Origin of the sequence: Polaromonas sp. CG_9.7 (assembly GCF_015752205.1) — a bacterium.
In the GTDB taxonomy this organism is placed as follows: domain Bacteria; phylum Pseudomonadota; class Gammaproteobacteria; order Burkholderiales; family Burkholderiaceae_C; genus Polaromonas.
The window spans coordinates 168502-226172 of sequence record NZ_JADOVG010000004.1 but is presented as its reverse complement, the minus strand read 5'-3'; the positions used below and the strand labels follow the sequence as shown (position 1 = coordinate 226172).

50 protein-coding genes (1 of these 50 running past the window's edge) are annotated in these 57671 nt (G+C 62.6%); 23 read left to right on the top strand and 27 right to left on the bottom strand.

From position 1 onward, the window contains the following. Positions 1-85 precede the first annotated feature (85 nt). On the bottom strand, positions 86-595 hold the full coding sequence (locus IWX87_RS06210; protein ID WP_196862643.1) for a hypothetical protein: 510 nt from the start codon (positions 593-595) through the stop codon (positions 86-88). A gap of 130 nt (positions 596-725) precedes the next feature. Here IWX87_RS06210 and IWX87_RS06205 point away from each other — a divergent pair, with 130 nt between their 5' ends. Beyond that, positions 726-1700, top strand: a complete 975-nt coding sequence (locus tag IWX87_RS06205) for a LysR family transcriptional regulator (protein ID WP_196862642.1) — start codon at positions 726-728, stop codon at positions 1698-1700. Positions 1701-1736: 36 nt separating this feature from the next. Here the strand turns inward: IWX87_RS06205 and IWX87_RS06200 are convergent, their stop codons facing one another. Beyond that, positions 1737-1913, bottom strand: coding sequence for a hypothetical protein (locus tag IWX87_RS06200; RefSeq protein ID WP_196862641.1), 177 nt, complete (start codon positions 1911-1913; stop codon positions 1737-1739). Between the two features lie 183 nt (positions 1914-2096). On the opposite strand from IWX87_RS06200, the gene IWX87_RS06195 reads away from it, so the two are divergent. The 3 genes from IWX87_RS06195 (at position 2097) to IWX87_RS06185 (ending at position 5340) form a co-directional block, all read left to right on the top strand. Beyond that, a complete protein-coding gene (locus IWX87_RS06195; protein WP_196862640.1) occupies positions 2097-2960 on the top strand; it encodes a metallophosphoesterase in 864 nt (287 codons plus the stop codon). 78 nt (positions 2961-3038) lie between these two features. Continuing rightward, positions 3039-3461: a universal stress protein gene (locus IWX87_RS06190; protein WP_196862639.1), complete on the top strand. Its 423-nt coding sequence runs from the start codon at positions 3039-3041 to the stop codon at positions 3459-3461. Positions 3462-4272: 811 nt separating this feature from the next. After that, a complete protein-coding gene (locus IWX87_RS06185; RefSeq protein ID WP_196862638.1) occupies positions 4273-5340 on the top strand; it encodes a lysylphosphatidylglycerol synthase transmembrane domain-containing protein in 1068 nt (355 codons plus the stop codon). 2 nt (positions 5341-5342) lie between these two features. Here the strand turns inward: IWX87_RS06185 and IWX87_RS06180 are convergent, their stop codons facing one another. Then, positions 5343-5513, bottom strand: a complete 171-nt coding sequence (locus IWX87_RS06180; protein ID WP_196862637.1) for a hypothetical protein — start codon at positions 5511-5513, stop codon at positions 5343-5345. A 463-nt stretch (positions 5514-5976) separates the two neighbouring features. After that, positions 5977-6891 (bottom strand): LysR family transcriptional regulator ArgP, encoded by a 915-nt coding sequence (locus IWX87_RS06175; RefSeq protein ID WP_196862636.1) that lies wholly within the window; start codon positions 6889-6891, stop codon positions 5977-5979. 110 nt (positions 6892-7001) lie between these two features. On the opposite strand from IWX87_RS06175, the gene IWX87_RS06170 reads away from it, so the two are divergent. From IWX87_RS06170 to IWX87_RS06155, 4 genes are all read left to right on the top strand, one after another. After that, complete coding sequence (locus IWX87_RS06170; RefSeq protein WP_196862635.1) at positions 7002-8360, top strand: D-amino acid dehydrogenase; 1359 nt, start codon at positions 7002-7004, stop codon at positions 8358-8360. 131 nt (positions 8361-8491) lie between these two features. Further along, entirely contained in the window at positions 8492-8788 is a 297-nt protein-coding gene (locus IWX87_RS06165) for a hypothetical protein (RefSeq protein ID WP_196862634.1), read from the top strand. Between the two features lie 281 nt (positions 8789-9069). Beyond that, the gene (locus IWX87_RS06160) at positions 9070-9588 is read left to right on the top strand and encodes a flavin reductase family protein (protein WP_196862633.1); all 519 of its coding nucleotides are present in this window, start codon (positions 9070-9072) and stop codon (positions 9586-9588) included. An 84-nt stretch (positions 9589-9672) separates the two neighbouring features. Continuing rightward, a complete protein-coding gene (locus tag IWX87_RS06155) occupies positions 9673-10575 on the top strand; it encodes a DMT family transporter (protein ID WP_196862632.1) in 903 nt (300 codons plus the stop codon). A 43-nt stretch (positions 10576-10618) separates the two neighbouring features. Here the strand turns inward: IWX87_RS06155 and IWX87_RS06150 are convergent, their stop codons facing one another. Then, positions 10619-12898, bottom strand: coding sequence for a PAS domain-containing protein (locus IWX87_RS06150; protein WP_196862631.1), 2280 nt, complete (start codon positions 12896-12898; stop codon positions 10619-10621). A 597-nt stretch (positions 12899-13495) separates the two neighbouring features. On the opposite strand from IWX87_RS06150, the gene IWX87_RS06145 reads away from it, so the two are divergent. After that, positions 13496-14554, top strand: coding sequence for a DMT family transporter (locus IWX87_RS06145; protein ID WP_196862630.1), 1059 nt, complete (start codon positions 13496-13498; stop codon positions 14552-14554). 37 nt (positions 14555-14591) lie between these two features. Here the strand turns inward: IWX87_RS06145 and IWX87_RS06140 are convergent, their stop codons facing one another. Beyond that, positions 14592-14996, bottom strand: a complete 405-nt coding sequence (locus IWX87_RS06140) for a DUF305 domain-containing protein (protein ID WP_196862629.1) — start codon at positions 14994-14996, stop codon at positions 14592-14594. Positions 14997-15269: 273 nt separating this feature from the next. Here IWX87_RS06140 and IWX87_RS06135 point away from each other — a divergent pair, with 273 nt between their 5' ends. Then, positions 15270-16778, top strand: coding sequence for a CYTH and CHAD domain-containing protein (locus IWX87_RS06135; RefSeq protein ID WP_196862628.1), 1509 nt, complete (start codon positions 15270-15272; stop codon positions 16776-16778). 12 nt (positions 16779-16790) lie between these two features. Here the strand turns inward: IWX87_RS06135 and IWX87_RS06130 are convergent, their stop codons facing one another. The 4 genes from IWX87_RS06130 to IWX87_RS06115 form a co-directional block, all read right to left on the bottom strand. After that, a complete protein-coding gene (locus IWX87_RS06130; protein WP_196862627.1) occupies positions 16791-18866 on the bottom strand; it encodes an acetoacetate--CoA ligase in 2076 nt (691 codons plus the stop codon). 271 nt (positions 18867-19137) lie between these two features. Then, positions 19138-19425, bottom strand: coding sequence for a hypothetical protein (locus tag IWX87_RS06125; protein ID WP_231374623.1), 288 nt, complete (start codon positions 19423-19425; stop codon positions 19138-19140). Between the two features lie 20 nt (positions 19426-19445). Further along, on the bottom strand, positions 19446-19883 hold the full coding sequence (locus IWX87_RS06120) for a hypothetical protein (protein WP_196862625.1): 438 nt from the start codon (positions 19881-19883) through the stop codon (positions 19446-19448). A 420-nt stretch (positions 19884-20303) separates the two neighbouring features. Then, positions 20304-20999, bottom strand: a complete 696-nt coding sequence (locus IWX87_RS06115) for an ABC transporter ATP-binding protein (RefSeq protein ID WP_196862624.1) — start codon at positions 20997-20999, stop codon at positions 20304-20306. Positions 21000-21210: 211 nt separating this feature from the next. On the opposite strand from IWX87_RS06115, the gene IWX87_RS06110 reads away from it, so the two are divergent. After that, positions 21211-21888, top strand: coding sequence for a phosphatase PAP2 family protein (locus IWX87_RS06110; RefSeq protein WP_196862623.1), 678 nt, complete (start codon positions 21211-21213; stop codon positions 21886-21888). A gap of 136 nt (positions 21889-22024) precedes the next feature. On the opposite strand, the gene IWX87_RS06105 is transcribed toward IWX87_RS06110, so the two are convergent. The 3 genes from IWX87_RS06105 to IWX87_RS06095 form a co-directional block, all read right to left on the bottom strand. Then, complete coding sequence (locus tag IWX87_RS06105) at positions 22025-22678, bottom strand: hypothetical protein (protein ID WP_196862622.1); 654 nt, start codon at positions 22676-22678, stop codon at positions 22025-22027. Between the two features lie 201 nt (positions 22679-22879). After that, positions 22880-24145: an FtsX-like permease family protein gene (locus tag IWX87_RS06100; protein WP_196862621.1), complete on the bottom strand. Its 1266-nt coding sequence runs from the start codon at positions 24143-24145 to the stop codon at positions 22880-22882. 16 nt (positions 24146-24161) lie between these two features. Next, positions 24162-25406, bottom strand: a complete 1245-nt coding sequence (locus IWX87_RS06095; protein ID WP_196862620.1) for an efflux RND transporter periplasmic adaptor subunit — start codon at positions 25404-25406, stop codon at positions 24162-24164. A 260-nt stretch (positions 25407-25666) separates the two neighbouring features. Here IWX87_RS06095 and IWX87_RS06090 point away from each other — a divergent pair, with 260 nt between their 5' ends. Then, positions 25667-26953, top strand: a complete 1287-nt coding sequence (locus IWX87_RS06090; RefSeq protein ID WP_196862619.1) for a solute carrier family 23 protein — start codon at positions 25667-25669, stop codon at positions 26951-26953. A gap of 170 nt (positions 26954-27123) precedes the next feature. On the opposite strand, the gene IWX87_RS06085 is transcribed toward IWX87_RS06090, so the two are convergent. Beyond that, positions 27124-27495: a hypothetical protein gene (locus IWX87_RS06085; protein ID WP_196862618.1), complete on the bottom strand. Its 372-nt coding sequence runs from the start codon at positions 27493-27495 to the stop codon at positions 27124-27126. Positions 27496-27635: 140 nt separating this feature from the next. Next, on the bottom strand, positions 27636-28970 hold the full coding sequence (locus IWX87_RS06080) for a hypothetical protein (protein WP_231374622.1): 1335 nt from the start codon (positions 28968-28970) through the stop codon (positions 27636-27638). 107 nt (positions 28971-29077) lie between these two features. Here IWX87_RS06080 and IWX87_RS06075 point away from each other — a divergent pair, with 107 nt between their 5' ends. After that, positions 29078-29500 carry a hotdog fold thioesterase gene (locus IWX87_RS06075; RefSeq protein WP_196862617.1) on the top strand — a complete coding sequence of 141 codons (423 nt, stop codon included), beginning with the start codon at positions 29078-29080 and terminating at the stop codon, positions 29498-29500. Between the two features lie 217 nt (positions 29501-29717). Then, complete coding sequence (locus tag IWX87_RS06070) at positions 29718-31268, top strand: acetyl-CoA hydrolase/transferase family protein (RefSeq protein WP_196862616.1); 1551 nt, start codon at positions 29718-29720, stop codon at positions 31266-31268. 341 nt (positions 31269-31609) lie between these two features. Here IWX87_RS06070 and IWX87_RS06065 read toward each other — a convergent pair whose 3' ends face one another. Next, a complete protein-coding gene (locus tag IWX87_RS06065; RefSeq protein WP_196862615.1) occupies positions 31610-32203 on the bottom strand; it encodes a cob(I)yrinic acid a,c-diamide adenosyltransferase in 594 nt (197 codons plus the stop codon). A gap of 194 nt (positions 32204-32397) precedes the next feature. Here IWX87_RS06065 and IWX87_RS06060 point away from each other — a divergent pair, with 194 nt between their 5' ends. After that, complete coding sequence (locus tag IWX87_RS06060) at positions 32398-33819, top strand: FAD-binding oxidoreductase (RefSeq protein ID WP_196862614.1); 1422 nt, start codon at positions 32398-32400, stop codon at positions 33817-33819. A gap of 405 nt (positions 33820-34224) precedes the next feature. After that, positions 34225-36897 carry a CHASE3 domain-containing protein gene (locus IWX87_RS06055; protein WP_196862613.1) on the top strand — a complete coding sequence of 891 codons (2673 nt, stop codon included), beginning with the start codon at positions 34225-34227 and terminating at the stop codon, positions 36895-36897. 215 nt (positions 36898-37112) lie between these two features. Here the strand turns inward: IWX87_RS06055 and IWX87_RS06050 are convergent, their stop codons facing one another. Next, the gene (locus tag IWX87_RS06050; protein WP_231374621.1) at positions 37113-37862 is read right to left on the bottom strand and encodes a L,D-transpeptidase; all 750 of its coding nucleotides are present in this window, start codon (positions 37860-37862) and stop codon (positions 37113-37115) included. A 205-nt stretch (positions 37863-38067) separates the two neighbouring features. Further along, positions 38068-38481, bottom strand: a complete 414-nt coding sequence (locus tag IWX87_RS19590) for a hypothetical protein (RefSeq protein ID WP_196868282.1) — start codon at positions 38479-38481, stop codon at positions 38068-38070. Between IWX87_RS19590 and IWX87_RS06040 the strand changes: the two genes are divergently transcribed. Continuing rightward, complete coding sequence (locus IWX87_RS06040) at positions 38468-39052, top strand: hypothetical protein (RefSeq protein WP_231374620.1); 585 nt, start codon at positions 38468-38470, stop codon at positions 39050-39052. The genes IWX87_RS19590 and IWX87_RS06040 overlap by 14 nt on opposite strands. A 395-nt stretch (positions 39053-39447) precedes the next feature. Here the strand turns inward: IWX87_RS06040 and IWX87_RS06035 are convergent, their stop codons facing one another. From IWX87_RS06035 to IWX87_RS06000, 8 genes are all read right to left on the bottom strand, one after another. Next, positions 39448-40383, bottom strand: coding sequence for a ParB/RepB/Spo0J family partition protein (locus IWX87_RS06035; protein WP_196862611.1), 936 nt, complete (start codon positions 40381-40383; stop codon positions 39448-39450). Positions 40384-40439: 56 nt separating this feature from the next. Beyond that, complete coding sequence (locus IWX87_RS06030; RefSeq protein ID WP_196862610.1) at positions 40440-41000, bottom strand: alpha/beta hydrolase; 561 nt, start codon at positions 40998-41000, stop codon at positions 40440-40442. A gap of 125 nt (positions 41001-41125) precedes the next feature. After that, positions 41126-41890 (bottom strand): ParA family protein, encoded by a 765-nt coding sequence (locus IWX87_RS06025; RefSeq protein WP_196862609.1) that lies wholly within the window; start codon positions 41888-41890, stop codon positions 41126-41128. 55 nt (positions 41891-41945) lie between these two features. Beyond that, positions 41946-42572: a LysE family transporter gene (locus IWX87_RS06020; protein WP_196862608.1), complete on the bottom strand. Its 627-nt coding sequence runs from the start codon at positions 42570-42572 to the stop codon at positions 41946-41948. A gap of 29 nt (positions 42573-42601) precedes the next feature. Further along, on the bottom strand, positions 42602-43267 hold the full coding sequence (gene rsmG / locus IWX87_RS06015; protein WP_196862607.1) for a 16S rRNA (guanine(527)-N(7))-methyltransferase RsmG: 666 nt from the start codon (positions 43265-43267) through the stop codon (positions 42602-42604). Beyond that, positions 43267-45285 carry a tRNA uridine-5-carboxymethylaminomethyl(34) synthesis enzyme MnmG gene (gene mnmG / locus IWX87_RS06010; protein ID WP_196862606.1) on the bottom strand — a complete coding sequence of 673 codons (2019 nt, stop codon included), beginning with the start codon at positions 45283-45285 and terminating at the stop codon, positions 43267-43269. Before mnmG ends, rsmG begins: the two co-directional genes overlap by 1 nt. Beyond that, positions 45285-45707, bottom strand: a complete 423-nt coding sequence (locus tag IWX87_RS06005) for a type II toxin-antitoxin system VapC family toxin (protein WP_196862605.1) — start codon at positions 45705-45707, stop codon at positions 45285-45287. Before IWX87_RS06005 ends, mnmG begins: the two co-directional genes overlap by 1 nt. A 10-nt stretch (positions 45708-45717) precedes the next feature. Beyond that, a complete protein-coding gene (locus tag IWX87_RS06000; protein ID WP_196862604.1) occupies positions 45718-45963 on the bottom strand; it encodes a type II toxin-antitoxin system Phd/YefM family antitoxin in 246 nt (81 codons plus the stop codon). A gap of 100 nt (positions 45964-46063) precedes the next feature. On the opposite strand from IWX87_RS06000, the gene IWX87_RS05995 reads away from it, so the two are divergent. The 5 genes from IWX87_RS05995 (at position 46064) to katG (ending at position 54564) form a co-directional block, all read left to right on the top strand. Then, complete coding sequence (locus IWX87_RS05995) at positions 46064-46663, top strand: NADPH-dependent FMN reductase (protein WP_196862603.1); 600 nt, start codon at positions 46064-46066, stop codon at positions 46661-46663. A gap of 216 nt (positions 46664-46879) precedes the next feature. Next, positions 46880-48064, top strand: coding sequence for a beta-ketothiolase BktB (gene bktB / locus IWX87_RS05990; protein WP_196862602.1), 1185 nt, complete (start codon positions 46880-46882; stop codon positions 48062-48064). A 227-nt stretch (positions 48065-48291) separates the two neighbouring features. Then, positions 48292-49218 carry a histone deacetylase family protein gene (locus IWX87_RS05985; protein ID WP_196862601.1) on the top strand — a complete coding sequence of 309 codons (927 nt, stop codon included), beginning with the start codon at positions 48292-48294 and terminating at the stop codon, positions 49216-49218. A gap of 74 nt (positions 49219-49292) precedes the next feature. Further along, positions 49293-51983, top strand: coding sequence for a bifunctional acetate--CoA ligase family protein/GNAT family N-acetyltransferase (locus tag IWX87_RS05980; RefSeq protein WP_196862600.1), 2691 nt, complete (start codon positions 49293-49295; stop codon positions 51981-51983). 385 nt (positions 51984-52368) lie between these two features. Then, positions 52369-54564: a catalase/peroxidase HPI gene (gene katG / locus IWX87_RS05975; protein ID WP_196862599.1), complete on the top strand. Its 2196-nt coding sequence runs from the start codon at positions 52369-52371 to the stop codon at positions 54562-54564. Between the two features lie 134 nt (positions 54565-54698). Here the strand turns inward: katG and IWX87_RS05970 are convergent, their stop codons facing one another. After that, positions 54699-55994, bottom strand: a complete 1296-nt coding sequence (locus IWX87_RS05970; protein WP_196862598.1) for an acetyl-CoA hydrolase/transferase family protein — start codon at positions 55992-55994, stop codon at positions 54699-54701. Positions 55995-56387: 393 nt separating this feature from the next. On the opposite strand from IWX87_RS05970, the gene IWX87_RS05965 reads away from it, so the two are divergent. Beyond that, positions 56388-57671, top strand: partial view of a DUF4394 domain-containing protein gene (locus tag IWX87_RS05965; protein WP_196862597.1) — the 5' portion only. It continues 342 nt past the right edge of the window; 1284 of the gene's 1626 nt are visible here — the first part of the coding sequence; its start codon is at positions 56388-56390; the stop codon falls past the right edge of the window.

Sequence of the window (57671 nt, the reverse complement as noted above, 5' to 3'; positions counted from 1 at the left end):
GACGCAAAAAAGCCACCGGGCTCAGGTGGCTTTTTTGCGTCCGGGCGCTGAAGGCGCGCACCGGTCGGTTTCGCTTGGAGATCGCTTAGATGTGATAGCGCGTGTGCGGCTGCGCCATGAAAGCATTCAGCTTCGCGGCAGGCTCGGCTGCCATGGCCGGGGCCACGACGTCTTCAACGGCTTCGCTGCGCGACATCGCCGACTGCAGGTCGGCCATCACGCGGCTGTCCTGCCTGGCGATCGCCCACAGGCGCTGGTCGGCGCGGGCTTCGGCAATACGGCGCGACCACCCGTCGAGGCTGCATTTGACCTGCTGGCCGGCGGCGCGCAAGGTGGTGGCAAAAAAGGCCAGCGCCGAGAACAATGCAATCCACAGTCCCATCCAGATCATCAGCAGGTGACTTTCATCTGCGCTGTCCATGACTTCATAAGCCACTGCGATCACTGCCGCTGCCAGGGCGGAACCGAGCAGCAAGGCTGCGCCGCGCTTGCCCGAGACGTCGCGCGGAACCTGTTGCACGGCATCCATCAGGGCCTCCATCCGGTCGGCGCCGTGGTGATGGTCGGGTTGGGGTGTGTTGATAAAGCTGGTCATGGTGGTTTCCTTCGTTCTGGTGTGCTTCCGGGTAGGGGTAGCGGGTAAAGAGATATTAGGGTTTTTACTAATACTATTCAACTTTATATGTGTGATGTTGTTCATTCATAAAATTGATGAGTGAGTCACCATGCCATCACAACAATCTGTCAGGCCACCCAACTTCCGCACGCTCGACCTGAACCTGCTGCGGGTGTTCGACGAGGTCATGGCCGAGCGCAGCCTGACGCGTGCGGCGCGCAACCTGGCGCTGACGCAGCCGGCCGTCAGCAACGCCTTGCGCCGGCTGCGCGAAACGCTGGGCGACGAGCTGGTACAGCGCAGTGGCCAGGGCATGGCGCCGACGCCACGTGCATTGGTGATCTGGCCTGCCGTGCGCGAAGCGCTGGGACAGTTGCAGGCGGCGCTGATTCCCGACGAATTCGTGCCTGGCCAGGCGACCAGCAGTTTTGTGCTGGCCATGGCAGACGCCACCGCCGCCGAGCTGATACCGGGCTTGAGTGACACCCTGGAGCAGGAAGCGCCCGGCGTCAGCCTGCGGGTCGTTCCCCTGTCCACGCGCGACCCCCGGCAGCTGCTGGAGACGCAGGCGTGCGATCTGGCCGTGGGTCACTTCCCGTCGGTATTACCTGACCTGACGGTAAAGGCGCAAAACGGCGAAACGATGCCGTTTTTTTTCCAGCGGCTGTACGACGGCGAATACGTCTGCGTGATGCGTAAAGACCATCCGCTGGCCGGTGGGCGATTGAGTCTGGACGACTTTTGCGCAGCCCGCCACATGCTGGTCAGCTTTTCCGGCAGGCCCTATGGTTTTATCGACGAATCATTGGCAGCGCTGGGCCGCGAGCGTCGGGTGGTGCTGACCGTGAACCAGTTCTTCACCGCCGGCCAGGTGGTGGCCCACTCCAACCTGTTGACGGTGCTGCCGCGCCATTTCGTGCGCGTCACCGGGATTGCCCGGCAACTGGTGCTGCAGCCTTTGCCGTTTGCGGTGTCGCCGGTGCATGTGGACTCGCTGTGGCACCGGCGCTCGGACCGGCTCAGCGCGCATGTCTGGTTGCGGCGCGCTGTTCTGCGGGCAGCTGAAAAGGCTTTTACGGCTTGAAAAGGCCGCCGCTGCTTTGAATTGGGTGGCTGGTGTTCAGCGAATGACGCTCAGGAAAGCGCGGGCTGCGTGGCGCAGCTCCTGTGCCTGGCGCGGGTCGCGTCCGGCACCGGCGTCGGCGCGCTCCATCAACTGGTGCGCGACCCCGCCGGCAGCAGCCACGGCATTGCGTGAAGACATGAAACCGGCGATTTTGGAAAGAATGCGGAACATAAGAAACTCGGTTCTGTATTGGAAGTGGTGATGGATCGATAGTAAGGGTTTTCCCTATGTTTGTACAGCCCATGCCCTTTACTCAGCCATGCCGATACGGCATGGCCGCATTCAAGCTGGTCTGTGCGCCAGAAAAAATCCTGGCGAGGAAGGACTTTCGCGCCTTCCCGCACAATCGGTGGTGTGAACATCCAGCTTCTTTCCGACCTGCACCTTGAGTCCAACCCCTACTTCAAAGCAACGCCGCTGCCAGGCGCCGACGTGCTGGTGCTGGCGGGCGATATCGGCTCTTACCAGGCGGGCTCGCTGCTGACCCGCCTGGCGATTGAGGACTTTGGCCTGGCGCGGTTTTCGCCCTTGCCGGTGGCCCAGGGCGGCGCGGGCTGGCCGACGCCGGTGGTGTTCGTGCCGGGCAACCATGAATACGACGGACTGGAATGGGGCGAAGCCGACGCCCGGCTGCGCGAAGCCTGCCAGCGCCTGGGAATCGTCTGGCTGGAACGCGAGTGCGTGCAACTGCAGGGCGTGCGCTTTGTCGGCTGCACCTTGTGGACCGATTTTGATGCGCTGACCACCGCCGCCGGCAGCCAGGGCAACGCAGCTGACAGCATCACCCTGGGGGAGCAGCTCAAGATGCGTGAAAAAGCTTTTCGCGCCGCCAATTTCTACCTCAAGAAGAACCATGCGCTGCGCCTGGGCCAGCCCATGCTGGCCGAAGCCATGCGCGAAGAGAGCCTGAAAAGTCAGGCCTGGCTGCGTCAGGCGCTGGCGCTGCCCTTTGACGGCCCCACGGTGGTGGTGACGCACTTTGCCCCCAGCCTGCTCAGCGCCGACCCGCGCTACGGGTTGACGCCGGGGTCGGCCGGGTTCTGCAATTCGCTGGACGAGTTGCTGCCACTGGCCAGGCTTTGGCTGCATGGTCACCTGCATTGCCCGAACGACTATGTCAGGCATGGCTGCCGCGTGGTGGCCAATCCGCTGGGTTATGCGCGCAAGGGCGAGCAGGAAGGCTTTCGTCCGTCGCTGCGCATTGCGGTTCATCTATAAGCCTGACAGGGGTGTTGAATTGACGCACCAGCGGCGTGCCGGTGGCTAAACTACGGTTTTGACCAAGGAGCACACCCCATGAAGATTCTTCTGGCCGTTGACGGCAGCACCTACACCAAGAAAATGCTCGCCTACCTGACCACGCACGACGAGCTGTTCGGCGCGCGCAATGAATACACCCTGCTCACGGTGCAGCCCCCCTTGCCGCCCCGGGCGCGGGCGGCTGTCGGCAAGGAAATCGTTGACAGCTACTACGCCGACGAAACCGAAAAGGTCATGGCACCCATCACTGAATTCCTGTCGCACCACAACCTGGCGGCCAAGCGCGAATGGAAGGTGGGGCATGTGGGTGAAACCATTGCCAGCTTTGCCGACGAAGGCAAGTTTGACCTGCTGGTGATGGGTTCGCACGGTCATGGCTCGATTGCCAATCTGGTGATGGGTTCGGTCGCGACGCAGGTCCTGTCACGTTGCAAGGTGCCGGTGCTGCTGGTTCGCTAGTATTGCAGCAGACCGGTTTGCGGCGGCGGCAATGGCCATGAAAACCAGATCTGACCGGTATGATTTTGCTATCTAAAAAATAGCAAACTTTGATTCGCCTATAAGCGCATAAGCCCTAGAATCTTTAAAGACCTCGGCTGACACGCACCCATCATTTTTCAGGCACCTTCAGCGCCTAGGGCGAAATAGAACGTGCCAGCGTCCCCTTGCAGTGGCGCACAGCTGAACAGTTTTCCCGGCATTTTCAGAGCCACCGTACCAGAGGCAAGCCCTTGGCTGGAGTGTGGGACGCCGGCACAACAGCAACGCCGGGCGGTTCAGCGCATTGCAGCGAATGCTGGACGAAGATGCATTGCCGATAAGCAATTAGCAATCCGACCGACCACTTCTTTGTTCAGGACGTGCACCTCTTGCACGGACCGTCAGCCTGAGCGCGGGCGTACGCGCCAAAGGCGCCGTCCATGCCTGGAAGGTCACTTGGCACGGGCGCCTCAAACCGTGGCTGCAGTGCTCTCACGGCGTTGCAACGGGTTCACTAGGGCACTTGGGAACATTCAACCTTTAATGACGGCGTAAACTTCATTTTTGGCGTCCCGCCTCTTGAAGTTCACATCCAAGTGAAAATAGGCGCCCCTTCAAGCTCACACCACGTTTGACAAGCCTCCTGCCTGCAGTTATCTATCGGGTCAAGCCTTTCATACGGAGCAACATACTCCTTAAAGAACTATTTGACATTGATTCTTCATGCAGTCCGAGTGCGACCGTTACCAAAAATCCATCGTGACTTTCTTGAAGCGATTGAGGCGCTTGAATGACGATTCCCGTCCCAGCCCCGATGCCTACCTACCGCCGCTGGTTGCCCTGGGCTGGCGCACTGCTTGGTCTGGCGTTGCTTGTCTGGGTATTACGCGGTTTCGATCTCAACCGCTTTCTGACCACGCTGGCTGGCGCTGATCTTTTTTATCTTGCGCTCGTTCCAGTGGGGCAGGCCCTTGAGCAACTGGTGCGCGCATGGAAGTGGCGGCAGATTCTGAGCCCCTTGAAACTGATCGGCACCCTGCGGCTGTTCGGTGCCGTGATGGCGGGCTATTTGATCGCCAGCCTTGTCCCGTTTGGTTTTGGAACGATTGCCCGTTCATGGATCATTGCGCGAAGTGACCAACTGAAACTTCCAGCCGTGCTGGCCACCGTCGCGCTGGACCGTATCACCGATGGTGTGATTTTTGCCTGCCTCGTGCCCATTGCCTTGTTCGCGGTTGCGTTTGCCGATCCGACGGGAGACATCCGGACCGGCTTGGTCTGGAGCGGTGCAGGAAGCCTGGTGTTTTTTGTGCTCGTGGGGTGTGCGTTATGGGCCTATAAAAGCGGCATGCTCTCGGAACAAGGCAGGGCAATACGGCTCATTGAGCGTTTGCCTTTTCGTTTGAGCCAACCTGTTTCACGTATGGCGATATCTTTCAGCGACGGCATCGTCTGGCCGAATGATAGGTGGCGGGGATCTGCCATCATGCTTGCCAGCCTTGGCATCAAGCTACTGGCAGCAAGCCACTTTTTATGGGCAGGTCTGGCTTTTGGAGTGGTGCTGGCGCCATCGCAGTATGTCTTCATCCTGGTTTTTTTAGGGTTTTTGATCATCCTGGGCCACTTCGCGCGGGTGGCAGGCAGCTTCATCATCGGTGGCATCTTCGCGCTGCGCCTGATGGAAGTGCCAAACGAACAGGCGCTGGCCATGGTGTTGGTGGTGGAGGCGGCAAACCTGCTTTTGGTAGCAGGGATTGGTGCGTTGTCGATGTCGTGGCAAGGCATCAACTTAAGGGAATTGCGCGTTTCCCAAGGGTCGGCAGACGTGCGTACAGGGTTCGAAAGCGATGCTGCCTAATTTTATGAGGAATCGGGGTTGAGGTGAACGGCTTCGATTGTGCTGTCGATGATGTCAAGTGCGAGGTTCAAAACGCGCTTGAGTTCGTCGGTATTACTGAAAGAGCGGTCGCGCAGCCAGCGATCCGGTGGACGAATGCGGGTATTCCACGCGGGAGCTTTTCCGGGCTTCATTGAACGCATTGGCCAGCGTGCGCTCTAGCGCCAACCGGTGGCCGCGCCGATCAGCCCAGCTGCCTGGGTGACCAGCAGTTTCCAGAAGCCCCGTATCAGCTGTTCGCGCCCAGCGGCCGGAGCCTCATTCGCATTGGTTCTGATGGGAGGTTCTGAAAATGTTAGCTCAGCAGCGCATTCACCAAACAAATGCAACCCTAGAACTTTGACCGGCTGGCCCACAAAGAAAAGGATGCGCGCCGTCGGCTTGGGTCATGCCACACGCCAATACCGAGGCGATGGTCCATCACCTGCATGCTCTGAGCGAAGCGGTGCCTGCAGGCCGTGTTGTGCCGGTGATGTGCCACGCTGGATGACGCACCACACCCAAACTACCGCCCTCTCAGTTTTATCCCGCCATGAAACCAGCAGCGTGTCAATGTCAGTTTCGGGCACAAAGCCTTCGGGTCGGAGGCTCCAGGATTCAGCCGGCCAATGCCATTTCAGCCGACCGCGTCAGTGCGCTGGTCAACGCATCAAGCACTTCGGACTCCAGGTTCCAGCAATGCCAGTAAAGCTGGATCAGCAGCACACACGAAGGCGCCAGGTTCACCAGCCGGTGCTGGTCAAGCAGGGGTTGCGCCAGCAGGCGCGGCAGCACGCTGGCGCCCCAGCCGGCCAGCACGGCGCGCACCTGGCCTTCGGAGGAAGGCACGAACAGCTGGTTCAGCATGACGCGTTTAAGACCGAAAGCCTGGCCGACAAACTCGCTTTGCATGTCGTCCTTGCGGTTGAAGGCGACGAAATCGATCTCGCGAAAGTTGTGCGCCGTCAGCGCCTCGCCGCCGAGCCGCTCCTGCGCCAGCGCCGGCGTGGCGACGGCGACATATTCCATCGCGCCGAGCGGCACCACCTTGCAGCCGCGCAATGCCTGTTTGAGCGTGGTGACGCAGCCCAGCACCTGGCCCTGGCGCAGCCATTCATGGGTGAAGTCCTGGTCGTCGGTGATGATTTCCATTGGCAGCCCTGACTGCGCCAGAGCGGTCAGCGCCGGCAGCGCCCAGGTGGCGATGCTGTCGGCATTGATGGCAATCGAAATACGCTCTTCCTCTCGCGCGCCGCGCAGCGAACTGGGCGCGAGTTCCTTCAGGTCACGCTCCAGGTCAGCGCGCAGCAGGCGCAGCATGCGGGTGTGCTTGAGCAGCAGCTGCCCGGCCGAGGTCGCCTTGAGCGGCCGGCTGCGCACGATCAGCACCGTGCCCACCTGGGCTTCAAGCGCGCGCAGCCGCTGCGACACCGCCGACTGGGTGATCGACAGTCGCCGCGCGGCGCGTTCAAAGCCGCCTTCCTCCACAATGGCTGCCAGGCATTCCAGCGCGTCCGGGTCAAAAGTGCTCATGGGAAATGGCTTTCAGTATTAGTTGCGCTGATGATTTAGCTGACAGTTTAATTTGACTGTTACAAGCTGCCAAGCTCCTGCACACTTGCGCTTTGCACAAGGGGAACGGCATGAAAGTTGTGGTTTTGGGCGCAGGCATCATTGGCGTAAGCACTGCCTGGCATTTGCTGCAGCGCGGGCACGAGGTAACGGTGGTCGACCGGCAGCCCGACGCTGCACTGGAGACCAGCTTTGCCAATGCCGCGCAGATTTCCGTCAGCTACTGTGAGCCTTGGGCCAACCGCGACGCGCCGCTGAAGGCGCTGAAATGGATGTTCCGCGACGATGCGCCGCTGCTGTTCCGGCCGCGCATGCCGTTTGGCGAAGGCTGGCAGCAATGGCGCTGGGGCCTGCAGTTCCTGGCGCAGTGCAACGATGCGGCCTTCGAGCGCAATGTGCAGCAGCTGGTGGCGCTGGGGGCCTACAGCCACGCCGCGCTCAAGGACGTGGTGCGGACCACCGGCATCGACTACCACCGGCTGGAGCGCGGCATTGCGCACTACTACACCGAGCAAAAATCGTTTGACACCGCCGGCGACGCTGCTGCGCTGATGCGCAAGTACGGCGTGGCGCGCCGCGTCGTGAGCACCGCCGAGTTGTTGAAGATCGAGCCGGCCTTGAGCCAGTTTGCCGACCACATCGTCGGCGGCACCTACACCGCCAGCGACGAAAGTGGCGACGCCCGTGTGTTTACCCAGTCGCTGGCCCGGCGCTGCGCAGACGGCGGCGTTAATTTTTTATACAGCCACGACGTGCTGCGACTGGATGCAGTTGGCAATGCTATTGAATCAGTCGCTATACGGGCCCGCCCATCAAGCGCCAAAGGCATAAAAGATGGGAAATTGACACATTTGAAGGCCGATGCGGTGGTGGTGGCCTGCGGCTCCTACAGCGCGCCGTTGCTGCGCAGCGTCGGCGTGGATTTGCCGATCTATCCGGGCAAGGGCTACAGCGCCACCTTCAAGCTGCTCAAGCCCGAGCTGGCGCCGTTTGTCAGCACCATCGACGACGAAGTCAAGTGCGCCATCAGCCGCCTGGGCAACGAGTTGCGCGTGGCCGGAACCATCGAGGTCGGCAGCTACGACCTGTCGCTCGACACGCCGCTGGCCAAGGCCAGGTGCCGCATGCTGGCCCAGCGCATAGAAAACGTGTTTCCCGGCGTCTGCGACACGCGACTGGAAGAAGAAGGCGGACAGCCAAACTTCTGGACCGGCCTGCGCCCGGCGACGCCGACCAACATTCCCTACATCGGCAAAACCAAAATTGGCCGGCTGTGGGTGAATGCCGGGCACGGCACGCTGGGCTGGACGCACGGCGCGGGCTCGGGCAAAGCCATGGCAGAACTGATCAGCGGCGAGGCGCCGGCCATGGCTTTCGACTTTTACGGCTACCCACACGGCCGCCGTGAGTCCGGGCTGTCTGCAGCCTGAGCTTTTTTGCACCGCGCACGGTAACGGTTTGCCTTAAAGCGCCTGAAAGTGCCTGAAGGGTCATCTTTTCCTACAGGCACTGCTTTTTCAGGCTGACAGCCGGAAGGTCCAAAGTCGGCGACAGTGAAAAAATGACCACTCAAAAATCCAACACGTCACCGGCCAATTCCCCTGACCAGCCCGCTGCTGGCAAGGGCATGCCCGCCAAAGACCCGCAAGCGCAAGCGCCCATGGTCGGCAAACAGCCCGACCTGAAGGACAGCGCGGCCGGGGACCGGCTCGAATTGCCCAGCGACCGTGACCAGGCGCAGGACATGACCAACGGCCAGCCCAGCCCGCATATCAAGCAGGCCGCTCAGGATGTGAAGGACGGCAAGAAGGACACCAGCAAGGCGACTGAGATGGACACCGCTTACAAGAAGCTGTGAAGGGTTGATGCCACGCGGCAATGCTGCCTGCGCGTTATGTTGCGGTCCGTTCAGGGGCCGGGGCGAAAATGAAAAGTTTTTTACTAAAATAGGCTTTTCCGTATATTAGACAAGTGTTTCTAGCTATTCATTTAATAGCATTCAAGCGCATCGAATGCTTTCCAGGCCCAGCGCAGTCAACCGGGATATAGGGGTTGAGGCAACGCACTCTCGCATCCAAAACCCTTAGCGCCAGCACCAAAGCCGGTGCTCACCAGTGGCATCAGTTAAATTAGCCCTCTATGTTGCCACTCTCCCCACTTCGCAAAGCGAACAGCCCGAGCTTTTCGCCCCGGGAATTCCGTGCCTCGCTGGCAATGTTTGCCACCGGCGTGACCATCGTCACGGCACGCACGCCAGCCGGCGTTCTGGTCGGCCTGACCGCCAATTCCTTCAACTCGGTGTCCCTTACTCCACCGCTGGTGCTCTGGAGCCTGTCGCAAAGCGCCAGCTCAATGGCCGCGTTCAGCACCGGTTCGCACTACGCCATCAACATCCTGTCAACCGGCCAAAAAGAACTCGCCGAGCGCTTTGCCAGCCGGCATGAGGACCGCTGGGCGGATGTGGCCTTCACCGACGGCGCCAGCGGCGCGCCCTTGCTGACCGGATCGGCCGCCACCTTCGAATGCTTCAACCGCAGCCGCTACGAAGAAGGCGACCATGTGATCTTTGTCGGCGAGGTCGAGCGCTGCAGCCACCAAGCCGGCGCTGCGCCACTGCTGTACCACGGCGGCAGGTTCTACACCGAGCACCCGCTCTAAGCCGGCGTCACCGCCTTTCGGCCGGCCTTGCCGGCAAACGGAAATCGACCACGTTTTTGCATTTTCCAGTGCCACGGACGCCCCATGACTGAACGCAAAACCCATCTCGACACTTTGGCGGTCTCGCTGCTGCTGGGCTGCTGCCTGTTCTGGGGCCTGCAGCAGGTATTGATCAAGGCCACGCTGGCCGAAATACCGCCCATCTTTCAGGCGTCGTTGCGTTTTGTCGGGGCGACCGCACTGCTCTGGCTGTGGTGCGCATGGCGCCGGATTCCGCTGTTCAGCCGCGACGGCTCGCTGCGTGTCGGGCTGCTGGCAGGCGCCCTTTTTGGCGGTGAGTTTGCCTGTATCTATTTGGGCCTGCAATACACCACGGCGTCGCGGCTGACGGTGTTTTTGTACACCTCGCCGTTTTGGGTCGCGCTGCTGGTGCCGTTTTGGGCGCACTCGGAAAAGCTGCGCGGCGTGCAGTGGGTCGGGCTGCTGTGCGCTTTTGTGGCGGTGGTGTTCGCGCTGCGCGAAGGCTTTTCCGGCGGCGCGGCATCGACCGTTCGCGGCGACCTGCTGGCCCTGGCGGCCGGCATGCTGTGGGGCCTGACGACGGTGGTGATCCGGGCTTCCAGGCTGGTGAAGCTGCCGGCGGAAAAGATGCTGTTCTATCAGCTGGCCGTCAGCGCTGTGGCTTTCCCGGCGCTGTCGCTGGGACTGGGCGAAGTCTGGACCTGGCACTTCAGCACTTTTGGCCTGGTGTCGCTCGGCGTGCAGACGGTGATTGGTGCCTTTGCCAGCTACCTGGCCTGGATGTGGATGCTGGGCCGCTACCCGGCCACGCAGATTTCGACCTTTGTTTTTTTCACGCCGCTGTTCGCGCTGCTGTTTGGCGCGCTGTGGCTGGGCGAAGCGGCCAAGCCCAGCCTGCTGGCGGCGCTGGCCACGGTAGCGGCAGGCATTGTGCTGGTCAACCGCAAACCGCGCACTGCAGCCTGACCCGCAAGGCGCCAGGACGCGAAAGCACAGGCAACAACCTGCTTTATGCGTGCGCGATGACTGGCTGCGCCTGAGACCAGGCCTGCTCGGCAACCTGCGCCAGCCAGACCTGCAGCTGGCCTGAATCGATCGGCTTGGCAAAGTGAAAGTTGAAGCCCGCCGCAAAGGCGGCCTGCTTGTCCCGGGGCTGGCTGTAGCCGGTGACAGCCGCCATGACCGCTGTCTGCATGCCGGGAATCAGGCGCAGCTGGCGCGCCAGCGTGTAGCCATCCATGTCCGGCAGGCCAATGTCGAGCAGACACAGGTGCGGCAACACCCGGCGCGCGCATTCGATTGCAGCAGCAGGATGGAACTGCACGAAAACTTCATGCCCGAGCAGTTCGATGAACATTCCCAGCATGCGCGCCGCATCGACGTTGTCATCGACCACCAGAATGCGCAGCGGGTTGCCTGTAAGGCCGTAAGCCCCATCGCCAGGCTCGTCCCCACGCTTTTCGTCATGTTGCGTCAGGCGCGGCAGAACCATCGTCACTTCGCTGCCCATGCCGATTCCAGCGCTTTGCGCCTTGACATATCCGTCATGCATCTGCATCAGGCTGCGGACCAACGCAAGGCCTATGCCCAGCCCCCCCTGGGAGCGGTCGGAGCTTCTTTCGCCCTGGGTGAACAGCTCGAAGGCAACGTCGAGCAATTCGCTGGACATGCCAATGCCGTTGTCACGCACACGCAACGTCAGGTGGTCCTCGTCCGCCACCAGTTGCAGGTCAATCCGGCCGCCGCTGGGCGTGTACCGGATGGCGTTGCCGAGCACGTTGGCCAACACCTGGACCAGACGCAGCCTGTCACCCATCACTTGGGTACTTTCCGGTGACAGCTGGATCTCAAGATGGTGCGCCTTGGCCTCCAGCAAGGGGCGGATCTGCTCCAGCGCTTCGTTGGCGATGGTTTTCAGGTCTGCCGGTTGCAGGTCCAGCGTCACCTTGCCCCGGGTGACGCGGGAGACGTCCAGCAGATCGTCGATCAGGCGGGTCATGTGCCGGGCCTGGCGCGAAATCACTTCGCTCAGCTGCCATACGCTGGCTTGATCCAGCGTGCCCCGGGACAGCAGGTCTGCGGCGGTTGCAATCGGCGCCAGCGGATTCCTGAGCTCATGGGCCAGCATGGCCAGAAACTCGTCCTTGAGCCGGTCGGCATGCTGCAAGCCCTGCTGCGCCAGCTTCTGCTCGTGAATGTCGGTGCAGGTTCCTATCCAGCGGATGATCATGCCCTGCGCGTCGCGCATCGGCCGGGCACGGCCCAGAACCCAACGGTACTGACCCGAATGGTGACGCAGCCGGTATTCAATCTCATAAAACTCACCGGTGGACAAACAGTGGCGCCATTTGTCCATCGCCAGTTGCCGGTCTTCGGCATGGAACAACTCCTTCCACTCTTCGCCATCGGTGCTGCCCTGCGTGACGCCAGTGTAGTCATACCATTGCTGGTTGTAATAGTCGTGAAAGCCATCCGGCTGCGTACCCCAGAGGATCTGCGGTATGGCATTGGCGATGGTGTGGTACTTGGAGGCCGTTTGAAGCAAATTGTCGTCGGCGCGGGCATGTTCGGTGACGTCATTGCCCTCGATAAAAACCCCGCGGATGATCCCGTCGGGACCGGTGATGGGCTGAAAAATGAAATCAACGAAACGCCGCTCCAGCCGGCTCTTGCCATACTGCGAAAAAATCACCGGCATCCGCGTCCCGATAAAGGGCTTGCCGGTGGCATACACCTCATCGAGCAGCGCGGCATAGTCCTGGCCCTCCACTTTGTGGCCAATCTCCCCAAAGGTCTTGCCGACGATCTGGTCGCGACCGACCAGCCGCAGATAAGCATGGTTGGCCATCTCATAAACATGGCCGGGCTCGCGCACCACCGCCATGAAGCTGGGCGCCTGTTCAAACATGCTGTAGAGCCACTGGGTTTCGCTCCGGCGGGATTTTTCAGTGGGGACCTTGGCGGTAGTTTCTACCAACGCGCAGTACAGCCCGGCTACCCTGCCGTCGGGACCATCGACCGGCACAGGCGAAAAGCCGATTTCCACCTGCCCGTCGACGCCATTGCGGCGCAGCGCCAAAAGTGCGCTCTCCGGAGGTGCATCCTCCCCGGCAAGGGTCCGATTGACCCGCCACGCGATGTCGGGGTCTGCTTGGGTCCACACTTCATACAGGGGCAGGCCCATCGCTGCCAGATGTTCTTGTCCCAGGATTTCCAGGCAGGCGTCGTTGTACAGCAGGCACAGCGCAGGCCCCCAGGCCACAAAGACAGGCGTTGTGGAACGCAACATAAGGCTGACAACCGTCTGGAGCGCTTGCGGCCACGTGTCCGGATGACCAAGCGGCGAGCGGGCCCAGTCATGGCGGCGCATCAGTTTCCCCGCTGTGCCGCCGTCCATCAAAAATCTGGAAATTGCTTTTAGTTCTTGAGCCAAAATTTGATTTTTTCAACTAAATTAATAATGTTACCTGCGATGCATGCTAATCGAACAGGACGGTATGGTCGAGCGCATGCTGTCGCAGACGCTTCAAAAAAGCATCTTTGGCCACTTATTGCATTCTTGGAAAACCAGCGATTAAAACCGCGAAGCAGCCAAATTTTCCCATTGCACAGAAATTCAAGGTTAAAAAAAGCAAGTTCGGGTGTCGGATCGGTGGCCGCACTGCCGCTTCAACACCCTGTTCCCTGATACCGTCCGCCGTGCAACACGGTTGCAGAAAAAAGCTGGTTATCCTGGATTCATGACTTCGCTGCACATGCGCGCCACGGACCTGGCGTGCCAGGCTGAAAAGCAGGCGCCATGGTTGGTGCGCCATGGCCAGAACACTGGCCATGGCGCACGCGATGCGTTCCAATGAAACCTGATTCTTTTTCCCGGACCTTCGCCATGCCGCTTCGCGCTGCCCTTCCTGCCCTTTTTGCCGCATTGCTGTTCGGCGCGAGCACGCCGCTGGCCAAACTGCTGGCTGGCAACATGCCACCGCTGTTGCTGGCCGGTCTGCTCTACCTGGGCAGCGGCTTTGGCCTGGGCGCGCTGCTCATTTTGAGGCGCCTGCGCGAGCGCCATGGCGGCCAGCCCGTCACCCATCTGCATATTTCACGCGCCGAGCAACCCTGGCTGCTGGGCGCCATCGTGGCCGGCGGCATGCTGGCGCCTGCGCTTTTCATGCTTGGCCTGGCGCAAACCAGCGCCGCGTCGGCGTCGCTGCTGCTGAACCTGGAAGGCGTGCTGACGGCGGTTGTGGCCTGGCTGGCCTTTCGAGAAAACGCCGACCGCCGCGTTGTCTTGGGCATGGCAGCCATCGCATTCGGCGGCGTGCTGCTGTCGTGGCAACCGGGCGGCGCCAGCTTTTCGCCTGGCGCCTTGCTGATCGCCGGTGCCTGCCTGGGCTGGGCACTGGACAACAACCTGACGCGCAGGGTGTCCAGCAACGACGCCCTGCTGGTGGCCTGCCTCAAAGGCTTGCTTGCCGGCGTGACCAATACGGCCATCGCGCTGTATGCCGGTGCGGCCCTGCCAGGCATGGCGCAACTGGGCTTTGCAGGACTGGTGGGCTTCCTGGGCTACGGGCTGAGTCTGAGCCTGTTTGTCGTGGCGCTCAGGACGCTGGGAACGGCGCGAACCGGCGCGTATTTTTCGGTGGCGCCCCTTTTCGGTGTGATGATTTCGCTGGCCCTCTGGCCCGACATGCCGGGCGGGCTGTTCTGGGCGGCGGCCGCGCTGATGGGGCTGGGCGTCTGGCTGCACCTGAGCGAACGGCATGCGCACCAACACACGCACGAAGTGCTTCAGCACAGCCACCCGCACCGGCACGACGCGCACCACCAGCATGCACATGACTTTGCCTGGGACGGCACCTCACCGCATGCGCATCCACACCAGCATGCGCCGCTGGCGCACACGCACGCGCATTACCCGGACATTCACCACCGGCATCCGCATTGACATGATGCGGCGGCACGCAAGCCGCTGTCGGCCAGGCTTATTTCACGCCGTGCCTGGCCTGCCACTTTTTCATGAAGGCAACTTCCTGCTTTTGCGACTTGATGATGTCGCGGGCCATCTTGCGCAGCTCGGGGTCCTTGCCGTACTTCAGTTGCACCTCGGCCATGTGCACCGCGCCTTCGTGGTGCGGAAGCATGTGCGCCACGAAATCCTTGTCGGCATCGCCACTGTAAGGGCGGCTCATGTCCTTCATCATCTTTTCCCCGCCTTGCTGGAAGGCGCGGGTTGCGTCAGAAGCCTGGGCATCGGTGGCGTGGTTCATGCCCGTATGCGCTGCCGGCATGGGCGCAGCAGGCTGCGCCTGGGCAGTGAAGGCTGCAGTGGACAAGGCCATGGCGCTGAGCGCACAGGCCAGGGTTCGGTGAAAGCAGAAATTCTTCATGAAAAGCTCCTTGAATAGGGATCAAACTGGCTGCATACCAGTGCATGCTGGCGCTATCGTGAAGCTTCCCACCGGGGGAAGGTCAAGCGCTTTTTTCCATGAAAAGATGGCCTTCTGGAACGGTGCCAATTTCTTACGTCTGGGCAGCGGATTTTTTGCTAGTGTTGGGCTCGCCTTAGCCATGCAAACCCAGCCACACTCATTCAACCCGTCCCGTGCGATTTCGGCAGAATCAGCAAGACCTGCCTGCGCCGCACGGGCAGCCGGAACCCCATGACACCCTCTGCCCCTGTTCCGCTTCCGGAAGAAATCGAACTCAAGCTGGCCTTGCCCACCGCCGACCCGCAGGGCCTGGCCGGGCGGCTGGCGCGCACGCCGCTGCTGGCGCGCCGCAAACCCACGCGGAAGCCGCTGCACAACGTCTACTACGACACACCCGGGCACGACCTGTACGAGGAGCGGGTGGCGCTGCGCCTGCGCCGCGTGGGCAGCAGCACCGATCCGCAGTGGCGGCAAACGCTGAAAATGGGCGGCCGCAGCGACTCGGCCCTGAGCCATCGCGGCGAATGGGAAGTGCCGCTGGCCGGCGCCGAGCTGTCGCGGGAAGCCCTGGAGGCCACGCCCTGGCCCGAGTTCGACCCGGACGGCAGCCGGTTTGATGCGCTTTCCCCCTGCCTGGTCACCGCATTCGAACGCACCTCCTGGTCGGTGCGCCGGCGCGGCGGCAGCGTGGTGGAGGTGGCGCTGGACATCGGCCAGATTGTTGCGGGCGACCAGTGCGCGCCGCTGTGCGAGCTGGAACTCGAACTCGTGGCCGGAGAGCCGTCGGCGCTGTTCGAGGTCGCGCAGCAGATTGCCCGCAGCGTGGCGGTGCTGCCGCTGAACGTCAGCAAGGGCGAGCGCGGCTACGCGCTGCTGCAGGACCGCCTGATGCAGCCGCTGCGCGCCCGGTCGCCGGTGCTGGCCGAGGGCATGACACTGCCACTGGCGGCGCAAAGCGTGCTGCGTGAAATGTTTTGCCAGTTCACCAGCAACCTCAACCTGCTGGGACAGACCGACGATCCGGAAGTGCTGCACCAGGCGCGCGTCGGCTGGCGGCGCTTCAAAAGCGCCGTTCGGCTTTTCAAACCCGGGCTGGCGACCGGGCAATTGCCCGACTGGCAGTTGCTGGCGCCGCTGCTGGCCTTCATTGGCGAACTGCGCGACATCGACGTGGCCCGAATCGACACCCTGCCGGCGCTGGCAGACGCCTACTGCGCAGGCAATGTGCAGCGGGCAGAAAAATGGCAGGCGATGTTGCAAATCCTGTCGAATGCCGCCGGGCTGCAACGCCAATCGATTGCGCAGGCGCTTGAGGTGCCGGCGGTGGGTGCTGCGCTGCTGGCCATCACGCAATGGCTGGAAAACCTGCCAAAGCAACAAGGGCCGGCCGATCATGACACTGACACGTCCAAGCGGCCCCTGCGCCGATGGGCCCGCCAGCGCATCCGGCGGCTGCACCGCAAACTGGAGCGTGCGCTGGCCGACAGCGACCACCCGGAAAGCCTGCACCGCGCCCGCCTTCTGGCCAAACGGCTGCGCTACGCCATTGAGGCGCTGCAGCCGCTGCTGTCCAGACGGCAAATCAAACGCTGGCTGCCGCAGGCCATCCAGCTTCAGACCGACATAGGCAGCGCCCGCGATTTGCATCAGGCCAGCGTGCTGGCGGCCCGGCTGGAGATCGACCCCGGGCTGGCCGAATTCCTGCGCGGCGTTGTCGCCGGGCAGCCAGCGCCGCGTTGAGGCGACAGCGCTTCAGCCAGGCTGCGCGAGCCGCTGCTGCGCAAAACCGACATACCAGTCCAGGCAGTGCGGGTTGGCCATCGCGTCGCGGTTCAGCACTTTTTCCAGCGGCTGGCCGAGCAGCAGCTTTTTGATGGGCAACTCCTGCTTCTTGCCCGACAAGGTGCGCGGGACTTCAGCCACCTGAAAGATGTCGTCGGGCACGAAGCGCGGGCTCAGCGCGGTCCTGACGGCGTGGTTCAGCCGGGCCCGCATGGCGTCGTCGAGCACCGCGCCGCCCCCCAGCACCACGAACAGCGGCATGTAGCTGGGGCGGCCCAGGTATTCCAGGTCCACCACCAGCGAGTCGAGCACTTCGGGCAGCGCCTCGATGGCGCTGTACAGCTCGCTGGTGCCCATGCGCAGGCCGTGGCGGTTGATGGTCGCGTCCGAGCGGCCGTAGATCACGCAGCCGCCCTCGACACCAGGGTCGATCTTCAGCCAGTCGCCATGGCGCCAGACCGCGCCCATTTCCGGCCCCGCATCGCCGCCGCCGGGCTGGCGGCCGTGGCCCGGCGGGTACATGTCGAAGTAGCTGGCCAGCAGGCGCGCGCCGCTGTCGTCGCCCCAGAGGTACAGCGGCATGGACGGAATTGGCTGGGTGCAGACCAGTTCACCGACCTCGCCGATGACCGGCTGGCCGTTGTCGTTCCAGGCCTCGACGCACGCGCCGAGCATGCGGCACTGCATTTTTCCGGGTGTCTGGGGCAGTTCGCGGTTGCCGCCGATGAAAGCGCCGGCAAAGTCGGTGCCGCCCGAGATGTTGCACCACCAGATGTCGTCCACGCCGGCAACGGCCATGAAGGACGAACCCCATTGCTGAACCTCGGCGCTCAAGGGCGAGCCGGTCGAGCCCAGCGCCCGGATGCGGCGCAGGTCGCCGCAGGCTGGGGGGGTGATGCCGGCTTTCATGCAACTGGCGTAAAACGCCGCGCCCGCGCCAAAAAAGGTCACGCCGGTGTCGGCCGCGAAGCGCCAGAGCGTGGTCCAGTAGGGCCGGTCCTTGGCGCCTCCGGGGTTGCCGTCGAAGATCACGCAGGTCGTGCCGCCCAGCAACCCGGCCAGTTGTGCGTTCCACATCACCCAGCCGGTCGAGCTGTACCAGTGGTAGCGCTCGCCAAAGGAATTGGACTGGTAACTGCAGCCGACGTCGTTGTGCAGTGTGCCAAGCTGCATCTGCACCAGCACCATGCCGCCATGGCCGTGAACAATGGGTTTCGGCAGGCCGGTGGTGCCGCTGGAATACACGATCCACAGCGGATGGTCAAACCCCAGCCAGAGCGGCTCGAACGCATCGGTTTCATCGTCATTTCGGGCTGTAGCGCTTGTCCAGCCTGCACAACCAGCTACTGAAACCATAGCATCCAGGTTGCCCAGCAGCAATGTGTGGCGCACGCTGGGCAGCGCCTGGCGCAGCTCGGCCAGCACGCCCAGGCGGTCATGGTCACGCCCGCCGTGCGTCACGCCGTCGCAGGCAATCAGCACCGTGGGCGCGATTTGCCGGAAGCGGTCGAGCACTGCGTGCGTGCCCATGTCAGGCGCGCACACGCTCCACACGCCGCCGATGCTGACCGTCGCCAGGAACGCCACCAGGGTTTCAGGAATGTTCGGCAGATACGCCGCCACCCGGTCGCCAGGCTGCACGCCCTGCGCCTGCAGGTGCAGCGCCAGCGACGCCACCTGGCGGCGCAGCTCGGGCCAGCTCAGTTCGCGCCGCTGGCTTTTTTCGTTGCTGCTGATGACGGCCGGCAAACCGGCAGCATGGGCCGCATCGACATGGCGCAGCACCTGCCGCGCATAGTTGACCTGCGCGCCGGGAAACCAGCAGGCGCCAGGCATCGCGTTTTTGTCCAATGCCGCGCTGTGCGGTGTGGGCGACTGCAAATCAAAGTAGTCCCAGATGCTTTGCCAGAATGCGTCCAGCTCGGTGGTCGACCAGCGCCAGAGCGCGTCGTAGCTTTCAAACACCAGGCCATGCCGGTCGCGCAGCCAGTCCTGGTAAAGGCGGATTTGCGGAATTTGAGGGGGCGCTGTGGGGGTCTCGTTCATGCCTGGGGTCTCCGTGCGGATGATGAACGGCCAGCGTAGCAGCGTCGGGCAGGCCTTGCTGTCGCCAGACGTACCCTTGGGTTCAGAACGCTGGGTTTCTTCGCAGGCAGGGGCGTAAGTTCCGCCGCAGGCCGGAAAGTGTTCAACCCATCAATGCAGCAAGTGCCCGAATTGCGGCAGGATCAGCCGACGCAGTGATTGCGCCATCGCATGCCACCCGGCAAGCGTCAAAAAAACAAAATCCGTGCGACGCTTTCGAAGCGGCGACGTGTCAATGCACTTCCTTGAGCGATTCCAAGTCCACATCGCCAGACTGGCTGGTGAAGCGCAGGCTGGCGCCCTGGCCGGCTTGCGACTGGCTCACCCCGGAAATGCGGTGCTCGCCAGTGTCGTATTGCTTGACTTTCCCGCCCTGCTCCAACACCAGCCGATGCTGGCCGGGAAAGAAGGCGTAGCGCACGCCGTTCTGGCGCCCACTGCTGGAAGGATTGGAAAGCCCCTTCGGCCACCAGCTGGAATCAGGTCCGTCCATCGGCTTCATGGGTTCCATTGGCTTCATGGGCTTCATCGGTTCCACGCTCAGTAATCCCTGCGGTTTTTTCCGCGGCGCATCAGCAGCGCAGCCAGCAGCGCGCCGGCGGCAACACCAATGGCTACCGCCTTCAAAGGCTCATCGGCAATGCGGCGGGCAGTGGTTTCCTGAAAATCGGAGGCCTTGGACTTGAAGTCGCCAAGCTTTTCACCTGCCACGCCGCTTGCCGACTTGGCATAGCTTCGGGCGGTGTTCCAGGCGTCGCCAGCGATCGCCTTGGCATCTCCCGCCAAACCCTTGGCGGTGTTCAAGGCATCGCGGCCCGTGGTTTTTGCGTCCTCGACGGCAGGGCGCAAAGCCTGCACCGTGCTGGTGGCATTGGCTTTTGCTTCGCCGGCCAGCTGTCCCGCTGCGTCGGCGGCTTTCTGGCCGGTTTTACTGGCCTCGTCAGCAATTTGCGAGGAAGTCTTGTTGTAGTCGTTCATGGCGGTCCTTTGAATCGTGTTGGCAACAGCGCCAGTCACCATTTAACTATCGTTGCGCCGCCAGGCGTGTGGGTCGTCATACCCTTGCCCTGTAGGCTGAGGATTTGCCAACCCTGCGAAAACGGCGTACGCAGCCGCTTTTGAGGGGCATGCAAATGCCGAGCTGGCTGCACTGGCACACCATGGACAAGCGCATTCATTGGCATGCTGGATTGTCAAAAATGCTAGCTGCCAGCGCCCGCCTATCATGCGCAAACAGCTTTTTTTACTTGAAATTTTTCGTTGCGCAGCAGTATTTCGTCAGCGGTAAAGAGCAGCGCAGTTCAGGAGCGCTGAAAAAGCCGCAGCACGGTATTTTCAGACTCTTGCCGTGGTCTGGCGCAAGCGGGATGGTCGGGTTCAGCTATTTTTTCAATCGCCTCAAACGGGTAAGACCCGGCCGTCCACCAGCGCGACGATCCGGTCGCAGCCGGCCGCCAGACGCGGGTCGTGCGTGACGATCAGGCAAGCGCTGCCGTGGTCGTGGTTGAACTCGCGCAACAGGGCGAACACCTCGTCGGCAGACACGGTGTCGAGGTTGCCTGTGGGCTCGTCGGCCAGGATCAGGCGCGGCCGCAGCGACAGCGCACGGGCAATCGCCACGCGCTGCTGCATGCCGCCCGACAGCTCGCCGGGCCGCTTGTATTCGGCGCCCTTGAGGCCGACGCGCGCCAGCAGTTCGCGCGCATTGGCTTGCGCTTCAAGCGTGGCGGTGCCGTGGGCAATGATCGACGGCATCAGCACGTTTTCCAGCGCGGTAAAGGCCGGCAGCAGGTGGTGGAACTGGAACACGAAGCCAATGGTCGCGCCGCGCAGCTTTGTCAGCCCCGCGTCGTCGAGCGACAGCGTGGGCTGACCGGCAATTTCCAGCGTGCCCGACGTGGGCCGCTCCAGCAGCCCGATGATGTTGAGCAGCGTGCTCTTGCCCGAACCCGACGGCCCCTTGAGCGCGACGAACTCGGCAGGCTGCAGGCTCAAGCTGATGCCGTGCAGCACCTCGGTTTCAACGTCCGTGCCGACGTTGTAGCTGCGGTGAATGTCGCTCAGGCGGAGGATGGGACGGGACGGGGTGTTCATGCGACTTGTATTGTGAACCGCAAGGATTGGCAGGCGCTGTGGCCTGTCTGGCACCGGCTCAAACGCCCCGCTGCGGTGATGAAAAAGGAGCGGCAAGCGCTGGCGAAAATACCAACGGCTGCAGGCTGACTCCGACTTGTGACGACGCCACGTCATGCGCCTGATTTCCTTGGCTTGTGCCAAGGATAGGGTATCCCCCTAGAATCGGCGCATGAACTTTTCCCTCCCCTCGGCAACTTTTCATATGTGGCATCTGCTGACCCGGCTTGGCGAAGCGCAAATCCTTATTCCGGCAGCGGCCATCACGCTGCTGGTGCTGTTTGCGCAAGCGCCCACCCGCCGGCTGGCGCTGAGCTGGATGGCGCTCATCGTGACCGCTGCCTTCATCACGACCGCCAGCAAGGTGGCGTTCATGGGCTGGGGTATTGGATGGGCAGCCGTCAACTTCACAGGTGTCTCGGGACATGCCATGTTTGCGGCAGCCATTTACCCCCTGCTGTTGGTCACCTTCCTGTCGGCGCCATTGCGCGGCGACCATCGGCTGCCTGCCGCACTGGGCTTTGCGCTGGCGCTGATTGTGGGCGTGAGCCGCGTTAAAGTGGGCGCGCATTCATGGTCCGAGGTGTTCGCCGGCTGGGCTGTAGGCGGCGCCGTGTGCATGGTAGCGCTGGCGATGTGCCAGAAATCAACCTTGCGTATCAAACCCATCGTGCCGGTGGTTTTGCTGGCCTGGATGGCGATCATGCCGTTTCAGCTGCATGCCTCGCCCACCCATTCCCTGGTCATCCGACTGGCCTTGGCCATGTCCGGAAACGACAGGCCATTCGAGCGCAGCGACCTGCTGTGCCGCACCTGCCGCCCAAGCGCCCTGCCGACCCGCGGCGCCTGACAACGGCGAGCCCCCTGGAAAACTTCAGCGCCAGTGCCTTGTGGCGCAGGCAATGATCGCGCCGGACAGGAATATCGCCGAATCGATCTCTTTCCTGCGCTGTTGCAAAGTCCCTGACAAGGCGCCATGCACGTCATCAGGGTGCTTCTGAAAGAAGCGGAATGGCCTTGCGGCCCAGCGGCTCGTCTTCAAAGAAAACAAGCACCGTGGGCGGCTTGGCACCTTTCCAGCGCGGCTGGTCGATGACCCACTTCTGGACAAATTCACTGACCGTTTGCCGGGCTGATTCGCGTTGCAGCAGCAGATGCTGTGGCGACGCCGCTTTCTCTTCGAGTCTGAGGGTAATGGACTGTTGCAGCGCCTCGATGGCAGCCGTTCCGGTGACGGGCGACCAGAGGCCGCTTGAAAAAGACGCCAGCTTTCCCGTGTCGATGGCCACGGGCAGCGAAGGCCGAACCGGGGGTGCGACGACGATGAGCGTGCGGCCCGAAATGCGGAAGTCCCAAGCTCTGGCCAGGGGGATGTGGTAACGATAAACCGCCGGAACCCTGATCTGGGCCACGGTCTTGCCAACCGGAACGCCAAGAACAGTGTGGCCCGTCGTCGAGTCAAACCGCTCTTCTGCGGTGATGGCGCTGACCTCCAGGAGTCCCCCGGGCGTTTGCATGACCACCAGATCTTGCGTGGTGTGGGAGGTGTTGACGGCGTCCGGCGCAAACCACAGGCGGTAAGCGAAAAACGAGTTCAGCCCCAGGCTGGCAGCGATGAAAACGGCAACGATGGGTTTCATGGGGTGCAGGAGGTAGGTGTTTTGCTGGGATTGATGTCCAGGCATCAGCCATGCTGTGCGGCTGTATTGCGCAGCATCAGGCGGAGGCCGGCTGGCGTCGCACTTTGCAGCGCGGCAAAGGCCGGTAGCCCATGGTGCAACGGCAACACGCCAATGGTGCAGTTGCAGTGAATGTCGGCGAGGCCCCATCAGCTTGCACTTTCATGCCCGGATCGCCTGTACCGGGTCCATCCGCGCTGCACTTCTGGCCGGAATCGCCGCCGCCGCCAGTCCCACCCCGCAGGCCACCACCGACGCCAGCAGCACCAGCATCGGGTCGAGCTGCGGCGAAAACAGCGAGCCGCCGTCGGGGCTTTTGAAGACGTGCGAAAACACCACCAGCAGGCCGAAGGCCAGGGCCGACCCCAGCACCGAGCCGGCCAGCCCGACCAGCCCGCCCTGCAGCAAGAACACCGTCATGATGCGCCGCCGTCCCGTGCCCATGGCCCGCAGGATGCCGATTTCACGCTGCTTTTGCACCACGCTGACCACCAGCACGCTGGAAATGCCGAGCGCCACGATGATGATGACAAAGCTGCGGATCAGGTTGTTGGACACCGTCTGGTTCGACAAGGCGTTCAAAAGCCCTGAATTGGTCTGCATCCAGCTGTCCACCGTCAGGCCGGTCTGGGCGCGCAAGGCATCGGCCACCTGGTTGGCGCCGAACAGGTCTTTCACCGTGACATCGATGTTCGACACGCCGCCGGGCAAGTCCAGCAGCGTCTGCCCCAGCTTCAGGGTGACGAACACCCAGCGCCGGTTCAAGTCGCGGTTGCCCATGTCAAAGAGGCCGGTGATGTCCAGCGTTTCGCTGCGGCCGCCGGCGCTGGTCACGCGCAGCTTGTCGCCGACGGTGACGCCCAGGTCGCTGGCCAGGTCAACGCCGATCAGCGTGTTGCTGCCGGTCACATCGAAGCGGCCACGCGTCATGTAGTTGTCCATCTTCACCACGCGGCGGTAGGCGTCAGGCTGCACGCCGAGCAGCGCCACGCTTTTGTTGCTGTTGCCGCGTGACGCAAAGGCCGGGCCGCTGACCACCGGCGACACGGCCAGCACGCCGGGTGTGGCGGCGGCCAGGCCGGCCATGCGCTCCCACTGGTCGACCGAGCGCAAACGCTGGTCGCGCGGCTGCACCACGGCGGCCACGGCGCGGTCGGCGCTGGGTGCGAGCACGCGCTGCGTGACTTCTTCCAGCGGGCGAATCACCACATGCGCCTGCGAGCCCAATACGCGGTCAATGATGGTCGATTGCAGCTGGTTGATCAACTGGGTCAAAAAAATGATGACCGCGACGCCGCCGGTCACCCCGGCCAGGATCAGCACGCTTTGCATGCGCCCTTCGCGCAAAAAGCGCAGCGCCACCAGCAGCTCGAACGGCATCCAGCGGGTCCAGGAACTCAGGGCGGGGCGGTGTCGGGCAGTGGCCATGGTTGACGTTTGCGACTTAACGTGAAATGAAGGAAGGCGTTTCCATGCCCTTGACCGGCGCGGCCACCGGGCCGGGCCGCACGCGGTCGCCGGCAACGGCTTTTTCGGTCTGCGCAATGACCGCGTCGCCTTCTTTCAATCCTTCGGTGATTTCCACCGAACCGATGCCGCGCAGGCCCAGCTTGACCGGCAGGCGCACCGCCATGCCGTCCTGCAGTGCCAGCACCCAGGGCGCTTCGCGGTCGGCGTCGCGCACGGCGCCTGAGGGCAGCACCAGCGCATCTTGTTTCACGCCGCCGACCATTTCGACAGACACCGTCATGTCGGGCCGCAAAAACGCCGGTGCATTCGGCACGGCCAGACGCACTTCGACCGTGCCGCGCTGCGGATCGATGGCCGGGGCAATGTAGTTGAGCTGCGCGTCGAAGGACTGGCCGGGATAGGCGTCGGCCACCGCCCTGGCGGCCATGCCCAGTGTGATGAGGCGCAGGTTTTTTTCATCGACATTGGCGTCGATGCGGGTGCCGCCCTGCGCGGCCAGCGTGAGCAATACATGGCCGGGCTGCGCCATGGAGCCGGGCTCGGCGCTGCGCGTCAGCACGATTGCATCGACCGGGCTGGTGATGCGCAGCCGTGCCAGCCGCGCCTCGGCCACGCCGACCGCCGCCAGCGCCTGGTCGATGCGCGACGCGGCCAGGGTGCGCTCGATGCCGTTGGGCTGGTTGGCCTGTGCCTGCACCCGCGCCGATTGCAACGCGCTTTGGGCCGTGTCCAGCGCGCGCCGGGCGTCGTCGAGCTTTTGCTGCGAAAAGAAACCCTGCGCCACCAGATCGCGTGCGCGCTGGTGTTCGCGCCCGGCGGCGGTGAATGCCGCTTCGGCCTGCACCACCGCCTGGCTGGCGACCGGCGCGGCGACCGTGGCCTGCTGGGTGGCGCGGCCGCGTGCTTCCAGCAGAGAAGCCCTGGCCTGCTGCAATGCCGCGCGGGCTTCGGCATCCGACAGGCGCAACAACACGTCGCCCGCCTTGACGCGGTCGCCTTCGCGCACGCGCACTTCCAGCACCGTGGCGGTCACTTCAGCCCCAATGTCCAGGCGCGCCGGCGCATTCAGCCGTCCGGTGGCAACCACCGACTGCACGATGCCGGTACGCGCCACAGGCACCAGCTGCACGGGTGTGCCGCGCCGGCTGACCAACAGCGCTGCGCCAGCCACAGCCAGAACCAGCAAGGCAGCGACGCCCCATTTGACGAGAGGTTTCATAGCCTGCGAGCGTAGCAGTTGAATGGTTTTGCAACTCTGTGCAAGGTCAACGTTTGTCAACCTTTCAGGGTGCGTCAACTGGACGTTGGCAGGCTTGTACGCGACATGGCATTTCCATGCCCTCCACCGCCTGAACCTGGCGTCTTGAATGCGCGCATGCTGGCGCACGTCCGCCGGTTTCTTCGCCCTGCACTTGTCCGGTAGCGCGAAGCGTGGCAAATTGCCTTTAGCATTGCCCCACTTACAAACGGGAGCAATCAATGGGCATGCTGGACTGGACGGAAAAAAGCAGCGCGGTGCTGGGGCAAGGCGGCGTCATCGGGCCCGACGAACGGCTGCCCTGGCCGCAGACGGCGCTGATGGGCGTGCAGCACGTCATTGCCATGTTCGGCTCGACCGTGCTGGCGCCGCTGCTGATGGGGTTTGACCCGAACATCGCCATCCTGATGAGCGGCATCGGCACGCTGATCTTTTTCGTCATCACCAACGGCAAGGTGCCCAGCTACCTCGGGTCGAGCTTTGCCTTCATCGGCGTGGTGATTGCAGCCACGGGTTACGCCGGCAACGGGCCGAACGCCAACATCGGCGTGGCGCTGGGCGGCATCATCGCCTGCGGCGCGGTGTATGCGGGCATTGGCGCGCTGGTGCAGCTGGTGGGCACGCGCTGGATCGAGCGGCTCATGCCGCCCGTCGTCACCGGCGCGGTGGTGGCGGTGATTGGGCTGAACCTGGCGAGCATCCCGATCAAGAACATGGCAGCCAGCAACTTCGATTCGTGGATGCAGGTGGTCACCTTCGTCAGCGTGGCGCTGGTGGCGGTGATGGCGCGTGGCATGCTGCAGCGCTTGCTGATCCTGATTGGCCTGATCATGTCGTCGCTGATCTATGCGCTGCTGACCAACGGCATGGGCCTGGGCAAGCCCATCGCCCTGTCGGGCATCGCCAATGCCGACTGGTTCGGCCTGCCGGGCTTTGCCGCGCCGGTGTTCAGCGCCAATGCCATGCTGCTGATCGTTCCGGTGGTGGTGATTCTGGTGGCCGAAAACCTGGGCCACATCAAGGCGGTGACGGCCATGACCGGCAAGAACCTGGACGTGTACATGGGCCGCGCCTTCATCGGCGACGGCATTGCCACCATGGTGTCAGGCAGCGCGGGCGGCACCGGTGTGACCACCTATGCCGAAAACATCGGCGTGATGGCAGCCACCCGGATCTACTCGACGGCGGTGTTCGTCTTTGCGGCGCTGATTGCCCTGTTGCTGGGCTTCAGCCCCAAGTTCGGCGCACTGATCCAGGCGATTCCGCTGCCGGTGATGGGCGGCGTGAGCATCGTCGTGTTCGGCCTGATCGCCGTGGCCGGCGCCCGGATCTGGGTGGTGAACCAGGTCGATTTTTCGGACAACAAGAACCTGCTGGTCGCTGCCATCACGCTGGTGCTGGGCACCGGCGACTTCACGCTGAAGTTTGGCCAGTTTGCGCTGGGCGGCATTGGCACCGCGACCTTTGGCGCGATCCTGCTTTACGCGCTGCTGGACCGCAGGAAATAGCCCCGGCAGACGGCTCCGGATTGGCGCGGGTCAGCACCGGCGAATAACGCCATTTATACTGTTGAAAAAGGCTTTTGCGCAAGCTGGATATGCACAAACAGCTATGAATACCGTAGCAAAATTGTGACGGTTCCCGCAGGCCGCATTTGCCGGTGAAACCGGGTTGCGTTCTAGCGGGCAGCCGAGCCCTGGCCCGGACGGTGTTTGGCCTTGAATTGGCCCTGCGTCTGGTCAAGCGCTGCCTGGGCACAAGCCAGTTGATCCTCCAGTTCGGCGCGCAGCCTGATTTCCTCCTTCAGCGCCAGGTTGACCTGCGCCAAATCGTCAGCCGACTGCTGGATGCGGTTTTCAAGTTCCTCGGTGCGCTCGATGGCCTGGGCGACTTCGCCGGTTTGCAGGTGCGCCGGGACTTCCTGTGTCAGCACCGCATTGACGACGCACAGTTCGGCGGCCGACTGTTCGACGGCTTCCTGAATGGCCTCGTTCTGGTCCAGCGCGTGCTCCAGCGCGGTAGGATGGATGGCGTTCTGGGCTTGTGACATGGTCGCGTGCGTGGGATAGGAGGGAAAGGAATTGTGAAGCTTAGCAGAAACGCACCCAAAAATGCCGTTTTCAGGCCCTTCACGCCCTTCAGGGCCGGCGACGTCGCTGGGCTGCCACCGGGCTCCCGCTAGCGCAGGAACTACTTTTCGACAGGCGCCAGGCGACGCGGCCTGTCCGCCGGCTCCGCGCCCAGTATCCGGCCGATGGCCGCGCCGATGCGCGCGCCAATGGCCGTGCCAATGCCGGGCAGCACGGCAGTTCCTGCGGCGGCACCCGCCAGGGCACTGGCCGGCACCGACACCTGGACCTTGTCCACCGGACCACTGAGGGTCAGCGGCACGCCCACCACGCCATCCACCAGGTCCACCGCCAGTTCGGCGTTGATCTGCCGTTTCGCCACCTGCGCCCGGCCTGATGCGCTGAGCACGCCGGAGCGGGCCTGGAGCCGGCTCAAGGTGACGACCATGCCCTGCGGCGTGTTTTGCGTGTCGAACTGCCCGGTGACGCTGTCAAGCGGGGTGCTGCCCGCATGCTCCTTGCCCACACTGCGAACCGCCTTGTCCAGGTCAAAGCGCAGCAATGAGGCGCGGCCGGTGCTGAAATTCGTCGTGGTGTGCAGGGACCACGCCAGTTCACCCGGGCTGCTGCCCTGGGCCGACAGCACCGTTTCGCCCGATACCTTTGCGGCAATGACCGAGCGCCGTTCGAAAGCCTGCAATGTGCTGACCAGATCGATGTTGCGCGGCTGCAGCTTTCCGTTCAGTCGCAGCCCGCCCTGGTCGTCAAGCTGCAACTGCAGTTCGCCACTTGCCGTGCCGCCGCCCACACTCGCGTTGACAGCCCAGCGGTCTTCCTGACCCTGGCGCGCCAAAGTCGCCTCGGCAGGTGTTTGGGCGTCCGGCCGGCGCACCCCGGCTGTGCGCGGCCGCCAGCCGGCGTCGAAATCGGCTTCGCCTTCGTACACCAGGCGCTTGCCGTAACGCGACACCCAGGTCAACGCGCGCACTTCGAGGCGTGCCAGCGGCAAGGCGTCCAGTCTGAAGGGCATGGACGACGCCGGCCTGGCTGTGGCAGACGGGCTGCCCAGTCCACGCAGGGAAAGCTGCGGCACGACCGCGCCTTGCACCACGGCGCGGTCCACCTGCAGCCGGCGTTGCCACAGCGCCGACGTGTTCAGGTCGGCGGTGATCATGTCGATTTGCACCGGCTGGGGCTGGCCGGTGGCCAGCTTTTCAATCACCACGCGGGGCAAGGGCAGCAGTTGCCAATGCAGCCGGCCGATGCTGACCGGAACCCCGAGCGCGGTTTCCAGTTCGGCCGCTGCCCGCTGCGCCAGTTCCGCGTCCGAAGGCACCAGGCTGATGACTCCCGCGGCCAGCATCAGCACTGCGCCCGCAGCCACAGCGCCGCCGATCAGCCATTTGCGCGTGCGCGTCATCGGCTTTTTCACGGGGGGTGCGGTAGTGGTGGACATGGTGTTCAGCGTATCGCCCCCAAACCCGACAGCCAGCACGGCAAACCGCCCATTGGCTGTAGGCGCCCGCCGTATAGTCAAGGTTTTCTTACCGTCCCGGACATCCCATGCACATCTGGAAGCGACCCATCTCTGTTGAATTGCTGACCGCGTCAAACACCGGCACCGCCGTCCACCACCTGGGCATCGAGTTCCTCGAAGTCGGCGACGATTTCATTCGCGCCCGCGTGCCAGTCGATGCACGCACCATCCAGCCCTACGGCCTGCTGCATGGCGGCGTGTCGGTGGTGCTGGCCGAAACCCTGGGCTCGTGCGGCGCAGCGTATTGCGCACCGCCCGGCGAGCGCGTGGTGGGGCTGGACATCAACGCCAACCACCTCAAGGGAACGACCAGCGGCTGGGTCACCGGCATCGCCCGGCCGGTGCACATCGGCCGCAGCACGCAGGTCTGGGCGATCGAGTTGCGCAACGACGCCGGCGCGCTGACCTGCGTGTCACGCATCACGATGGCGGTACTGGCGTCGAAATAATGCTAAAAACCGGTGCCGCCGCAGGCTGAGAAAGACTTTTCAGCTATGAATAAATGAGTAATTTGTCGCTTCTGCAGCGCTGGCCAAAATATTCCGTCTGTGGCGTATGGCGTAGCCCTAAACAAAGGGTTTACCCTAATCAAAATCGCATCGACTGATAAAATTCCGGCAGTTCCGGCGCGTTCCTGCGCCATGGCCTTACCCGGAGTGATTCCCCATGTCTTTCGCCGATCGTGTGCAAAACCCTGTCCTGAGAGCAAAAATCATGTCGGCCGACGAGGCCGCCGCCTTGATTCCGGCGGGCGCCCATGTCGGCATGAGCGGCTTCACCGGCGCGGGCTACCCCAAGTCGGTGCCGCAGGCGCTGGCCCGGCGCATCGAAAAGCTGCATGCCGCCGGCGAGGAATTCCGCATCGGCCTGTGGACCGGCGCCTCGACCGCGCCCGAACTCGACGGCGCGCTGGCCAAGGTCCACGGCATCGACATGCGCCTGCCCTACCAGTCGGACCCGACCTGCCGCCGCCAGATCAACGCCGGCGACATGCAGTACACCGACATGCACCTGTCCAACGTGGCGCAGTTCGTCTGGTTCGGCTTTCTGGGCAAGCTCGACGTGGCGGTGGTGGAAGTTGCTGGCATCCTGCCTGACGGCCGGCTGATTCCGTCGTCATCGGTGGGCAACAACAAGACCTGGCTGGACCAGGCCGACAAGATCATCCTGGAAGTCAACAGCCTGCAAAACGCCGGCCTGGAAGGCATGCACGACATCTACTACGGCACCCGCCTGCCGCCGCACCGCCAGCCGATTCCGCTGACCCAGCCGGGCGAGCGCATCGGCGAGGCCTACCTGACGTGCGACCTGAGCAAGGTGGTGGCCGTGGTGCCGACGCGCCAGCCCGACCGCAATTCGGCCTTTGCCGCGCCCGACGAAAACTCGAAGCGCATTGCCGCGCATATCATCGAATTCCTGCAGCAGGAGGTGAATCTTGGCCACCTGCCGGCCGAACTGCTGCCCTTGCAGTCGGGGGTGGGCAACATCGCCAACGCCGTGCTGGCCGGCCTGGACGACGGCCCGTTCAAGAACCTGACGGCCTACACCGAAGTGCTGCAGGACGGCATGCTGGACATGCTGCGCTCGGGCACGCTGAAAATGGCGTCGGCCACGGCGCTGTCGTTCAGCCCCGACGCGCTGGCCGACTTCAACCAGAACATCGACTTCTACCGCCAGCGCATCGTGCTGCGGCCGCAGGAAATCAGCAACCACCCCGAGGTGGTGCGCCGCCTGGGCGTGATCGCCATGAACGCCATGATCGAGGCCGACATTTACGGCAACGTCAACTCGACGCACATCATGGGGTCAAGCATCATGAACGGCATTGGCGGCTCGGGCGACTTTGCGCGCAATGCCTATCTGTCGTTCTTCATGACGCCGTCGGTCGCCAGGAACGGCGCCATTTCCTGCATCGTGCCGATGGTCTCGCATGTGGACCACACCGAGCACGACGTGGAAATCATGGTGACCGAGCAAGGCCTGGCCGACCTGCGCGGCCTGTCGCCAACACAGCGGGCACGGCTGATCATCGAAAAATGCGCGCATCCCGATTTCCGCCCCGCCCTGCGCGACTACTTCGAGCGCTCGCTCGCGGGCGCCTCGGGCAAGCACACGCCGCACCTGCTCGAAGAAGCGCTGTCGTGGCATGCGCGCTTCCTTGAAACCGGCTACATGCTGCCGGTGAGCGCGCTGCAGGAGCCGCTGCATCTGGTTTGATGGCGCTGGGCGGCATGCACGGGGACGGCTGCGGGGTTTTGTGACTCCCCAGCTCGCCTTTCAGGTGATCGCCCAACAAAAGAGGAAGGGAATGTCATCCCACTGCTCTGTCGTACAACGCCTCTGTCATCCCTTATCTGTCATCCCGGGCTCGACCCGGGATCCATGCCTCCTCCCCAGCGGGGTCATGGATTGCGGATCAAGTCCGCAATGACAGAAATACAAAGCCCATCGAGGATGCCGAGCAGTGGCTTCTTTTCAAGCATTTTTAGCCTCTAGCGCATACCAGTCGTGCGCCGTCAGCTATTTTTTCAATAGCAATTACACAATAATGGCCCTGCTCAGGACCCGGTCGGCGCCCCTGCCGCGTCGTCCTGCGCCATGCGCGCCATGCGTTCGCTTTTCCAGTACACGTCGTCGCCGCCGTTCATGCGGTTGAGCACGCGCGACAGCACGAACATCAGGTCGCTCAGGCGGTTCAGGTACTGGCGCGGCGTGTCTTTCAGCGCGTCCTGCTGGCCCAGCGCCACCACACCGCGCTCGGCGCGGCGGGCGACGGTGCGGCACACATGGGCCAGCGACGCAGCGCGGCTGCCGGCGGGCAGGATGAATTCGGCCAGGCGCGGCAACTGGGCGTTGTAGGTTTCCAGCGCCTCGTCCAGCTGCAGCAAGGCTTCGGGCTTGAGCAGCTCGAAGCCCGGAATCGACAGCTCGCCGCCCAGGTTGAACAGCTGGTGCTGCACCTCGACCAGCACGTCGCGCACGTCGGCGGGCATGTCTTCGCACAGCAGCACGCCGATGTTCGAGTTCAGCTCATCGACATCGCCCATGGCGTGAACCCGCCGGCTGTCCTTGGAAACGCGGGTGTTGTCGCCCAGTCCGGTGGTGCCGTTGTCGCCGGTGCGGGTGGCAATTTGTGAAAGTCTGTTGGCCATGGCATTGAGGTGCGCGCAAGGCGCAGTGGGTTGGAAAGGTTGATGGGCAGGCGGCAAGCTTATCAAGCTTCAGCCCGGCCAAGCCGGCGATGGCCTTGCCCGCCCCAGGCCTTGCCGGCCCGGCGCACGGCCAGCTCAAAAGCGTGGAGAACACTTCCGGTCGTAAACTCGGGCCTCCCCTTCAGGAGACACCCATGAACGCACCGCTGCCCCCCCACCTGTTGCCCGAATTCCTCCAGCGCGAAACGCCGCAGGCCCTGATCGACGCGCTGAAAACCCGCTTTGCCGAGCGCTGCTCGACCGCCCTGGTGGTGCGCGAGCAGCACGGCCGCGACGAGTCGTCGTTCACCTCGCTGCCGCCGGCTGCGGTGGTGTTTGCCGAAAGCACGCAGGACGTGGCCGACGCGGTGACGCTGGCCAGCCAGTTCAGCGTGCCGGTGATTCCCTTTGGTGTCGGCACCTCGCTCGAAGGCCATTTGCTCGCCGTTCAGGGCGGCATCAGCATCGACGTGAGCCGCATGAACAAGGTGCTGGCCATTCATGCCGAAGACCTGACGGTGACGGTGCAGCCGGGCGTGACGCGCAAGCAGCTGAATGAAGAAATCAAGAGCACCGGGCTGTTCTTTCCCATCGACCCGGGCGCCGACGCGACATTGGGCGGCATGAGCGCAACGCGCGCCAGCGGCACCAACGCCGTGCGCTACGGCACCATGCGCGAAAACGTGCTGGCGCTCGAAGTCGTCACCGCCGACGGCCGCATCATCCGCACCGGCACGCGCGCCAAGAAGTCCTCCGCCGGCTACGACCTGACGCGCCTGATGGTCGGCAGCGAAGGCACGCTGGGCGTCATCACCGAAGTCACCGTCAGGCTGTACCCGCTGCCCGAAGCCATCTCAGCGGCGATCTGCTCGTTTCCCAGCATCGAGGCGGCGGTGCGCACGACCATCGAGATCATCCAGCTGGGCGTGCCGATTGCGCGCGTCGAACTGATCGACGCCAACACCGTGCGCATGGTGAACGCCCACAGCAAGCTCGGCCTGCGCGAGGAAGCCATGCTGCTGATGGAGTTCCACGGCACGCCGAACAGCGTGAAGGAGCAGGCCGAGCTGGTGCAGGAACTCGCCAGCGGCCAGGGCGGCAATGCCTTTGAATGGGCCAGCACGCCCGAGGAGCGCACCCGGCTGTGGACGGCGCGGCACAACGCCTACTTTGCCGCCATCCAGAGCAAGCCCGGCTGCCGGGCGATTTCGACCGACACCTGCGTGCCGATTTCGCGCCTGGCCGACTGCCTGCTGGAGTCGGTGCTTGAAGCCGACGCCAGCGGCATTCCCTATTTTCTGGTCGGCCATGTCGGCGACGGCAATTTCCATTTCGGCTACCTGATCGACCCGGACAAACCCGAAGAACGTGAAACCGCCGAAATCCTGAACCACAAGCTGGTGGCGCGCGCCTTGCGGCTGGAAGGCACCTGCACCGGCGAGCACGGCATTGGCCTGGGCAAGATCGACTTTTTGCTGAGCGAGACCGGCGACGGCGCGGTGGACATGATGCGAACCATCAAACGTGCGCTGGACCCGAAAAACATCATGAACCCGGGCAAGATTTTTTCGCTGTAAAGGCAAGTTGATTGCGATAAATTTGATTAATTTATTATTTTTATCATTTTAAATGTTGCATTTTGTGTTTTCATCGATATGAAAGCAGGCTTTTCTTCACCGAAAAAAACAGCTATCTGCCTGCCGCATAACGACTCGTTTGTCGGCTGAAGCACAGCTGCTGCATCGCAATACGCTATTTAAAATATAGCAATAGAACCCTGGCCTAAAACGTTTTCAGAAAATTTTGCCGGATTTTTACCGGCACACAGCGTTTCGTGAAACGAGTGAATACCTGTCAAGATGACTTCGGTTTCTGGCAGCTTTACTTTTTTTACGGCTGATGACACTCCTTCCCTTTCACTTTTGCAGTCCATCCGTCTTCAGCACGCGGCCCAAGCGTTCGCAAGCGGACAGGACATGGCCATGACCACGGCAGAACAGGCAGCGCACCGGAAAGCGCAGCAAAGCCATGACGGCGACAGTCCCGTCGGACCGCCCGATGCCGGCAAGCGCAGGCGGGTCAATGGCTTGCTGGTGCTGGTGCTGGCTTGCCTGGTCGGCGTCGGCGTATTGGCTTATAAAAGCCTGCAGGCTGCGACTGCCTGGGGGCAGCGCGAAGGGCACAGCCTGGCGGTCATCTCGCAGCTTGACGAATTCATGTCCAGCCTCAAGGATGCAGAAACCGGGCAGCGCGGTTACATCATCACCGGATTGCCCGAGTACCTGGAGCCTTACAACGCATCCGTGGGCGTGTTCGCAGCCCGGCTTGAAAGCTTGCGCCTGCTGACCGCAGGCGACGCCCGCCAGCAGCAGCGGATTGTCACGCTCACGCAACTGCTCGGGCAAAGGATGGCGATCTTCCAGGAAACCATCGCCGTGCGCCAGACCCAGGGCCTGCTGGCCGCCAGCCAGGCGGTCACGGCATTGGCGGGCAAGACAACCATGGACCAGCTTCGCGTGCTGGTGGGAGAAACCAAGGCCGAGGAAGCCGAAAACCTGAAGAGTTATGCCACGCAAAGCGCTGCAGACATACGCCGCACGCTGCAAGCCATGCTGCTTGGCGGCACCCTGGGGGCATTGGCGCTGCTGCTGCTTTTTGTCTGCCTGCGCCGGGAACTGGCGGGCCGCCAGCACGCCGAAAAAGAACTTCGGCACAGTGCCTGGCAGTACCATTTGCTGTTCGACTCGATTGATGAAGCCTTTTGCATCGTCGAACTCATTTTTGACGATGGCAAGGCGCCGGTCGACTACCGTTTTCTGGAAGTCAACCGGGCCTTTGAAAAACAGACCGGCATGTCGGACGCCAAAGGCAAGCGAATGCTGGAGCTGGTGCCCGACATGGAGGCCCAGTGGTTTGAAATCTACGGCAAGGTCGCGCTCACCGGCGAACCGCACCGTTTTGTCAGCGAAGCCAAGGGCCTGGCGGGCCGCTGGTTCGATGCCTATGCCTTCCGGCTGGGCAATCCGGAAAGTGGGCGTGTGGCGGTCCTTTTCAGGGACATTTCCGAGCGGGTGAAAAACGAAGAAGCCATGCGCCAGAGCGAGGCACGTTTTCGCGCCTTGTTTGACTGGGGACCGATTGCCATTTTTTCATCCGACGCGGCGGGTCGGCTGCAGGAATGCAACCGTGCGGCGCTGGAACTCTGGGGCGCCGAGCCTGAGGACGGCAAAGGCGACAAATCATTTTTTCAGGCACCGCAGCAAGACCATCTGCCTGACGAGACACGGGCGCCTACCCTGCAGTCCCGCACGGCCGAAGTGCTCAAGGGCAATATTCCAGCGATTTATGACGAAGCCTTCGTGATCGAGCGGCCCACTGCCCCCAGCATGACCGTCATTGCCCATGTGGTGCCGCTGCTTGGCAAGGCGGGCGACATCACAGGCGCCATCACCTGCTGCTACGACGTGACCGAACGTGCGCGTCTGCAGCACGAGACCGCCGAACAGGCACAGGCGCTGGTGGAGCTGCACCAGCGCAAGGACGAGTTTTTGGCGATGCTCAGCCATGAGTTGCGCAACCCGCTGGCGGCGCTTGCCAATGCGTTGCTATTGCTGCGCCTGCCCGCAGACGCCGACCCGCTTCAACAGCAAAGCCGCGGCATCATGGAGCGCCAGTTGAAGCACCTGAAGCATCTGGTGGACGACCTGCTGGAAGTCTCGCGCATCACCACCGGCAATGTCCGGCTTCGCCTGGAGCCAGTCAGCCTGAACAGCATCGTGGAAGGCGCGGTAGAGGCGGCCAATCCGCTGATTGCAGAACAGCGGCATGAGCTCAGCGTCTCATTGCCGCAGGCGCCGGTGTTTGTGCATGCCGATGCCGCGCGGCTGGAACAGGTGCTGGTGAACCTGCTCACCAATGCGGCCAAGTACACGCCCAATGGCGGACACATCTGGCTGAGCGTTGAAACCGAGCCGGCGGCCAGCGGCGGGCAGGCGGCCGAGCCGCTGGTGGCGATCCGGGTGCGTGACAACGGCCTGGGCATGGCGCCCGCGCTGCTGCCGCGCATCTTTGATTTGTTCACGCAGGCAGACCATTCGCTGGACCGCTCGCAAGGCGGGCTGGGCATTGGCCTGAGCCTGGTGAAGCAGCTGGTGGAACTGCATGGCGGCACGGTGACGGTGTCCAGCACGCTGGGCCAGGGCAGCGAGTTTGTGGTTCGGCTGCCGGCCATGCCGACAGTGCTTGCGCCAGCAACCCCAGCCCAGGATGGCAACACCCGGCCGGCCCCAAAAGTACCGCAGCGCATCCTGGTGGTCGATGACAACGTCGACGCCGCCCAGAGCCTGGCCATGCTGCTGGAAATGACCGGTCATGACACCCGGCTGGCCTACGACGGCCCGGCGGCGGTGCAGGCGGCCATTGACTACCATCCTGATGTCGTGCTGCTCGACATCGGCTTGCCGGGGCTCGACGGCTACAAGGTGGCACAGCGGATTCGCCAGCAGGCCGAGCTCAAGAACGTGGTGCTGGTCGCCTTGACAGGCTATGGCCAGGACTCCGACCGGCAGCTTTCGCAGGATGCCGGTTTTGACCACCACCTGGTCAAGCCAGCCGATTACAACGACATCGAGAAGATATTGCGGTCTGTTTCCTAGCGCACGTTCGGGTTTGCCACAAACGGCTTCAAGGCCAAAAAAAGCTCTTTCCGCCTACTGGCATTGCACCACTAGCTATTGATACAGTAGCAAAATGCGGTTTCATCTTATGCCGAAGCTGCCGCTCAGGCGGGTGCGCTGTTGCGGCCTTGCAACTCGATAAAAACACGCTGGAGGGTTGAGTTGACCGCGTAGCGGGTTATGCGCTGCGGCGATCAGTGGGTTGCGACGGAAATAGGGTGCGGCTTCAGCGCGCTGCCATCGGCCATACCCAGCAAGGTGTCCAACGGGCGGGTCTCAGGCAGCACGTAAACCACCCCCGGCTGCAGCCCGAACACCGGCTTGACGTGCGCGTCGTAAAACGCAGCTGGCACGTTGACACAGCCGTAGGAGATGCGGTTGTCGGCCGCCGTCGGCGTTGCCAGGCGCTGCAGCCGACGGTCGGCCTTGTTGCTGGCGCGAACGCGGTGCATCGAGACGGCCGCGTCATAGTCGATCCAGACAATGTCCTCGCCCTGCAGGTTGCGGCCCGGCTCGGACATGAAGCGGCCCGCCGGCGTGGTGCGTTCGGCCGGCCGGATGTCCGACAGCTTGCGCGTGCCGATGCCCGGCACCGAATCGTCGCCCACCGCCAGGCCCAGCAGCACCGGCGAAGAACCCAGCAGCCGGCCTGACGCGGCAAAGACATGCAGCATGGCAGCCTTTTTGTCGATGACGGCAAAAGGCAGCCCCTGATGATTGCCGGTGGCGCGAATCCAGGTGGCCATGCGGGCCACATCCTGTGCGGCAGGAAGTGGCCCGGGCTTGACAGCCGCAGCCGCAAAATCCGCCAGGGATGCCGCCCACGACGGCGGGGCCAAGCCAAGCAACGCAGCCAGGCTGGTGCAAAACAACGCACTTTTCATGGCGCGCAAACAAAGCGGAAAGCTGGTTTTCAGCAGTGAATCAACAGGGCGGGAGTTCATGGACGGAAATGGTAAATCATTGTCCGAGGCTCGGAAACCATGAAGGATTAACTAGCGGCTTCCTCCTACGGCGCCATACGGTCACCGCTGAAACCGAATGGAAACTTGAATTTTTATAGTCAATTCAGCTTTTATTCGAAGCTGAACGAAAACACGTTGTGCGTGTTGGCCGCAAAGTTTTTCAGAAGGACAGAACCATGAAAAGTCAAATCAGATTGATTTCCCTCGGAGCGTTAATGGCAGTTGCAATGGCCAGCGTTTCAGCGCAGACCCCCATGCCGGCAACAGGCGCATCAGCGCCCGCCACAGTCGGAGTGACACCACAGGAAGCGGCAACAGCCAACCGGCAAGCCGTGCCGCGCAGTGACACCGCCACCGTGGTGCGCACCGCGCCATCGCCCATGCAGCGCGCCAGTGGAGCCATGAACGACACCACCACAGCCCCCGCCGCGACGAATGGCAGCACTGCAAATTCAGGCGCCATGAACGGCAACAGCCGCAGCGGCATGACACGCAGCGGCGCCATGGGAACCAACCGCCCAGCACGTGCCGACCGCAACTGATGGACCCAGTTTTTTTGTTTTTTAGTTGAAAAGGAGAATCCCATGAACGCGAACATGAACACCAATTCCACCCCTTACGCCAGCAGCAGCACGTCCACCACCGGGTCGAGCAACATGGTGACAGGCCTGTTTCCCGACCGCGCGAGTGCCGAAGCTGCTTACAACGCAGCGCACACGCGCGGCTACTCGAAAGACGACGTCAACCTGGTGATGTCGGACGACACGCGCAAGCGCCACTTTTCGGAAGACAGCGCGATGGGCAAGGAAACAGAGCTGGGCAACAAGGCGGCTGAAGGCGCCGGCATTGGCGGCGCCATTGGCGGCACCATCGGCGCCATCCTGGCAGGCATTGCCGCTGTCGGCACCAGCATCGCCCTGCCCGGCCTGGGCCTGGTGATTGCAGGCCCTCTGGCTGCTGCAGCAGCCGGTGCCGGTGCAGGCGCCGCCAGCGGTGGTCTGATTGGCGCCCTGATTGGCTGGAACATGCCTGAAGAGCGTGTCAAGGAATATGAGGAAGGCGTGAAAAACGGCGGCATCCTGATGGGCGTGAAAACCCGCAATGACGAAGATGCCATGCACTTCGAAAACGAATGGAAGCAAAACGGCGGTCAGAACATCTACCGTTAACCATCAGCGGCATCTGAAAGTCCTCAAAACAGGACTTTCACAAGTTGTCAAAGCGGCATTTCCTTCAGGGGAATGCCGCTTTTTTCATGTCTTGGGCTCGGTCGCAAGCACACTTGCGGTCGCTGGCGATATCAATCGCGCCCGGTAAAAAGAACCGGCGTCAGGCGGAATGCCTGTGCTGCTGCCAGCGCCTGCAAATTACCGGACCCCCCAGACCTCGTAGGAACAAAGCCAGCCTCCATGCCAAACCAGTCGCCCTGACGCTGTCGGTTTGAGGTGAAACTTTTGCTATTCCACCATGGAATGGCTGAGTAACCTGACGGATGAAACTTTGTTACGGGCGCGGGAAAACCATTTTTCATCGCGCCGATGCATCTTCCCGCCCCCTGCTGGCCTCAAGCAGTACGGCGCAGGCGCTCAATCAGACCGTTGATTTCGTCCAGCGACGAAAACTGGATGGCCAGCTCGCCCACCGCTTCCCGCTTGCCGTTGCGCTTGACCTGTTTCTTGATGCGCACATCGACAGCGGCCATCAGCAGGTCGGCCAGTTCTTCTTCCACCCGCAGGGTATCGCGCGCTTTTTCAGGCGGGGTTTTGTTGGGTGTCAGCGAAAACTCGCTGCCGAGTTTCTTGACCAGGCTTTCAGCCTCGCGCACCGACAACTTGCGGGCGCTGATCTGGTTGGCAGCGGTGATCTGCGTGGCCCGGTCCAGCGCCAGCAGCGCTCTGGCATGGCCCATGTCCAGGTCGCCGGCCATCAGCATGGTCTGCACCGGATCGGCCAGGTTCAGCAGGCGCAGCAGGTTGGACGCGGCGCTGCGCGAGCGGCCCACGGCTTGTGCGGCGAGTTCATGCGTCATGCCGAACTCCTTCACCAGGCGCTGCAGGCCCTGCGCTTCTTCCAGCGGGTTGAGGTCTTCGCGCTGGATATTTTCAATCAGCGACATGGCAGCTGCCGACTCGTCAGGCACGTCGCGAATCAGCACCGGCAGGCTGTCGAGCCCGGCCAGACGCGCCGCGCGGAATCGCCGCTCGCCGGCAATGATCTCGTACTTGCCGCTGTTGGCGCCGCTTTTCAGGCGCCGCACCAAAATCGGCTGCATGATGCCCTGCACCTTGATGGATTCAGCCAGCTCGTAAAGCGCACCCTCGTCCATGCGCGTACGCGGCTGGTACTGGCCCGGCACCAGGTCGTCGAGCCGCAGCGAAGCCGGCAAACCGGGACTGCTGGCCGCAGTCAAGGCATCGGCCGCCTCGGGCGAGTCATCGACCTTGGGGCCAAGCAGCGCTTCAAGCCCGCGACCCAGGCCTTTTTGTTTTTTGGTGACCATGGCGTTGTCTTGTCTTTCTTTTAATCGGTAGGAAGGGTGGTGCGGACGGGTCGCGCTCAGGCGGGAGTATCACCCATCAGCCGGAGCAGCTGCGCATGCGCCTGCGGCCAGTCACCCAAGCCGCTTTCGGCATTCAGGTGGCCGCATGCACCGACGTCAGTGAGGTCGGCACCCCAGGCCAAGGCAAACTGCCGGGTGCGCGTCGGGCTGCAAAAGGGATCGTTGCCGCTGGCGAACAGCATTGTTTTGAACGGCAGCGTTGTCAAAGGCACCGGCGACCAGCTGGGCAGCAGCGTGCGCACGTCGTCGCGCTCGACATCGGGCGGCGCGACCAGCAGGGCAGCCTTCACCCGGTGGGTGTTGCGGCTGTGCGCGGCCCAGGCGGCCACATGCTGGCAGCCCAGGCTGTGCGCGACCAGCACGGCGGGGCCGTCCCGCTCGACATCGCACGCCAGCAGCACATCTTCCAGCCGCGCAATCCAGTCGCCCCGCAGCGGGCGCATCCAGTCGTGCTGCTCCACCCGGGTGTAGCCATGCAGGCGCTCCCAGCGGCTTTGCCAGTGGTCCGGGCCGCTGCTTTGCCAGCCGGGAAGAATCAGGACATTGGAGGGGTTCATGGCGTCGCTCAGGCATTCAGTGCGGACAAAACTCGGAAACTTCGATTTGCTATGTTTTTAATAGCTGTCTGCATATACCGGACATGCGCAAATCGTTGTTTTAATCAATAAATCCGGCCTGCTGCCTACAGAATGCGCCCGACCATCTCCTGGGCAAAGGCCACAAAGGCCTGCGCACCCTTGGAGTTCGGGTCGAAAATCACGCCGGGCAGGCCATAGCTCGGTGCTTCGGCCAGGCGGACGTTGCGTGGAATCACGGTGTTGAACACCTTGTCACCGAAATGACCCTTGAGCTGTTCGCTGACCTGCTGCTGCAGCGTGATGCGCGGGTCGAACATGACGCGCAGCAGGCCGATGATCTGCAGATCCTTGTTCAGGTTGGCATGCACCTGCTTGATGGTGTTGACCAGGTCGGTCACGCCTTCAAGCGCAAAATATTCGCACTGCATCGGCACGATGACGCCGTGCGCCGCGCACAGCCCGTTCAGCGTCAGCATCGACAGCGACGGCGGGCAGTCGATGAGGATGAAATCGTATTCCTTGTCCACCTTGGCCAGCGCCTGCTTCAGGCGCTTTTCGCGCCGCTCCAGGGGCACCAGTTCGATCTCTGCGCCGGACAATTCACGGTTGGCGCCCAGAACGTCATAGCCGCATTTCTCGCTGTGAACGCGCACATCGACAATCGAAGCAACTTCAAGCAGCACGTCGTAGACCGTCATTTCCAGCTTGCGCTTGTCCACGCCCGAGCCCATGGTGGCATTGCCCTGCGGGTCCAGGTCGACCATCAGCACGCGCTGTCCGATCTGGCTCAAGCCGGCGGCCAGGTTGACGGTGGTGGTGGTCTTGCCCACGCCGCCCTTTTGGTTGGCAATGCAGAATATTTTGGCCATAGCGTCTTGTTGAGTTGTCGTTCCGTTGGGGAAAGCGAAGATTGCAGTGTCGGGTTTACCGGGAAAGGGCGAGCTTGATGCCAAAGGCAATCAGAAACATGCCAGCCGCTTTTTCGAGCGTCATCGATATTTTTGGATTGGCCCGAATGCGTGCTGCCAACTTCCAGGTCAGCAGTACAGCCGTCAAGCCATAAAGAAATGTCAGTGCCGCAATGGTGGCAGCCATCACGCCAAAGGTCTTGAGGCCCTGGTGCTGCGCCGGGTCAACGAATAGCGGAAAGAAGGCCAGGTAAAACACGATAGCCTTCGGGTTGAGCAGGGTGATCAACAAAGCCTGGCGAAAATAATAGCGCGGCTTGATCTGCAAAATGGGCGCAGCTCCCGGTTTGGCCAGGAGCATCCTCAAACCCAGCCAGGCCAGGTACAACGCACCCAACCATTGAACAGCATGAAAAGCAGCGGGATAGGCCGACATGAGGGCTGATACGCCCGCCACAGCCGCCCAGAGCAGCAACTGGTCGCCGGCAATCACGCCAAAAGTGGCACCCATGCCGCCCGGAATTCCACCCTTGCCGGTCGAGGTGATCAAAGCCAGATTGCCGGGGCCAGGAATGGCCAGAAAGACCAGGATGGCAACAACAAAAGCGCCATAGTCGGCAACACCAACAAACGAGCCCGGCATGAAAGGTTCCAGTAGTAGAGACCCTGAGTTTACGACACGGGGCGCAGCCAAAGCAGGCAGCGCTCTGCTTCCAGACCAGGAACCTTCAATTGTTCCACGTGAAACATTGCAATGTTTTCAGGCAATGCCAGCAATTCATCACCTGGATGCTTGCCTTTCATGGCAATCCACACACCCTGCGGCGCCAGCGCATTCACTGACCAACTCGTGAAATCAACCAGCGACGCAAACGCCCGCGAACAGATCAGGTCGAAAGGCTGGGTCAGGTTTTCGACGCGCGCATGCAAGCCCGTAAGGTTCGGCAGCTTCAAGGCAAGCGCTGCCTGCTTGATGAACGCCGCTTTTTTGGCCACGGTGTCCACGCAAGTAACGTTCACAGTCGGGCAGCAAATCGCAATCACCACGCCCGGCAAGCCTGCACCCGAACCCACATCGAGCAGGCGGCTGCCCTGGTCCAACCCAGCACCCAGCAGGTAACGCTTCAAAGCCGGCACCACAGACAGGCTGTCGAGCAAATGGTGCGTCATCATTTCCGACGGGTCGCGCACCGATGTCAGGTTGTAGACTCGCGTCCATTTTCCAATCATCGCCTGGTAGTCCAGGAGCTGAGTGATTTGCAGCTCGCTCAACTCCAGTTGCAATGCTGCAAGTCCTGCCAATAAAGTGGCGCGCAAATCTGATTCCAACTTCACCATCAAACTTCCGCCTGTTCAGCGGGCTTGAGCGGAACTGTATTTTTCCAGAGATTCTTTTTAAGGTGCACCAAAAGCAATGAAATGGTGGCCGGGGTAACGCCCTGAATGCGGGACGCCAGTCCAAGGGTCTCAGGGCGGTGCTTGGCCAATGTCTGACGCGCTTCAAAGCTCAAAGCCGTCACCTGCAAATAATCCAGATCAGCGGGGAGCTTGAGATTTTCGTAATGCGAAGCGCGCTCTACCTCCACTTTTTGCAGGTCGATGTAACCGGCGTACTTCGCCGTGATTTCAATTTGCTCAATCACACTTTTCACCAGGTCTGCCGGCAAAGCATCTACCGTTGATGTTTCACGTGAAACATCGGAGTTTCCCGTCGGGATTTCCGGGTTGGCATATTTGCCATCGCTGAGCGACATCAGTCCGGCGTAGTTGACATCAGGGCGGCGCAGCAGGTCGGCCAGGTTGTATTCGCGTTCAATCGCCTTGCCCAGAACACGTTCGGCTTCGCTTGCCGGCAGGTTGTTCGGATTGATCCAGAGTGAGCGCAGGCGCTGTGTTTCACGTGAAACAATGTCGCGTTTGCGGTTGAATGCGTCCCATCGAGCGTCATCGACCAGGCCCAATTCACGCCCTTTTTCTGTCAGCCGCATGTCGGCGTTGTCCTCGCGCAGCATCAGCCGGAACTCAGCCCGGCTGGTGAACATGCGGTACGGCTCGGTCACACCCTTGGTGATCAGGTCATCCACCAGTACGCCCAGATAGGCTTCGTCGCGCTTGGGCAGCCATGCTTCCTTGCCCTGGCATTGCAATGCGGCATTGATGCCGGCGAACATGCCTTGCGCAGCGGCTTCTTCGTAGCCTGTGGTGCCGTTGATCTGGCCGGCAAAAAACAGGCCGGAAATCGCCCGGGTTTCAAAGCTGGTTTTCAGTGCCCGCGGGTCAAAGTAATCGTATTCAATCGCGTAGCCGGGCCGCAAAATGTGGGCGTTTTCCATGCCAACCATCGATCGCACGAGCGCGTACTGGATGTCGAAGGGCAGGCTGGTCGAGATGCCATTCGGGTAAATCTCATGCGTCGTCAAGCCTTCGGGCTCCAGGAAAATCTGGTGACTGTCCTTGCCGGCAAAGCGGTTGATCTTGTCTTCCACACTCGGGCAATAGCGCGGTCCCACGCCGTCAATCTTGCCGGTGAACATCGGACTGCGGTCAAAGCCGGAACGGATGATGTCGTGCGTGCGCTCATTGGTGTAGGTGATCCAGCAGGGCATCTGCTTTGGATGCGGTATGTTGCCGCCCATGAAGCTGAACACTGGCACCGGCCCTGGTGTGCCCCCCGGCATGCCATCGCCCGGCTGCACGCCGCACTTGCTGAAGTCGATCGAGCGGCCGTCGATGCGCGGCGGCGTGCCGGTTTTCAGCCGGCCTTGCGGCAGCTTGAGCTCTTTCAGCCTGCTGCTGAGCGACACCGCTGGCGGGTCGCCAGCGCGGCCTGCCGCATAGTTGCTCAGGCCGACATGAATCTTTCCATCCAGAAAAGTGCCGGCCGTCAACACCACGGTGCGCGAGCGGAACTTGATGCCCACCTGCGTCACCGCACCGACGACGCGGTCGCCCTCGACCATCAGGTCATCGACAGCCTGCTGAAACAGCCACAGGTTAGGCTGGTTCTCGACCATGCGGCGAATCGCTGCCTTGTACAAAACGCGGTCCGCCTGGGCGCGGGTCGCGCGCACTGCCGGGCCTTTGCTCGAATTCAGGATTCGGAACTGGATGCCGCCCTCGTCGGTAGCCAGCGCCATTGCGCCGCCCATGGCATCGACTTCTTTCACCAGATGGCCCTTGCCAATGCCGCCAATCGACGGGTTGCAGCTCATCTGGCCGAGCGTCTCGATGTTGTGGGTCAACAGCAGCGTCTTGCAGCCCATGCGGGCAGCGGCCAAAGCGGCCTCGGTGCCGGCATGGCCGCCACCGACCACGATCACGTCAAATTCCTGCGGGTAAATATAGGGTGAACTCATCACACATCTTTCAATAAAGTAGCGTTCAAGCCAAGCGCTTGTGCGCCGTTGAACTGGCGAATGTCCGCCGTCACAAACAAATCAACCCCGGCCGCCAGCGCGGCGCCGACATGCAGCGCGTCCATGCCGCGCATGCTGCTGATTTCGAGAGCGCGAATGGCGTACCGCTCAACATTGGCGGACAGGAGAACGACCTGCATTTCGGCAAAATTTTTCTCGACTTCGGCGCATGTGTCCCGGTAAGACGCTTCGCTCGCCTGGGTTTCTCGACGTACCCGGTTCAGCGCCGAATAAAGCTCCACCTTGCAATGCGGCGCGGCCACGACTGACGTGGCTTGCGCAACCAGCGCCAGCACCACATCACGTCCGCTTTCGGGCAAATAGCGTTTGAGCAGTGCCGAGGTGTCAAAAAGAATTTTCATACGGGGGTTTTCACCACGGTGCGCTGTCGCGCTCATCAAGCAGTGCCTTGACCGCCGAATAGCCGGGCGGCAATTCCAGCAAGGGTTTGAACGGACGCTGGTAGCTGGGCACGAGGCCAGACGGGTCGGGCTTGATACCCACCAGTTCGGCCACCGGTTTGCCATGCCGCAAGATGCGCACGGTTTCGCCTTGCTCGACCCGGTCGATCATGGCCGAGGCATTGGCGCGGAATTCACTCAGGGAAATGGTGTGCATGGCTCATTTGTACAAAATAATAGTTTTGTACATTTTATGGGCTTTGGCCCTGCGCAGTGCTTTTCGGGGGTTTTCCCGCCAGCTGTGATGAAATCAGGCCATGAACCCATCCATTTCCCGTCCCAAGCTGCTGGTATTTGCCGGCAGCACCCGCATCGATTCTTTCAACCGCAAGCTCGCCCGCGTGGCGGCCACTCTGGCGCAGGCCAGCGGCGCCGAGGTCACGCACATCGAACTGGTGGACTTCGACATTCCGATGTACAACGCCGACCTGGAAGCGCGCGGCACGCCACCTGACGTGATGAAACTCAAGCAAATGATGTATGACCACCCGGCCTGGATCGTCTGCTCGCCCGAGTACAACGGCAGTTACACGGCGCTGCTGAAGAACACCATTGACTGGGTGACCAGCCCGGTGAAGGGCGATGCGCAATGGAGCGACGGCTTCAGGTCGTTCACCGGCAAGGTGGTCGGCGTGCTCAGTGCGTCACCCGGCGCGCTGGGCGGCCTGCGCTCGCAAAGCCACCTGGTGCCGCTGCTGTTCAACTCGCAATGCTGGGTGGCGCCCAAGACCTTTGCTCTGGGCAAAGCGGGTGATGCATTCGATGCGCAGGGCGAACTGGTCAATGACAGCCACCGCAAGAGCGTGCAGGCCGTGATTGACCAAGTGCTGTTCGCCGCGCAGCGCCTGGCCGCCTGACTTGTCAGCGTCAACAGCTTGATTTTTTTGATAGCAGTGTTTACAGGCGGGAGTTGCGCAAAAGCCATTTTTTATCTATAACTGATACAGATCAAGAGAATGCTTCGGCCGTATTCGCCATCAATGCCATACTGATATTTTCCAGTTCCCGTGTCAGCCGGACGTAGCCAAACCGGTTCACACTTCAAGCGGCTTTTTTAAATCCAGGAGATATTCATGACCCGTGAAGTTGTAGTTGTCAGCGGTGTACGCACCGCCATTGGAACGTTTGGCGGCAGCCTGAAAGACACGCCGCCTACCGAACTGGCCGCGCTGGTGGTGCGCGAGTCGCTGGCGCGTGCCGGCGTTGAAGGCAAGGATGTCGGCCATGTGGTGTTTGGCCATGTCGTCAACACCGAACCTAAGGACATGTACCTGTCACGCGTGGCGGCCATCAACGGCGGCTGCGCTGAAGGCACGCCAGCGTTCAACGTCAACCGCCTGTGCGGCTCGGGCCTGCAAGCCATCATCTCGGCCAGCCAGTCGATCATGCTGGGCGACGCCGACATTGCGATTGGCGGCGGCGCCGAGAACATGAGCCGCGCGCCCTACGCCAGCCTGGCCACGCGCTTTGGCGCACGCCTGGGCGACACCAAGCTGATCGACATGGTCGTCGGCGCGCTGCACGACCCGTTCCACACCATCCACATGGGCGTGACGGCCGAGAACATCGCCGCCAAGTGGGGCATCACCCGCGAAGAGCAGGACGCGCTGGCCGTGCAAAGCCACAACCGCGCCCAAAAAGCCATTGAGGCCGGCTACTTCAAGGAGCAGATCGTCCCGGTCATGCTGAAAAGCCGCAAGGGCGAAGTCGCCTATGACACTGACGAGCATTACCGCCCCAACTGTTCCATGGCCGACATGGCCAAGCTCAAACCCGTGTTCCTCAAGGAAAACGGCACCGTCACCGCCGGCAACGCGTCGGGTATCAACGATGCCGCCGCCGCCGTGGTGCTGATGGAAGCCGGCGTGGCCAAGGCGCGTGGCCTGAAGGCGCTGGGCCGTCTGGTGGCCTACGCGCACACCGGCGTCGATCCGAAATACATGGGCATCGGCCCGGTCAGCGCCACGCAACTGGCGCTGAAGAAAGCCGGCCTCACAGTGGCTGACATGGACGTGATCGAGGCCAACGAGGCGTTTGCCGCGCAGGCCTGCGCCGTCACGCGCGACCTGGGCCTGGACCCGGCCAAAGTCAACCCGAACGGCTCGGGCATCTCGCTGGGCCACCCGATTGGCGCAACCGGCGCGCTGATCACCGTCAAGGCGCTGCACGAACTGCAGCGCATTCAGGGCCGCTACGCGCTGGTGACGATGTGCATCGGCGGCGGCCAGGGCATTGCGGCGATTTTCGAGCGGATGTAAAGGGCGGCGCTTGGCGCCCCTGAACACCCGTTATTGACAGCGCCCCGCGCCCGATCCATGGGGCTCGGGGCGTTTTTGCATGTGCCTTGACCTTGTCAGCGCCGCGCAGTGTATTGCGTGAAACTGCAAGCCTTGCCTGACATCAATACGGAAGAAAAAGAGCCAGACTAGAGTGACAAACGCATCCGGCCGAAGTCGCCCGCGCGAACCCACAAGGAGACAAACCCATGCTGCCCGCCTACATCACCCATGCCGATTGCGCCCGCCACGAAATGGGCGCGCATCACCCCGAATGCCCAGAGCGCCTGGGCGCCATCAATGACATGCTGCTGGTCAAGGGCCTGCTCGACTACATGCACCCCTACGACGCACCGCTGGCAACCAAGGAGCAGCTGTCGCATGCCCATTCGTCGCGCTATGTCAGCGAACTCATGGCCGCCTCGCCGACCGAGGGTTACCACAAGGTCGATCCCGACACCGACATGAACCCGTTCACCGTCACGGCCGCCCTGCGCGCCGCCGGCGCTGCGGTGCTGGCCACTGATCTGGTGCTGACGGGCGAGGCGCCCAGCGCCTTTTGCTGCGTGCGCCCGCCCGGCCACCATGCGCAGCGCGACGCCGCCATGGGTTTTTGCTTTTTCAACAACGTGGCCGTCGGCATCCGCCATGCCCTCACGCAGCACGGCCTGCAGCGCGTGGCGCTGATCGACTTCGACGTGCACCATGGCAACGGCAGCGAAGACATCTTTCGCGGCGACGAACGGGTGCTGATGTGCTCGATCTTCGAGCAGGGCATCTACCCCTTCACCGGCGAAAACGCCACCGGGCCGAACATGGTCAACGTCGGCTTGCCGTCGCGCTCGGGCAGCGACAGGTTCCGCGAAACCGTCACCACCCATTGGCTGCCTGCCCTGGAAGCCTTCAAGCCCGAACTGATCTATGTTTCCGCCGGCTTTGACGGCCATCGCGAAGACGACATGGGCAACCTGGGGCTGGTAGAGGCCGACTACGAATGGGTGACCCGGCAGATCGTGAAAGTGGCCGGGCAGCATTGCCAGGGGCGGGTCATTTCCTGCCTGGAAGGCGGCTATGTATTGAGTCCGCTGGCGCGCAGCGTGGCGGCGCATGTCAAGGTGCTGATTGGCGCCGACTGACCGAATTTGCCGGTGGCGGCGCAGGGCAGGCCACGGCCCATCGAATTTGACAACAACACAATGAAAGCCCCCTGATGGACAAACACTACCTGACCCCGCTTTTCGCCCCGCAGTCCATTGTTGTGTTTGCCGGTCAGGTCGATGATCCGGACAGCCTGACCTCGCGCGCCAAGGTGCTGCACCAGGCCCTGCGCGCGCAGAAGTACACCGGCACCCTGCAGTTTCTGGACATCCACACCACCGGCACGCTGGCGGACCTGGCGCAAACCGGTGCCGACCTGGCCATCATTGCGCTGCCGCCCGATGAAGTCGAAGCTGCGCTGGAGATAGCCGGACGCATGACCTGCCGCGCGGCGCTGGTGATCACCAGCGGCATCAATGCCGACGGCGCGGCCAGACTCAAGAAGATTGCGCGCCGCGAAGGGGTTTTCCTGATGGGGCCCAACGGCCTGGGCCTGCAGCGCCCGCACCTCCTGCTCAACGCCAGCGCCGCCGGGCCCATGGCCAGGCCGGGTTCGCTGGCGCTGGTGTCGCAATCCGGCGCGCTGACGTCGTCCATCCTTGACTGGGCCACGAAGAACGGCGTCGGATTTTCGTCAGTGGTGTCGCTCGGGCCGAACACCTCGGTGGACATTGCCCAGGTGCTCGATTTCCTGGCCAACGACCGGCACACCCAGAGCATCGTCATTTACCTCGAAGGCATTTCCAGCGCCCGCCGCTTCATGAGCGCACTGCGCTCGGCGGCCAATGCCAAGCCGGTGGTGGTGCTCAAGGCCGGGCGCCGGCCGGCCGGCAACGAAGCCGCGCAAACCCACAGCGGCACCATCGTCGGCAGCGACGATGTGTTCGATGCCGCACTGCGCCGCGCCGGCGCGGTGCGCGTGCGCTCGTTTGTCGAGCTGTTTTCAGCCGCCAAGTGCCTGGCCTCGCGTTACCGCCCGGTGGGCAACCGGCTGGCCATTGTGACCAATGGCGGCGGCCCCGGCGTGCTGGCCGCCGACTGGGTGAATGAAATCCATCTGGAGCTGGGCAAGCTGTCGCCTGAATCGGCCAGCACGCTCAAGCCGCTGCTGCCCGAACTGGCGTCGCTGTGCGACCTGATCGACCTGTCCGAAGAAGCGACACCGGAACACTACAAGGCCGCCATCGAGGCCGCCGGCAGGGACCGGCAGATCGACGGCGTGCTGGCGATTTTCTCGCCCAAGGAAGGCATCGATGCCGCCGAAGTGGCGCGTACGCTGGCCGAGGTCAAGCGCAGCATGGGCAAGCCGCTGCTGTCGTGCTGGATGGGCGATGCGTCGGTGGTGGCGGGGCGGGTCATTCTCAATGAAGCATCGATTCCGACCTTTCGCACGCCCGAGGCGGCGGTCGGCGCGTTTGGCAACATTGCTTCCTTCTACAAGAACCAGCAGCTGCTCCAGCAAACGCCGCCGCCGCTGTCCACGCTGGCCAAGCCCGACATCGAGGGCGCGCGGCTGATCATCGAAAACGTGCTGGCCGAGCGCCGCAAGGTGCTGACCGAGATGGAGTCCAAGACGCTGCTGTCGGCGTTCCACATTCCGGTCACCAAGACCATCCTGGCGCGCAGCGCCAACGAAGCGATGATGATCGCCACGCAGCTGGGCTTTCCGGTGGCGCTGAAGATCGACTCGCCCGACATCAGCCACAAATCCGATGTCGAGGGCGTGGCGCTGAACATCCTGAACGCCACCGGCGTGCGCGACACCTTCACCCAGATGATGCAGACCGTTTCGCGCCTGAAGCCCAATGCGCGCATCAACGGCGTCACAGTGCAGACCATGGCGCGCGCCAAGCGCGGTCGCGAGGTGTGCGTCGGACTGGTCACCGATGACCCGTTCGGCCCGGTGATTGCCTTTGGCGCCGGCGGCACGATGATCGAGCTGATCAACGACCGGGCGATGGAATTGCCGCCACTGAACCAGTTCCTGGCGCGCCAGTTGATTGGGCGCTCGCGTGTGGCCGAAACGCTGGGTGCCTGGCGCGGCGCCACGCCGGCGGACATGAACGCGCTGGAGCAGATTTTGCTGCGCGTCTCGGAAATGGTCTGCGAGCTGCCCCAGCTGCGCGAGATGGACATCAACCCGATCATCGTCGACGAATCCGGCGCCGTCGCGGTCGATGCGCGCATCGCCATCGACAACGCGCCGCAGGCCATCAGCGGCCGGGCCAACACCTATAACCATCTGTCCATCCTGCCGTACCCGGCACGCTACGAACAGGTCTGGCCGCTGCGCGGCGGCGGTGAATACACCGTGCGCCCCATCCATCCGGACGATGCCGACATGCTGCAGGAAATGATGTCGCACCTGTCGCAGGAAAGCCGTTATTTCCGCTTCATCTCGTCCATGGTCGAGTTGCCGCCCAGCATGCTGGCGCGCTTCACGCTGATCGACTACGACCGTGAAATGGCACTGGTCGCGGTGTTCAAGGAACGCCGCTCGGGCGCCAACGGCGAGTTGCCGGAAACCGAACGCATCGTCGGCGTTTCACGCTACGTCACCAACCCCGACCAGTCAAGCTGCGAGTTTGCGCTGGTGGTGGCCGACGACTTCAACGGCAAGGGACTGGGCTCGCGGCTGATGCTCAGCATCATGGACGTGGCACGCGAAAAGGGTTTGTCGGAAATCGAGGGCCTGGTGCTGGCGCAAAACCCCGGCATGCTCAAGCTCATGAAAAGCCTGGGCTACACCATCAAGCCGTTTGCCGAAGACCCGGATTTCAGGCTGGTGACACATACGCTGTAACACAAACGTCAACCGGGTCACTGTGGCCCTGCGGACACCCGGTCATCCAGCAGGGTCCGGTCGCGTTGTCTGCCAATGCGTGTAAGGTGGGGATGATCAACGGCTGTTGCGTGAACAGACCGGCAAAAACACCAGTTGGTGAATTTTGAGCCGGTACTGACCTTTGTACCGTGCGAAAAGGCAGTCTTTCTGTTTGGCGTTTCGCCTCTTTGCGCTTGCCGGCATTGCGTTTAAAAACGTATCAAATCCTGGCAGGCCCAACAGGCGCCTTAAAGCCCGGGGTGGCAAAACCCTATCGCACCGATTAAAAGTATTGCATTGATGGATCAATGTCATAACTTTATAGTCGAGCTTGTAATCAATTTCGACAACCAAGGTGAGAATTATGACAAACGAAATGAAATGCCCTTTTTCTAGCGGAGCGCTCAAATCTCCCGTGGCAGGCGCCCGGACAAACGCTGACTGGTGGCCCAATCATCTGAGTTTGAATATCTTGCAGCAGCATTCCGAGCGGTCAAATCCCATGGGCAAGGCGTTCAACTACGCTGAAGAGTTCAAGTCGCTTGACTTGCATGCGGTGGTGAAAGACCTGCACGCCTTGATGACCGATTCCCAGGACTGGTGGCCCGCTGACTATGGCCACTACGGTCCGTTTTTCGTTCGCATGTCCTGGCACAGTGCCGGCACTTACCGCATCGGCGACGGCCGCGGTGGCTCGGGCTTTGGCACGCAGCGCTTTGCACCGCTCAACAGCTGGCCAGACAACGTGAACCTGGACAAGGCGCGCCGCCTGCTGTGGCCGATCAAGCAGAAATACGGCCGCAAGATCTCCTGGGCTGACCTGATCGTCCTGACGGGCACGGTTGCCATGGATTCGATGGGCTTGAAAACGTACGGTTTTGCCGGCGGTCGCGAAGACGTCTGGGAACCCGGCGAGGATATTTACTGGGGTCCTGAAGACACCTGGCTGGGCAACGAACGCTACACCGGCGATCGTGAACTCGAGCAGCCTCTGGGCGCCGTTCAGATGGGCTTGATTTATGTGAACCCGCAAGGACCGGACGGCAACCCCGACCCGGTCGCTGCGGCACGGGACATTCGCGAGACCTTCGCCCGCATGGCGATGAACGACTATGAAACCGTTGCGCTCTGCGCGGGCGGACACACCTTTGGCAAATGCCATGGCGCAGCGTCTGAAGACTTCAAGGGCACGGAACCCGAAGGCGCCAGCATTGAAGAGCAAGGCTTCGGCTGGACCAGCCGCATGGGCAGCGGCAAGGGCGTCGACACGATTTCCAGCGGGCTGGAAGGCGCCTGGACGGCCAGCCCCATCACGTGGGACAACGGCTATTTCGACGCGCTGTTCGGCTACGAGTGGGAATTGACCAAGAGCCCTGCCGGTGCGCACCAGTGGACGCCCAAGAATGGCGCTGGCGCGGGCACCGTGCCTGATGCCCACGACCCGTCGAAGCGCCATGCACCCTTCATGGCGACGACCGATCTGTCGCTGCGGATGGACCCGGCCTACGAAAAAATTTCCCGGCATTTCCACCAGAACCCGCAAGAGTTCGCCGACGCTTATGCCAAGGCCTGGTACAAGCTGACGCACCGCGACATGGGACCGATCGCCCGCTACCTGGGCCCCTTGGTTCCAAAAGGCGAGGAGCTGTGGCAAGACCCGGTGCCTGCTGTCGATCACGAACTGGTCAGTGCGGACGACGTCGCGGCGCTCAAGGCGACGGTGATTGCCTCCGGACTGTCCATCCCGCAACTGGTCTCGACGGCCTGGGCATCGGCGGCAACCTTTCGCGGCAGCGACAAGCGCGGCGGGGCCAACGGCGCGCGTATTCGCCTGGCACCGCAAAAAGACTGGGAAGCGAACCAGCCGGAGCAACTCAAACTGGTGCTGCAGACGCTGGAAGGCATCCAGCGGGACTTCAACGGCACGCAGTCGGGGAACAAGAAAGTGTCCATCGCTGACATGATTGTTTTGGGCGGCTGCGCAGCGGTTGAAGCCGCTGCCAAAAAGGCCGGTCACGACGTGACGGTTCCGTTCACCGCAGGGCGAACCGATGCGTCGCAAGAGCAGACCGACGTGGACTCGTTCGCCGTGCTGGAACCTTCTGCCGATGGCTTTCGCAACTTCATCAAGAAGAACCACTCACGCACAGCCGCTGAAATGCTGATCGACCGTGCCAACCTGATGACCTTGACGGCGCCAGAGATGACGGTACTGATCGGTGGCATGCGTGCGCTGAATGCCAACGTCGGGCAAGCCCAGCACGGTGTGTTCACCCGGCAAGCCGAAACGCTGACCAACGACTTTTTCGTGAACCTGCTGGACATGCGCACCCAATGGCAAAAGTCGGCAGCTTCGGAAGACGTGCTGGAAGGGCGTGACCGGACCTCGGGCGAGATCAAGTGGACCGGCACGGTGGTGGATCTGGTCTTTGGTTCCAACGCCCAGCTCCGGGCACTGGCGGAAGTCTATGCCTGCAGCGATTCGCAGCAGGCGTTCGTGCATGACTTTGTGGCGGCCTGGACCAAGGTGATGAACCTGGACCGTTACGACCTGGCCTGATCCGGGAAAAAATCCCAAGGGTTGCTGATGCGTGGCCGCAACCGGGCACCGGATGATTCCGGCCCCGTTCGCGGCCAGCGCGCCTGAACCATTTTTCCAAACAGCGCCGGTTCAATGCCGGCGCTGCTTCGTTGTCACAGCAACTTCATGCGCCGGGCCTCATCACGCAGCTGGCCGCGAAAGTCCGGGTGCGCGATGGCGATCAGCGCCTCGCAGCGCTGCCGGGCGCTCTTGCCGCGCAGCTGGGCCACGCCGTGCTCGGTCACCACATAGTTGATGTCGTTCTTGCTGGTGGACACATGCGTGCCGGGCGACAGCACCGGCACGATGCGCGAGATGGTGTCGTTCTTGGCGGTCGACGGCAGCACGATGAAGGCCTTGCCGCCGTTGGAGCGGTTCGCCGAGCGCACAAAGTCGGTCTGGCCGCCAGTGCCCGAGTAGGGCGCGTGCCCCAAGCTTTCCGAGCCGCACTGGCCCATGAAGTCGATCTGCATCGTCGCATTGATGGCATGCAGGTTGTCGTTCTGGCCAGCCAGCCAGGGGTCGTTGGTGAAGTTGACCGGGTGCATCTCGACCGCCGGGTTGCGGTGCAAAAAGTCGTACAACCTTTTCGAGCCGAGCGCAAAAGTGGCAACCATCTTGCCAGGCAAATAATTCTTTTTCCGGTTGGTCACCGCGCCGGCCTCGACCAGCGTCATGATGCCGTCGCCGATCATTTCGGTGTGCACGCCCAGCTCGTGCTTGTGCGTCAGCTGCATCACCACCGCGTCCGGAATGCCGCCATAGCCGATCTGCAGCGTCGCGCCGTCCGGGATCATGTCGGCGACGTACTTGCCGATGGCTTCTTGCACCGGGCCTATTTTTGGCAGCCCGACTTCCATCAGTGCGTCTTCACTTTCCGTCAGCGCGGTGACCTGCGAAATGTGGATGTGGCAGTTGCCGTTGGCAAACGGCACGTTGGGGTTGACTTCCAGCACCACCGCCCGGGCCTGCGCGATAGCAGCCATGGTGTAGTCGGGCGCCAGCGACAGCGAGAAAAAGCCGTATGCGTCCATCGGCGAAGCCATGGACAAGACCACGTCGGCAGGCAGCAGTTTGCGGTTGAGCAGGTCGGGCAGTTCAGAGAAATTGGCCGAGATGAAATCGGTCCAGCCTTCCTGTCCGCCAGCGCGTGAAATGCCGCTGAAGAAATAGGCGGCATGCCGCACATGGCCGGTGGTTTCCGGGTCGAAATAGTCGTATTTGCGCACCGGCAGGATTTGCGAAACGGTCACATTGCGGAACTCGCGCCGTGCGTTCGAGAGCGCTGTCAACAGGGCAGGCGGCTCGCCCACGGCGGTCGGTACCACCACGGTATCGCCGTTCATGACAACGCCGATGGCGTCGGCGGCCGACATGCGTTTTTGCTGGTACAGGGTTTGAATGGACATGGCTGCTTTCTGGTGGCTGCGATCTGGGCACCCCTTCATTATCAAATAGCATCGCCCCTGACTACCTGACAGGGACGGGCAAGAGGCCCGGTCAGGGTTCAGCCGCAGCCGATCGGCAGCCAGAGGGTCTGAACTTTGCGTTTGTTGCATGTGTTGGTGGCGCTTTTCAGGCGTGCTGCAGCAGCCGTTCACCCCCACCAAAGGCACGATTCCAGGGGACAGGCCGAAGCGTCGGCACACAGGTCACGCTGTTGCACCTTGCCGGGCTTGCAGCGACAACGGTAAGCGGAAGTAATGCTGCCGGGCAGGTGCATCCAAATTCAGGTCTCGCGGGTAGTACCTCTGTGGCGTGCTGAAACGCCACCGCCTTTCAACCATCTGAGGAACCCCATCATGCAAACTTCACGCGCTTTCTTTGTCCCGGCCCTGCTGGCCGTTGCCGCCCTTGCCGCTTGCGGTAGCAGCAATGATGACCAGCCGGCGACGCCGGTTGCCGGTCCCGTAGCCGTCGGCGACACCGTGGCCTTGACGGTTTCGGGCAGCGTGCTGTCGTTCGACCGCACAACGCCCGCCACCCTCAAGGGCAGCATCGCCGTCAGCGGCCTGCTGCCGAATGAAAAACTGGTCGGCCTGGACGTGCGGCCGGCCGACGGCCTGCTGTATGCACTGAGCAACCAGGCACGGCTCTACACGCTGAACGCCGCCACCGGCGTGGCCACGTTCAAGGTCGCGCTTGCTGCTGCGGCCGGAGACGACAACCCCTACACCGCCCTCACGGGCAGCCAGTTCGGCGTTGACTTCAACCCCGTCGCCGACCGGCTGCGCGTCGTCAGCGACACCGGCCTGAACCTGCGTATTGACGTCACCACCGGCGCCACCATCACCGACGGCGTGATCAACGGCGCAGCCGCCGCCATCACCGCCTCCGCCTACACCAACGCGGTCGCCGGCACCACCTCGACCCAGCTCTACAGCCTCGACGCCGCCGCCGGCCAGGTCTACCTGCAGGACCCGCCGAACAACGGCACGCTGACCGCGCCGATTGCACTCGGCGGCACGTTTGCCGGCGCCAACGGCTTTGACATCGACGCCCGCAACAACACCGCCTATGCCGCGCTGACCAGCGCCGGCAGCACGGCGCTGTACACCGTGCCGCTGACCGCCGGCAGCACCGCGACGCGCATCGGCACCATCGGCACCGGCGAGGCACTGACCGGGATGGCACTTATCCAGCCGGCAACGCCCAAGGTGTATGCGCTGACCACAGACAGCCGCCTGGCCAGCTTTGACCCGGCCACACCCACAACACTGTCGGCCAGCGTACCCATCAGTGGCCTGGTCAGTGGCGAATCGGTGCTGGGCATCGACTTTCGCCCGGCCAACGGCAAGCTCTACGCGCTGACCAGCACCGCGCGCCTGTTGACGGTCGATGCCGACAGCGGCGCCATTACCGTGGTGGCCACGCTCAGCGCCGATGCAGCCGACGCCACGCTGCCCTACAACGGCCTGGGCAATGCCGCACGCTTCACGGTGGACTTCAACCCGGTGGCCGACCGGCTGCGCGTGATCAACGACAACGGACTGAACCTGCGCATCAATGCCGACACTGGCGCAACCACCACCGACGGCGCCATCAACCGCGCCGGCGTGCCGCCCCTGGTGGCCGGCGGCGCCTAC

Bases quoted from the DNA above. Each gene is read 5' to 3' on its own strand.
- IWX87_RS06210 (WP_196862643.1), bottom strand. From the start codon at position 595: ATGACCAGCTTTATCAACACACCCCAACCCGACCATCACCACGGCGCC.
- IWX87_RS06205 (WP_196862642.1), top strand. From the start codon at position 726: ATGCCATCACAACAATCTGTCAGGCCACCCAACTTCCGCACGCTCGAC.
- IWX87_RS06200 (WP_196862641.1), bottom strand. From the start codon at position 1,913: ATGTTCCGCATTCTTTCCAAAATCGCCGGTTTCATGTCTTCACGCAAT.
- IWX87_RS06190 (WP_196862639.1), top strand. From the start codon at position 3,039: ATGAAGATTCTTCTGGCCGTTGACGGCAGCACCTACACCAAGAAAATG.
- IWX87_RS06185 (WP_196862638.1), top strand. From the start codon at position 4,273: ATGACGATTCCCGTCCCAGCCCCGATGCCTACCTACCGCCGCTGGTTG.
- IWX87_RS06180 (WP_196862637.1), bottom strand. From the start codon at position 5,513: ATGAAGCCCGGAAAAGCTCCCGCGTGGAATACCCGCATTCGTCCACCG.
- IWX87_RS06175 (WP_196862636.1), bottom strand. From the start codon at position 6,891: ATGAGCACTTTTGACCCGGACGCGCTGGAATGCCTGGCAGCCATTGTG.
- IWX87_RS06170 (WP_196862635.1), top strand. From the start codon at position 7,002: ATGAAAGTTGTGGTTTTGGGCGCAGGCATCATTGGCGTAAGCACTGCC.
- IWX87_RS06165 (WP_196862634.1), top strand. From the start codon at position 8,492: ATGACCACTCAAAAATCCAACACGTCACCGGCCAATTCCCCTGACCAG.
- IWX87_RS06160 (WP_196862633.1), top strand. From the start codon at position 9,070: ATGTTGCCACTCTCCCCACTTCGCAAAGCGAACAGCCCGAGCTTTTCG.
- IWX87_RS06155 (WP_196862632.1), top strand. From the start codon at position 9,673: ATGACTGAACGCAAAACCCATCTCGACACTTTGGCGGTCTCGCTGCTG.
- IWX87_RS06150 (WP_196862631.1), bottom strand. From the start codon at position 12,898: ATGTTGCGTTCCACAACGCCTGTCTTTGTGGCCTGGGGGCCTGCGCTG.
- IWX87_RS06145 (WP_196862630.1), top strand. From the start codon at position 13,496: ATGCCGCTTCGCGCTGCCCTTCCTGCCCTTTTTGCCGCATTGCTGTTC.
- IWX87_RS06140 (WP_196862629.1), bottom strand. From the start codon at position 14,996: ATGAAGAATTTCTGCTTTCACCGAACCCTGGCCTGTGCGCTCAGCGCC.
- IWX87_RS06135 (WP_196862628.1), top strand. From the start codon at position 15,270: ATGACACCCTCTGCCCCTGTTCCGCTTCCGGAAGAAATCGAACTCAAG.
- IWX87_RS06130 (WP_196862627.1), bottom strand. From the start codon at position 18,866: ATGAACGAGACCCCCACAGCGCCCCCTCAAATTCCGCAAATCCGCCTT.
- IWX87_RS06125 (WP_231374623.1), bottom strand. From the start codon at position 19,425: ATGAAGCCAATGGAACCCATGAAGCCGATGGACGGACCTGATTCCAGC.
- IWX87_RS06120 (WP_196862625.1), bottom strand. From the start codon at position 19,883: ATGAACGACTACAACAAGACTTCCTCGCAAATTGCTGACGAGGCCAGT.
- IWX87_RS06115 (WP_196862624.1), bottom strand. From the start codon at position 20,999: ATGAACACCCCGTCCCGTCCCATCCTCCGCCTGAGCGACATTCACCGC.
- IWX87_RS06110 (WP_196862623.1), top strand. From the start codon at position 21,211: ATGAACTTTTCCCTCCCCTCGGCAACTTTTCATATGTGGCATCTGCTG.
- IWX87_RS06105 (WP_196862622.1), bottom strand. From the start codon at position 22,678: ATGAAACCCATCGTTGCCGTTTTCATCGCTGCCAGCCTGGGGCTGAAC.
- IWX87_RS06100 (WP_196862621.1), bottom strand. From the start codon at position 24,145: ATGGCCACTGCCCGACACCGCCCCGCCCTGAGTTCCTGGACCCGCTGG.
- IWX87_RS06095 (WP_196862620.1), bottom strand. From the start codon at position 25,406: ATGAAACCTCTCGTCAAATGGGGCGTCGCTGCCTTGCTGGTTCTGGCT.
- IWX87_RS06090 (WP_196862619.1), top strand. From the start codon at position 25,667: ATGGGCATGCTGGACTGGACGGAAAAAAGCAGCGCGGTGCTGGGGCAA.
- IWX87_RS06085 (WP_196862618.1), bottom strand. From the start codon at position 27,495: ATGTCACAAGCCCAGAACGCCATCCATCCTACCGCGCTGGAGCACGCG.
- IWX87_RS06080 (WP_231374622.1), bottom strand. From the start codon at position 28,970: ATGTCCACCACTACCGCACCCCCCGTGAAAAAGCCGATGACGCGCACG.
- IWX87_RS06075 (WP_196862617.1), top strand. From the start codon at position 29,078: ATGCACATCTGGAAGCGACCCATCTCTGTTGAATTGCTGACCGCGTCA.
- IWX87_RS06070 (WP_196862616.1), top strand. From the start codon at position 29,718: ATGTCTTTCGCCGATCGTGTGCAAAACCCTGTCCTGAGAGCAAAAATC.
- IWX87_RS06065 (WP_196862615.1), bottom strand. From the start codon at position 32,203: ATGGCCAACAGACTTTCACAAATTGCCACCCGCACCGGCGACAACGGC.
- IWX87_RS06060 (WP_196862614.1), top strand. From the start codon at position 32,398: ATGAACGCACCGCTGCCCCCCCACCTGTTGCCCGAATTCCTCCAGCGC.
- IWX87_RS06055 (WP_196862613.1), top strand. From the start codon at position 34,225: ATGACCACGGCAGAACAGGCAGCGCACCGGAAAGCGCAGCAAAGCCAT.
- IWX87_RS06050 (WP_231374621.1), bottom strand. From the start codon at position 37,862: ATGAACTCCCGCCCTGTTGATTCACTGCTGAAAACCAGCTTTCCGCTT.
- IWX87_RS06040 (WP_231374620.1), top strand. From the start codon at position 38,468: ATGAACGCGAACATGAACACCAATTCCACCCCTTACGCCAGCAGCAGC.
- IWX87_RS19590 (WP_196868282.1), bottom strand. From the start codon at position 38,481: ATGTTCGCGTTCATGGGATTCTCCTTTTCAACTAAAAAACAAAAAAAC.
- IWX87_RS06035 (WP_196862611.1), bottom strand. From the start codon at position 40,383: ATGGTCACCAAAAAACAAAAAGGCCTGGGTCGCGGGCTTGAAGCGCTG.
- IWX87_RS06030 (WP_196862610.1), bottom strand. From the start codon at position 41,000: ATGAACCCCTCCAATGTCCTGATTCTTCCCGGCTGGCAAAGCAGCGGC.
- IWX87_RS06025 (WP_196862609.1), bottom strand. From the start codon at position 41,890: ATGGCCAAAATATTCTGCATTGCCAACCAAAAGGGCGGCGTGGGCAAG.
- IWX87_RS06020 (WP_196862608.1), bottom strand. From the start codon at position 42,572: ATGCCGGGCTCGTTTGTTGGTGTTGCCGACTATGGCGCTTTTGTTGTT.
- rsmG (WP_196862607.1), bottom strand. From the start codon at position 43,267: ATGGTGAAGTTGGAATCAGATTTGCGCGCCACTTTATTGGCAGGACTT.
- mnmG (WP_196862606.1), bottom strand. From the start codon at position 45,285: ATGAGTTCACCCTATATTTACCCGCAGGAATTTGACGTGATCGTGGTC.
- IWX87_RS06005 (WP_196862605.1), bottom strand. From the start codon at position 45,707: ATGAAAATTCTTTTTGACACCTCGGCACTGCTCAAACGCTATTTGCCC.
- IWX87_RS06000 (WP_196862604.1), bottom strand. From the start codon at position 45,963: ATGCACACCATTTCCCTGAGTGAATTCCGCGCCAATGCCTCGGCCATG.
- IWX87_RS05995 (WP_196862603.1), top strand. From the start codon at position 46,064: ATGAACCCATCCATTTCCCGTCCCAAGCTGCTGGTATTTGCCGGCAGC.
- bktB (WP_196862602.1), top strand. From the start codon at position 46,880: ATGACCCGTGAAGTTGTAGTTGTCAGCGGTGTACGCACCGCCATTGGA.
- IWX87_RS05985 (WP_196862601.1), top strand. From the start codon at position 48,292: ATGCTGCCCGCCTACATCACCCATGCCGATTGCGCCCGCCACGAAATG.
- IWX87_RS05980 (WP_196862600.1), top strand. From the start codon at position 49,293: ATGGACAAACACTACCTGACCCCGCTTTTCGCCCCGCAGTCCATTGTT.
- katG (WP_196862599.1), top strand. From the start codon at position 52,369: ATGACAAACGAAATGAAATGCCCTTTTTCTAGCGGAGCGCTCAAATCT.
- IWX87_RS05970 (WP_196862598.1), bottom strand. From the start codon at position 55,994: ATGTCCATTCAAACCCTGTACCAGCAAAAACGCATGTCGGCCGCCGAC.